55 protein-coding genes and 1 CRISPR repeat array (1 of these 56 running past the window's edge) are annotated in these 57,671 nt (G+C 44.1%); of the genes, 39 read left to right on the plus strand and 16 right to left on the minus strand.

Annotated elements, in window-relative coordinates; all coding sequences use genetic code 11:
- The 10 genes from BLT29_RS13890 to BLT29_RS08185 form a co-directional block, all read right to left on the minus strand.
- On the minus strand, nt 1-881 hold an 881-nt coding region (locus BLT29_RS13890; protein WP_281241406.1), incomplete at its 3' end, for a pyocin knob domain-containing protein.
- Nucleotides 882-934: 53 nt separating this feature from the next.
- Nucleotides 935-2,698 (minus strand): pyocin knob domain-containing protein, encoded by a 1,764-nt coding sequence (locus BLT29_RS13695; RefSeq protein ID WP_090775833.1) that lies wholly within the window; start codon nt 2,696-2,698, stop codon nt 935-937.
- Between the two features lie 20 nt (nt 2,699-2,718).
- Nucleotides 2,719-4,506 (minus strand): pyocin knob domain-containing protein, encoded by a 1,788-nt coding sequence (locus BLT29_RS13895; RefSeq protein ID WP_141769875.1) that lies wholly within the window; start codon nt 4,504-4,506, stop codon nt 2,719-2,721.
- A gap of 539 nt (nt 4,507-5,045) precedes the next feature.
- A complete protein-coding gene (mnhG, locus tag BLT29_RS08155) occupies nt 5,046-5,411 on the minus strand; it encodes a monovalent cation/H(+) antiporter subunit G (RefSeq protein ID WP_367576292.1) in 366 nt (121 codons plus the stop codon).
- Nucleotides 5,404-5,679 (minus strand): Na(+)/H(+) antiporter subunit F1, encoded by a 276-nt coding sequence (locus BLT29_RS08160; RefSeq protein WP_090775835.1) that lies wholly within the window; start codon nt 5,677-5,679, stop codon nt 5,404-5,406. The genes mnhG and BLT29_RS08160 overlap by 8 nt, the downstream gene beginning before the upstream one ends.
- Nucleotides 5,672-6,157, minus strand: coding sequence for a Na+/H+ antiporter subunit E (locus tag BLT29_RS08165; RefSeq protein WP_090775836.1), 486 nt, complete (start codon nt 6,155-6,157; stop codon nt 5,672-5,674). The genes BLT29_RS08160 and BLT29_RS08165 overlap by 8 nt, the downstream gene beginning before the upstream one ends.
- Before the next feature lies 1 nt (nt 6,158).
- Nucleotides 6,159-7,646 (minus strand): Na+/H+ antiporter subunit D, encoded by a 1,488-nt coding sequence (locus BLT29_RS08170; RefSeq protein ID WP_090775837.1) that lies wholly within the window; start codon nt 7,644-7,646, stop codon nt 6,159-6,161.
- A complete protein-coding gene (locus tag BLT29_RS08175) occupies nt 7,639-7,977 on the minus strand; it encodes a Na(+)/H(+) antiporter subunit C (RefSeq protein ID WP_090775838.1) in 339 nt (112 codons plus the stop codon). Before BLT29_RS08175 ends, BLT29_RS08170 begins: the two co-directional genes overlap by 8 nt.
- Complete coding sequence (locus BLT29_RS08180) at nt 7,977-8,411, minus strand: MnhB domain-containing protein (protein WP_090775839.1); 435 nt, start codon at nt 8,409-8,411, stop codon at nt 7,977-7,979. Before BLT29_RS08180 ends, BLT29_RS08175 begins: the two co-directional genes overlap by 1 nt.
- A complete protein-coding gene (locus BLT29_RS08185) occupies nt 8,408-10,804 on the minus strand; it encodes a Na+/H+ antiporter subunit A (protein ID WP_090775840.1) in 2,397 nt (798 codons plus the stop codon). The genes BLT29_RS08180 and BLT29_RS08185 overlap by 4 nt, the downstream gene beginning before the upstream one ends.
- Before the next feature lie 402 nt (nt 10,805-11,206).
- Here BLT29_RS08185 and BLT29_RS13385 point away from each other — a divergent pair, with 402 nt between their 5' ends.
- Nucleotides 11,207-11,353: a hypothetical protein gene (locus tag BLT29_RS13385; RefSeq protein WP_176763868.1), complete on the plus strand. Its 147-nt coding sequence runs from the start codon at nt 11,207-11,209 to the stop codon at nt 11,351-11,353.
- A gap of 31 nt (nt 11,354-11,384) precedes the next feature.
- On the opposite strand, the gene BLT29_RS08190 is transcribed toward BLT29_RS13385, so the two are convergent.
- Nucleotides 11,385-11,525 (minus strand): sporulation histidine kinase inhibitor Sda, encoded by a 141-nt coding sequence (locus BLT29_RS08190; protein WP_090775841.1) that lies wholly within the window; start codon nt 11,523-11,525, stop codon nt 11,385-11,387.
- 455 nt (nt 11,526-11,980) lie between these two features.
- On the opposite strand from BLT29_RS08190, the gene BLT29_RS08195 reads away from it, so the two are divergent.
- From BLT29_RS08195 to BLT29_RS08235, 9 genes are all read left to right on the plus strand, one after another.
- Nucleotides 11,981-12,502: a YqeG family HAD IIIA-type phosphatase gene (locus BLT29_RS08195; RefSeq protein ID WP_090775996.1), complete on the plus strand. Its 522-nt coding sequence runs from the start codon at nt 11,981-11,983 to the stop codon at nt 12,500-12,502.
- A complete protein-coding gene (gene yqeH, locus BLT29_RS08200) occupies nt 12,499-13,614 on the plus strand; it encodes a ribosome biogenesis GTPase YqeH (protein ID WP_090775842.1) in 1,116 nt (371 codons plus the stop codon). Before BLT29_RS08195 ends, yqeH begins: the two co-directional genes overlap by 4 nt.
- A 90-nt stretch (nt 13,615-13,704) precedes the next feature.
- Nucleotides 13,705-14,535, plus strand: coding sequence for a shikimate dehydrogenase (gene aroE / locus BLT29_RS08205; RefSeq protein ID WP_176763869.1), 831 nt, complete (start codon nt 13,705-13,707; stop codon nt 14,533-14,535).
- 83 nt (nt 14,536-14,618) lie between these two features.
- Nucleotides 14,619-14,915, plus strand: coding sequence for a ribosome assembly RNA-binding protein YhbY (gene yhbY, locus BLT29_RS08210; RefSeq protein ID WP_090775997.1), 297 nt, complete (start codon nt 14,619-14,621; stop codon nt 14,913-14,915).
- 18 nt (nt 14,916-14,933) lie between these two features.
- Entirely contained in the window at nt 14,934-15,515 is a 582-nt protein-coding gene (locus tag BLT29_RS08215) for a nicotinate-nucleotide adenylyltransferase (protein WP_090775844.1), read from the plus strand.
- Nucleotides 15,499-16,083 carry a bis(5'-nucleosyl)-tetraphosphatase (symmetrical) YqeK gene (gene yqeK / locus BLT29_RS08220; RefSeq protein ID WP_367576290.1) on the plus strand — a complete coding sequence of 195 codons (585 nt, stop codon included), beginning with the start codon at nt 15,499-15,501 and terminating at the stop codon, nt 16,081-16,083. The genes BLT29_RS08215 and yqeK overlap by 17 nt, the downstream gene beginning before the upstream one ends.
- Nucleotides 16,076-16,429: a ribosome silencing factor gene (gene rsfS / locus BLT29_RS08225; protein ID WP_090775846.1), complete on the plus strand. Its 354-nt coding sequence runs from the start codon at nt 16,076-16,078 to the stop codon at nt 16,427-16,429. The genes yqeK and rsfS overlap by 8 nt, the downstream gene beginning before the upstream one ends.
- Nucleotides 16,423-17,289 (plus strand): CvfB family protein, encoded by an 867-nt coding sequence (locus tag BLT29_RS08230; RefSeq protein WP_090775847.1) that lies wholly within the window; start codon nt 16,423-16,425, stop codon nt 17,287-17,289. Before rsfS ends, BLT29_RS08230 begins: the two co-directional genes overlap by 7 nt.
- Nucleotides 17,290-17,309: 20 nt before the next feature.
- On the plus strand, nt 17,310-18,053 hold the full coding sequence (locus BLT29_RS08235) for a class I SAM-dependent DNA methyltransferase (RefSeq protein ID WP_245701174.1): 744 nt from the start codon (nt 17,310-17,312) through the stop codon (nt 18,051-18,053).
- A gap of 58 nt (nt 18,054-18,111) precedes the next feature.
- Here BLT29_RS08235 and comER read toward each other — a convergent pair whose 3' ends face one another.
- A complete protein-coding gene (comER, locus tag BLT29_RS08240; RefSeq protein WP_090775848.1) occupies nt 18,112-18,936 on the minus strand; it encodes a late competence protein ComER in 825 nt (274 codons plus the stop codon).
- A gap of 125 nt (nt 18,937-19,061) precedes the next feature.
- On the opposite strand from comER, the gene BLT29_RS08245 reads away from it, so the two are divergent.
- From BLT29_RS08245 to BLT29_RS08255, 3 genes are read left to right on the plus strand one after another with little or no spacing between them, the layout of a single operon-like run.
- A complete protein-coding gene (locus BLT29_RS08245; protein WP_245701176.1) occupies nt 19,062-19,670 on the plus strand; it encodes a helix-hairpin-helix domain-containing protein in 609 nt (202 codons plus the stop codon).
- Between the two features lie 57 nt (nt 19,671-19,727).
- Nucleotides 19,728-20,300: a ComE operon protein 2 gene (locus BLT29_RS08250; RefSeq protein WP_090775849.1), complete on the plus strand. Its 573-nt coding sequence runs from the start codon at nt 19,728-19,730 to the stop codon at nt 20,298-20,300.
- A gap of 16 nt (nt 20,301-20,316) precedes the next feature.
- The gene (locus BLT29_RS08255) at nt 20,317-22,662 is read left to right on the plus strand and encodes a DNA internalization-related competence protein ComEC/Rec2 (protein WP_090775850.1); all 2,346 of its coding nucleotides are present in this window, start codon (nt 20,317-20,319) and stop codon (nt 22,660-22,662) included.
- Between the two features lie 22 nt (nt 22,663-22,684).
- Here the strand turns inward: BLT29_RS08255 and BLT29_RS08260 are convergent, their stop codons facing one another.
- Complete coding sequence (locus BLT29_RS08260; protein ID WP_090775851.1) at nt 22,685-22,825, minus strand: YqzM family protein; 141 nt, start codon at nt 22,823-22,825, stop codon at nt 22,685-22,687.
- Nucleotides 22,826-23,303: 478 nt separating this feature from the next.
- A CRISPR array of direct repeats spans nt 23,304-24,335; the repeat unit is 32 nt; unit sequence GTCGCACCCTACTTGGGTGCGTGGATTGAAAT.
- Nucleotides 24,336-24,420: 85 nt separating this feature from the next.
- On the opposite strand from BLT29_RS08260, the gene holA reads away from it, so the two are divergent.
- The 7 genes from holA (at nt 24,421) to BLT29_RS08295 (ending at nt 34,006) form a co-directional block, all read left to right on the plus strand.
- Entirely contained in the window at nt 24,421-25,449 is a 1,029-nt protein-coding gene (gene holA, locus BLT29_RS08265) for a DNA polymerase III subunit delta (protein WP_090775852.1), read from the plus strand.
- Between the two features lie 477 nt (nt 25,450-25,926).
- Nucleotides 25,927-27,054, plus strand: coding sequence for an acyl-CoA dehydrogenase family protein (locus BLT29_RS08270; RefSeq protein ID WP_090775853.1), 1,128 nt, complete (start codon nt 25,927-25,929; stop codon nt 27,052-27,054).
- Between the two features lie 12 nt (nt 27,055-27,066).
- Nucleotides 27,067-28,131, plus strand: a complete 1,065-nt coding sequence (locus tag BLT29_RS08275) for an acyl-CoA dehydrogenase family protein (protein WP_090775854.1) — start codon at nt 27,067-27,069, stop codon at nt 28,129-28,131.
- 15 nt (nt 28,132-28,146) lie between these two features.
- On the plus strand, nt 28,147-31,494 hold the full coding sequence (locus BLT29_RS08280; protein ID WP_090775855.1) for an amino acid adenylation domain-containing protein: 3,348 nt from the start codon (nt 28,147-28,149) through the stop codon (nt 31,492-31,494).
- 1 nt (nt 31,495) lies between these two features.
- Nucleotides 31,496-32,488 (plus strand): proline dehydrogenase family protein, encoded by a 993-nt coding sequence (locus tag BLT29_RS08285; protein WP_090775856.1) that lies wholly within the window; start codon nt 31,496-31,498, stop codon nt 32,486-32,488.
- 88 nt (nt 32,489-32,576) lie between these two features.
- Nucleotides 32,577-33,497 (plus strand): DMT family transporter, encoded by a 921-nt coding sequence (locus BLT29_RS08290; RefSeq protein WP_090775857.1) that lies wholly within the window; start codon nt 32,577-32,579, stop codon nt 33,495-33,497.
- Between the two features lie 161 nt (nt 33,498-33,658).
- Nucleotides 33,659-34,006: a hypothetical protein gene (locus BLT29_RS08295; protein WP_090775858.1), complete on the plus strand. Its 348-nt coding sequence runs from the start codon at nt 33,659-33,661 to the stop codon at nt 34,004-34,006.
- Nucleotides 34,007-34,115: 109 nt separating this feature from the next.
- Here BLT29_RS08295 and rpsT read toward each other — a convergent pair whose 3' ends face one another.
- On the minus strand, nt 34,116-34,385 hold the full coding sequence (gene rpsT, locus BLT29_RS08300; protein ID WP_090775859.1) for a 30S ribosomal protein S20: 270 nt from the start codon (nt 34,383-34,385) through the stop codon (nt 34,116-34,118).
- 199 nt (nt 34,386-34,584) lie between these two features.
- Here rpsT and gpr point away from each other — a divergent pair, with 199 nt between their 5' ends.
- The 12 genes from gpr (at nt 34,585) to mtaB (ending at nt 48,681) form a co-directional block, all read left to right on the plus strand.
- Nucleotides 34,585-35,694 (plus strand): GPR endopeptidase, encoded by a 1,110-nt coding sequence (gpr, locus tag BLT29_RS08305; RefSeq protein ID WP_090775860.1) that lies wholly within the window; start codon nt 34,585-34,587, stop codon nt 35,692-35,694.
- A gap of 198 nt (nt 35,695-35,892) precedes the next feature.
- Nucleotides 35,893-37,029, plus strand: coding sequence for a stage II sporulation protein P (locus tag BLT29_RS08310; RefSeq protein ID WP_245701178.1), 1,137 nt, complete (start codon nt 35,893-35,895; stop codon nt 37,027-37,029).
- Nucleotides 37,029-37,349, plus strand: coding sequence for a hypothetical protein (locus tag BLT29_RS08315; RefSeq protein ID WP_090775861.1), 321 nt, complete (start codon nt 37,029-37,031; stop codon nt 37,347-37,349). Before BLT29_RS08310 ends, BLT29_RS08315 begins: the two co-directional genes overlap by 1 nt.
- 144 nt (nt 37,350-37,493) lie before the next feature.
- Entirely contained in the window at nt 37,494-39,317 is a 1,824-nt protein-coding gene (gene lepA, locus BLT29_RS08320) for a translation elongation factor 4 (protein WP_090775862.1), read from the plus strand.
- A gap of 71 nt (nt 39,318-39,388) precedes the next feature.
- The gene (gene hemW, locus BLT29_RS08325; RefSeq protein ID WP_090775863.1) at nt 39,389-40,543 is read left to right on the plus strand and encodes a radical SAM family heme chaperone HemW; all 1,155 of its coding nucleotides are present in this window, start codon (nt 39,389-39,391) and stop codon (nt 40,541-40,543) included.
- Nucleotides 40,544-40,649: 106 nt separating this feature from the next.
- Nucleotides 40,650-41,675: a heat-inducible transcriptional repressor HrcA gene (gene hrcA / locus BLT29_RS08330; RefSeq protein WP_090775864.1), complete on the plus strand. Its 1,026-nt coding sequence runs from the start codon at nt 40,650-40,652 to the stop codon at nt 41,673-41,675.
- Nucleotides 41,676-41,765: 90 nt separating this feature from the next.
- On the plus strand, nt 41,766-42,356 hold the full coding sequence (gene grpE, locus BLT29_RS08335; RefSeq protein ID WP_090775865.1) for a nucleotide exchange factor GrpE: 591 nt from the start codon (nt 41,766-41,768) through the stop codon (nt 42,354-42,356).
- A gap of 27 nt (nt 42,357-42,383) precedes the next feature.
- Nucleotides 42,384-44,234, plus strand: coding sequence for a molecular chaperone DnaK (gene dnaK / locus BLT29_RS08340; protein ID WP_090775866.1), 1,851 nt, complete (start codon nt 42,384-42,386; stop codon nt 44,232-44,234).
- 166 nt (nt 44,235-44,400) lie between these two features.
- Entirely contained in the window at nt 44,401-45,522 is a 1,122-nt protein-coding gene (gene dnaJ / locus BLT29_RS08345) for a molecular chaperone DnaJ (protein ID WP_090775867.1), read from the plus strand.
- Between the two features lie 117 nt (nt 45,523-45,639).
- Nucleotides 45,640-46,581, plus strand: coding sequence for a 50S ribosomal protein L11 methyltransferase (gene prmA / locus BLT29_RS08350; RefSeq protein WP_090775868.1), 942 nt, complete (start codon nt 45,640-45,642; stop codon nt 46,579-46,581).
- A 5-nt stretch (nt 46,582-46,586) separates the two neighbouring features.
- Nucleotides 46,587-47,333, plus strand: coding sequence for a 16S rRNA (uracil(1498)-N(3))-methyltransferase (locus BLT29_RS08355; RefSeq protein WP_090775869.1), 747 nt, complete (start codon nt 46,587-46,589; stop codon nt 47,331-47,333).
- 10 nt (nt 47,334-47,343) lie between these two features.
- Nucleotides 47,344-48,681 carry a tRNA (N(6)-L-threonylcarbamoyladenosine(37)-C(2))-methylthiotransferase MtaB gene (gene mtaB, locus BLT29_RS08360; RefSeq protein ID WP_090775870.1) on the plus strand — a complete coding sequence of 446 codons (1,338 nt, stop codon included), beginning with the start codon at nt 47,344-47,346 and terminating at the stop codon, nt 48,679-48,681.
- Between the two features lie 470 nt (nt 48,682-49,151).
- Here mtaB and BLT29_RS13900 read toward each other — a convergent pair whose 3' ends face one another.
- Nucleotides 49,152-51,290: an alpha-helical endospore appendage domain-containing protein gene (locus tag BLT29_RS13900; protein ID WP_090775871.1), complete on the minus strand. Its 2,139-nt coding sequence runs from the start codon at nt 51,288-51,290 to the stop codon at nt 49,152-49,154.
- Between the two features lie 265 nt (nt 51,291-51,555).
- Here BLT29_RS13900 and deoC point away from each other — a divergent pair, with 265 nt between their 5' ends.
- Nucleotides 51,556-52,230 (plus strand): deoxyribose-phosphate aldolase, encoded by a 675-nt coding sequence (deoC, locus tag BLT29_RS08370; RefSeq protein WP_090775872.1) that lies wholly within the window; start codon nt 51,556-51,558, stop codon nt 52,228-52,230.
- On the opposite strand, the gene BLT29_RS08375 is transcribed toward deoC, so the two are convergent.
- On the minus strand, nt 52,219-53,160 hold the full coding sequence (locus BLT29_RS08375; protein WP_090775873.1) for a Na/Pi symporter: 942 nt from the start codon (nt 53,158-53,160) through the stop codon (nt 52,219-52,221). The two genes, deoC and BLT29_RS08375, sit on opposite strands and share 12 nt — an antisense overlap.
- A 213-nt stretch (nt 53,161-53,373) precedes the next feature.
- Between BLT29_RS08375 and rpsU the strand changes: the two genes are divergently transcribed.
- The 6 genes from rpsU to yqfD form a co-directional block, all read left to right on the plus strand.
- Entirely contained in the window at nt 53,374-53,547 is a 174-nt protein-coding gene (rpsU, locus tag BLT29_RS08380) for a 30S ribosomal protein S21 (RefSeq protein ID WP_090775874.1), read from the plus strand.
- Nucleotides 53,548-53,937: 390 nt separating this feature from the next.
- Nucleotides 53,938-55,275: an NfeD family protein gene (locus BLT29_RS08385; protein ID WP_090775875.1), complete on the plus strand. Its 1,338-nt coding sequence runs from the start codon at nt 53,938-53,940 to the stop codon at nt 55,273-55,275.
- Nucleotides 55,276-55,324: 49 nt separating this feature from the next.
- Nucleotides 55,325-56,326, plus strand: a complete 1,002-nt coding sequence (floA, locus tag BLT29_RS08390; protein ID WP_090775876.1) for a flotillin-like protein FloA — start codon at nt 55,325-55,327, stop codon at nt 56,324-56,326.
- An 89-nt stretch (nt 56,327-56,415) separates the two neighbouring features.
- Nucleotides 56,416-56,931: a YqfB family membrane protein gene (locus BLT29_RS08395; RefSeq protein ID WP_090775877.1), complete on the plus strand. Its 516-nt coding sequence runs from the start codon at nt 56,416-56,418 to the stop codon at nt 56,929-56,931.
- Between the two features lie 139 nt (nt 56,932-57,070).
- Nucleotides 57,071-57,367 (plus strand): sporulation protein YqfC, encoded by a 297-nt coding sequence (yqfC, locus tag BLT29_RS08400; RefSeq protein WP_090775878.1) that lies wholly within the window; start codon nt 57,071-57,073, stop codon nt 57,365-57,367.
- Nucleotides 57,368-57,387: 20 nt separating this feature from the next.
- Nucleotides 57,388-57,671, plus strand: partial view of a sporulation protein YqfD gene (gene yqfD / locus BLT29_RS08405; RefSeq protein WP_090775879.1) — the 5' end (the start) only. It continues 904 nt past the right edge of the window; the window shows 284 of its 1,188 coding nt (coding positions 1-284); the start codon lies at nt 57,388-57,390; its stop codon lies beyond the right edge, outside the window.

Genomic DNA, 57,671 nt, shown 5'->3' on the forward strand with positions numbered 1-57,671 from the left:
GGTCCAGTAGGTCCAGTAGGTCCAGTAGGTCCAGTAGGTCCAGTAGGTCCAGTAGGTCCAGTAGGTCCAGTAGGTCCAGTAGGTCCAGTAGGTCCGGTAGGTCCAGTAGGTCCAGTGGACCCAGTAGGTCCAGTAGGTCCAGTAGGTCCAGTAGGTCCAACAAGTCCAGTAGGCCCGATAGGTCCAGTCACACCTTGTGCCAATAGTTGTTGCCAGTTGCTCCATGTTCCCCCGTTATCAGTGGAGCTACGATATAAAAATGTTGGATTGCTAATATATAGTTGCTGAATATAAGGTGCCGCCTCGTCAAATGCTACAACCGTCACATATAAGGTCCATATTGGACTTAATGGGACAGGGGAAAGACTACCTGGGCTTGTTGGAGGTGGACCGGCGGCATCATCTGAACTATACTCACCTGGGGTTAATAAGGTATCTAGGTTCGTACCAGAAAATACATCTGTCGTTAAAGGGAAAGCGTTAATATCAAGTGCTTCTAGTAACACATCCCCTGTCATGCCATTGACACTGAGCACACCACCCGGTGGTCCGGTCGGTCCTGTTAAACCGGGCGGTCCTGTGATAGGTGTCATTGTTGTTGCGACTTTCATTTTTGAGTCTAATATCATTTCCTTTTTAAATATTGTGTCCAATGTTGATTGAATGCTGTCATTAACGGATAGAATTTCTTGTACACTTAAATCGGGCCCCGTCACGCCAGGTAACGTTCCTAATGCATATTGGATTTTTTCTCCTTCTGCATTAATGATATGCGCCAATCCCATCTCCTCCATCGCAATGGAAGCCAATAGTAAATTGACGACATCATCACGATCGATGGCAATATTTGGCGTGAAATTGGGCATATTTGGTTGAGACATTTTCATCACTCCTTATCGTGTATTTCAAATCACATTGTATGAGGTTGCTCATTTTAAGTCGGAATATTTTGACGTGATATTTGAATATATGCATTTGTGGCATTCACGCCTCCTACAAGTGTTGTATTTATTGTGATGGCATCTCCATCCGCTATTAAACCTACAACATCTCCTTCTTCTAGCTCCACGAACGTAGAGGCAATCGCTTTCCTATTCGGTATACTTCGGTCTGAAGTTTGTACGACCCCATTAACTGTAATGCTAATATTTGAGTTATTCGACCCTGCTCCGGCAACAAATAGCGCTTCAATACTATATAAGCCGGGTTCATTGACAGTGACAGATCCGTTTGCTTCCAATGTCATAGCGCCCGCAGGAACTTCAGCAGGATCTGGTGTTAGAAGAAGGACGAAGTCTTGGTCAGCCACTGCCAGAGTACCATCTGATGTGTTTCGAGCGAACCTTCCGATTACTGCTGGGACGTCTGGTCCAGTAGGTCCGGTAGGTCCAATAGGTCCAGTAGGTCCAGTAGGTCCAGTAGGTCCAGTAGGTCCAGTAGGTCCAGTAGGTCCAGTGGATCCAGTAGGTCCAGTAGGTCCAGTGGATCCAGTAGGTCCAGTAGGTCCAGTAGGTCCAGTAGGTCCAGTGGATCCAGTAGGTCCAGTAGGTCCAGTGGATCCAGTGGATCCAGTAGGCCCAGTAGGTCCAGTAGGTCCAGTAGGTCCAGTAGGTCCAGTAGGTCCGGTAGGTCCGGTAGGTCCAGTAGGTCCAGTGGATCCAGTAGGTCCAGTAGGTCCAGTAGGCCCAGTAGGTCCAGTGGATCCAGTAGGCCCAGTAGGCCCAGTAGGTCCAGTAGGTCCAGTAGGTCCAGTAGGTCCAATAGATCCAGTAGGTCCAGTAGGTCCAGTAGGTCCAGTAGGTCCAGTAGGCCCAGTAGATCCAGTAGTTCCGGTCGGCCCCGTGGATCCAGTAGGTCCAGTAGGTCCAGTAGGTCCAGTAGGTCCAGTAGGTCCAGTGGATCCAGTAGTTCCGATCGGCCCGGTCGACCCGGTTATTCCGATAGGTCCAATCGGTCCAGTGGATCCAGTAGTTCCGGTCGGTCCAGTGGATCCAGTAGTTCCGGTCGGTCCAGTAGGTCCAATCGCTCCAGTTGCACCTTGTGTGCCGACAGGTATCCATGGTCCCCATGTGATACCATCTGTTGTACTGCGATAGAACATCGCTGGATTTGATAAATATAGTTGCTGAATATGATTATTAACAGCGGATACATAAATGGTCCATACGGAAGGATTTGTCACACCTGGTGGTCCATTGGTAGGCAATGGTCCTGTTGCGTTATTAGAACTATATGCGCCCGGTGTGACGAGTGTATTAAAATTAGTGCCAGATGGGAGAATCAGATAAGGGAAGGCACCCACGTCTTCTGCGTCTAATACGACAACACCCTCTTGCCCATTGACGCTTAATACGTCTCCAGTAGGTCCAGTAGGTCCAGTAGGTCCTCTAGGTCCAAAGAAAGAAGGGATACTGGCAGCATTTTTCAATTTAGATTCCAAAATGATTTCTTTTTTGAAAATTGCTTGGAGTAAAGCTTCTGCGCTCTCATTTATTTCTGCAATCTCGGATAAACTAGCAGGTGGACCTGTTATGCCACTTAGCGTCCCTAAAGCATATTGAATTTTTTCTCCTTCTGCATTAATGATATGTGCTAAACCCATTTCTTCCATTGCAATCGATGCAAATAATAGATTGACGACATCATCTCTCGTTAACGTAATATCAGGCGTAAAATTTGGCATATTTGGTTGAGACATTTTTCTCATCCCCTTTCAGTTTATAAAATGTTTTGCCTATAAATCTCTAGTGAAGCAGTGGTACTATCAACACCTGCTAATGGTGTTGTATTTAAGACGAGACCATTTCCTACAACAAACAGACCAACGGTTGTATTCGCCGTCACTTGCGCAAATGTATATAATTGTACCGTGATTTCTGGTGTGATTTTCATTGTCGAGCCGGTTTGAGTCGTACCATCTACTTCAAGTTCAACATTACAGTTTGCGGTTGTCGTGTCTGCGTATAATACAGCAGAGATGGTGTATACACCTGGTTCATGAATGACAACAGTCCCGTCTCCGTTCAGTGTAAATGTTCCAGGTGGTACGGCTGTTGGCTCTTCACGTTGGAAAGGAATGGGATCGCCATCATTTAATGTAGGAATGGTATCAGTTGTGTCAATTGTAAACATTCCTGCTATTCCTTGGACATTGACCCCAATCGGTCCAGTCGATCCAGTAGCTCCGATAACAGTGCCAGTAGGTCCAGTAGGTCCAGTGGATCCAGTAGGTCCAGTGGTCCCAGTAGTTCCGGTAGATCCAGTAGGTCCAGTAGGTCCAGTCGATCCAGTAGGTCCAGTAGGTCCAGTAGGTCCAGTAGTTCCGGTAGATCCAGTAGGTCCAGTAGGTTCAAATCCAGTAGGTCCAGTAGGTCCAGTGGATCCAGTAGGTCCAGTAGGTCCAGTAGTCCCGGTAGGTCCAGTAGGTCCAGTAGTCCCAGTAGGTCCAGTCGATCCAATAGGTCCGGTAGGTCCAGTCGATCCGGTAGGTCCAGTAGGTCCAGTAGGTCCAGTAGTCCCAATCGGTCCAGTAGATCCAGTAGGTCCAGTAGGTCCAGTAGGTCCAGTAGATCCAGTAGATCCAGTAGATCCAGTAGTCCCAATCGGTCCAGTCGATCCAGTAGGTCCAGTAGGTCCAGTAGGTCCAGTCGATCCAGTCGATCCGGTAGGTCCAGTAAGTCCAGTAGGTCCAGTCGATCCAGTAGTTCCAGCAGGTCCAGTAGATCCAGTAGGTCCAGTAGTCCCAGTCGATCCACCAGGTCCAATCGATCCAATCGATCCAGTAGGTCCGGTAGGTCCAGTCGATCCAGTAGGTCCAGTTGTTCCTTGCTCCATATTAATCCAGTCACTCCAAGTCACACCATTATCTGGTGAACTACGGAACAATAAAGTTGGGTTACTGATATAGAGCTGTTGAATATAGGGGGTCGCGCCACTAAATTCAATGACAGAAACATACACAGTCCAAGTAGGGCTAAGTGGTACAGGAGAAATACTTCCTGGACTTGTTGGCGGCCCCCCTGTTGGATCATCTGAACGGTATACAGCAGGTGCGAGCAACGTGTCTAAGTTCGTCGTTGATGGCAAGGTAGTAAACGGTAATGCATTGACATCCTCTGCATCAAGTATCACATCCCCAGTTTGACCATTCACACTATCAACGGCTCCAGCAAGTCCAGTAGGTCCAGCAGGTCCTGTTGGACCAAGAACAGTTGGGATACGCGCAGTTTCTTGTAATTTAGAGACCAACAAAATTTCTTTTTTGAAAATGGTGTCAAGCATCGAGTCTACGTCTTGGTTAATTTCTAAGATATCTTGCAATGTTGCAGCCGGTCCTGTAACTCCCGGAAGTGTCCCTAATGCATATTGGATTTTTTCACCTTCAGCATTAATAATATGAGATAGCCCCATCTCTTCCATTGCAATCGAAGCGAGTAGTAAGTTTACAACATTTTCTCGGGTGATCTCAATGTTAGGTGTGATATTAGGCATATTTGGTTGTGACATGATTCATAACCTCCTTAAAAGTATTAAAGAAGAACGTTGTGAAACAGGAAAAAGTTGTTTAAAAGAGTACATCTATTGATTGTCAGTATAGTGGTTTATCACCATAATTAATGTCCATCCCCCTTGTCGTTATTTTTGATATGCTATATTACATAATTAAAAAATGGTGTTTAGAATAATGCATATCGAATTAAACCCTTATAAAAAGGTCTTTCCTCCATAACATAAAGTATGTTTTTTTAGTAATTTCTGTGCATTGCGTGTATTGAAAAGGGCAGTTGTTTGCTTTAGTGGACGAAAAGTGGGTAGGTGTATGAATAATTCGTCTCAGGGGTCAGGACGAGGCAAATGAACATACATATGTTCACAATCGCTAGGACGAATTCTACTGAATTAAATATTTATTGTTTAGTAAACAAAAAGCACCTCACCCTTGCAGTGATGCGGATGGAACAACCGCAATACCGTAAGGAGAGGTGCTTTTCATATGGTTCGTCTGTTCCCAGGCATGGAGCCTCACCGATTTTGAGGTTCACTGTTCACTCAGATGACTGCTGTTGTTTCTTTCGCTTTGTCGCATAGTAAGGTGCCATTTCATCACGTGTAGAAGACGGATGAAGGGGGATACCGGTGCGATAAGCAGAGCGCGAGATTTCAAGTGCCGAAATAGGCACCGTCATAAAAACAAACAAAATGGTGAGCAATACTTTCCCAATAAATTGTCCGTGATGGATAAGAAAATGTAAGAACGTCGCTGTCATAATCATCATGACACCGAAAGTAGCGTTTTTTCCGGTTGCATGTAGGCGAGAATACACATCAGGAAAGCGAATGATGCCAACGGCCGTCAATAGACCGAATAAGGAACCTACAATGACCAAAACAATAATAACCCATTCAATCACTGTCAAATAAATCTCCCCTCTCAAGAAACTTTGCCATTGCAACAGAACCAACAAAAGCAAGAATGCCGACAACAAGTAAGACTTCGGTATAAGCGACTGTATCGTGTAGCATCATGAGAATGCCAATGAAGCTAATTAATAACAATCCTAATGTATCTAAGGCGACGATCCGATCATATACGGTCGGTCCAATGACCGCGCGAACGAGACAGAGGAGCGCGGCAATCCCTAAAATGATTAGGGCGACCGATAAACATGTATTAAACATGGCGGCGGGTCACCTCCAATATGCTCGCCTCGAATGTTCGCTTCACTTGAGCGACCACGTCTTCAGGATTTTCAGCTTGTAATGCATGAATAAAAATCTGGGTGCCATCTTTAGAAAACTCAATGGACAACGTGCCAGGTGTGAGTGTCATTAAAAGTGCGAATAAGGCTTTTTCGCTATTCGTTTTTAATTCTGTCGGCACAGCAATGATGCCGGGGGAGATATTCATGTTTTTCCGTAACAGGATTTTCATTACGTCAATGTTTGCTAACGTCAATTCTCTTAAGAAAACACCCATCAGTTTGATCAATGACCATACACGATGCATGTAAAAGTACCCATCTTGAAAATGGACGAGGACGAGGACAACGACCATACCAATTGCATAGCCGACAATGAAGTCTGCCATTGTTAGGCTATTTTGAAACAATATCCATAAGAAGGCAATCGTGAAGTTTACTGCTAATTGAAACATCATGCTATTTCGCCTCCCCTAATACCGCATCAATGTAAGTGGTTGGATCTAGGAGCTGGTCGGCAATTTCTAGTGAATACAAGAAGACCGGTTCGGCTCCCAATCCAAGAATGATGGTTAATATGACTAACGGCACAATCGCAAGCAACGGTTTTTTGAGTGAGATGGCTGCTTGTTCTTCTGTATGTTTTTGTTCCCCCCAAAAGACATGTGAGAAAATCCTCATCATTGAAATCAACGTTAAAATGCCAACGACTAAAGCGACAGCGGCAATCCAGTAGTTTCCAATCGTTAAGCTTTCGCGTATTAACGGAAGTTTGCTGAAAAAGCCACTAAATGGTGGAATACCAGCTAAAGATAAAGCGGAAATGAGGAACAGCCATGCCAGCCATGGATGCGTTTTTAGTAAGCCACCCATTTGCCTTAAATCGCTTGTTCCGGTCACTTTCTTTGTCGCGCCTTCGAATAGGAACAGTGATGATTTGACAATGATATGGTGGGCGATGTAAAACACGGCACCAGCAAGGGCAATACGCGTGTACAAACCGAGTCCCATAATAATATACCCGACATGACTAATGATGTTGTAAGGGAGAATTCGCTTGAAGTCGAATTGAGCAACCGCACCTAAAATCCCAAAGAACATCGTCAGTCCAGCAATCCATAGCAATAGTGTGTGTGTGAAACCCGTGTCGTTTGTAAAGATTAACGTAAAAGAGCGGATGATCGCATAAATTCCAACTTTTGTTAGTAACCCCCCACATAATGCTGCAATTGCTGCTGGTGGTCCGTAATAAGAGTTTGGCAACCAGAAGTAAAGGGGGAAGAGGGCGCCTTTCATTGCAAAGACAATAAAGAAAATCATCGCGACAACTTGCAGTGTGCCGGTTTGACCGATTTCTCCAATACGAACAGCAAGATCTGCCATATTTAATGTGCCCGTGATGCCGTATAAATAAGCGACACCAACGAGGAAGAGTGCAGAGGCAAATACGTTAATGACAGTGTATTTAAATCCCTCACGTAGTTGATAACCGGTGCCACCAAAAGCGATTAGAGCATAAGACGATAGAAGCATGACTTCAAAGAATACGAAGAGGTTAAATAAGTCTCCTGTTAAAAAAGCACCGTTTACGCCAGTAAGCAAGAAAAAGTAGAACGGATAGAAGTAAAATCGTTCTCTTCTTCGGTCAAGTGTGCAGAAAGCAAAGAATAAGCAAACGACACCGACGATGGAAGAAAGGACAACCATAAAGGTTGAAAATAAGTCACCGACAAAGACAATGCCAAATGGTGCTTGCCAATTGCCTAATTCCAATGTTTGTGTCCCATCTATATAGGAACGAGAGGCTAAGTAGACGGAAACACATAGCAGAGAAATGACGGCGATACTACTAATGATGCGCTGAAGGCGCCCATATTTTGCAAAGAGAATTAACAAAGCCCCTACCGCAAAGGGGAGTATGACTGGTAGTATGAGTAAGTTATTCATCAGCAGATCCCCTCAATTTTTCAAGATCATCCGTTTTGTGTACTTTATACGTTCTGTAGCCAAGGACAACGAGGAAAGCTGTAATCCCGAAGCCGATAACAATCGCTGTTAAAATTAATGCTTGTGGTAGTGGATCCATAAAGTCTCCGTCACCAAGGTGGTATAAAGGTGGGTTTTTCCCCCCGAGTCCAGCCATGGTAAGAATGAGTAAATGCGCGCCATGAGAGAAGATCATGAGTGCAACGATGATACGTAAAATGCTACGACTGAGTAAAAGGTAGGTGCCAACTGCGAAGAGGACACCGATCATCACAAATACTAATAATTCCATTACTGATCATCCTCCGCAATTGTTAATGTGATGACCATGGTGACGGCAATGACGACGAGAAAGATGCCAAGGTCAAAGGGTAACGCCGTCGTCAGTTCTGTTTTCCCAAATAAAGGGAAATGGAAGTAATCAAAAAAATGTTCTAAATACGCTTTTCCAAAGATGACACCGATGAAACCGACGACAATCGTCAGCAATAACCCGATGGCAATGACTGGGACGAAGGAGATGCGCAACACCGCCGTCGCTTGTTTTTTGTCTAAAACAACGTAGACGAGAATAAAGGCACATGCTGCCATTAATCCGCCGATAAAGCCGCCGCCAGGGTTGTTATGACCTGCAAAGAACAAATACAGTGCAAATGCGAGCAGGAAGTAGATCACAATTGTAATAAATGTTCGTTGTAATATGTCGTGTGATCGTGAAAACTTCATACGTCTTCTCCTCCCTTAAAGCGATGTTTGACAAGCATAATCACTGCAAGTGCGACAATGCCGAGAACGAGTACTTCAAGCATTGTATCCAGACCACGGAAGTCAACTAAAATGACATTGACCATATTTGTACCGCCGCCAAGCTCGTATACATTTTCAATATAGTAATCGGAAATTGAGCGTAGTCCAATTTCTGTCCCAAACGAGTACGCACTAATGGCAATGACAGTGACAAAGAGACCGACAGCTGCGGAAATGGCGATGTGAAAAACTTTTGTTTTCTTTGAGCGAATTTCCTTTGTGATCTCTGGTAGATGCCTAAAGGCGAGTACGAGTAACACAACTGTGACGGTTTCAACAAGGAGCTGGGTCAATACTAAATCTGGTGCCCGGAAAAGCGCGAAAAATAGGGCCATCATATAGCCAATAATCCCGGCAAAGATGATGAGTGTGAGGCGCTGTTTAATAAACGGTAAGGCGATGGTCGCAGCAATGAAAATCAATGCAGCGATATACATAAACCATGGAATGTCAGTCATATGATCGATGCGGAAAGACCACGCATTTGTATAGGAGAACGTCCACGCGAGCAATGCTAAGATGAAAATGATCATGTAAGCGAAATAGTCACGAAGACGCCCAGTCATTTGTGTTCGTGTAATGGCTTGTGATGTCGCCGTTAACCCTATTAACCCTTGATCATAAAACCAATGGAGTGGATCACGGTCTCGTTTGTAGAGCGCTAGGTTTTGCCATTTCTTCATGAAAATAAACAGCACACTCCCAAGACAAACAACACCAATCGTCATCATTAGTTCAGTATTCACGCCATGCCAAAGACTTAACATCACACTAATTTGCCCAGGTGGAAGCGTAGGGAGCACACTCTCAACGGTTGGTTTTACAATGGTGTTCGCGAGTACGTTCGGGAATAACCCAAAAATAATCACAAGCGATCCAAGAATGAGTGGACTAATGAGTAGCCCAAGCGGTGCTTCGTGAACCGGCTTTTTAAACGATGATGGTTCAAATTGTCCGGTAAACGTTTTAAAGAACATAACTGCACAGTATAAAAAGGTGAAAATACTTGCGATCCAAGCAATGATTGGCAACAAGAGGCCAACGTCTCCTAATCCAAAAAAGCTGCGCTCGGTTGCTTTTATCATACTTGTAAAGAACATCTCTTTAGAAATAAAGCCATTAAACGGTGGTAAACCAGCCATGGCAGCGAGTCCAACAGCGGAAATCGTAAATGTGATCGGCATGATCGCCATTAACCCACCGAGTTTACGAATATCACGTGTGCCTGTTTCATGGTCGATGATCCCTGCTGTCATAAATAAGCTTCCTTTAAACGTTGCATGTGAAATTAAGTGGAAGACAGCGGTTGTGATCACGGCAATAGAAAATTCAGGATCGAGAAGTGGGGCAGAACCAACGCCTAATAAACACATGACGAGTCCAAGCTGACTGACGGTAGAGTAGGCAAGAATCCCTTTTAAATCTTTTTGTCTCACAGCGGAAATCGATCCCCAAGTTAAGGTGAGCAACCCGAAAATGGTTAAAATCCAAAACCATTCAGGGGACCCACCATAAATAGGCGTCAGGCGGGCAACGAGATAAATGCCGGCTTTCACCATTGTGGCAGAGTGTAAGTAGGCGCTAACAGGTGTCGGCGCAGCCATCGCATCTGGCAACCAAATATGGAATGGGAACTGCGCTGATTTTGTGAAAGCACCGAGCAAAATTAAAAGCATTGTCGCAATGAAAAGTGGACTGGAGACGACCACATCTAACTGGTCGATGATTTCACGTAGACTGAAAGTGCCTGTAATGGCATAAAGCAAACAGAAGCCAGCAAGCATGGCAAACCCGCCAAACACAGTAATTAGCATCGATTTTTGAGCACCATAGATGGATTCTTTTCGGTGGAACCAATAACTAATTAAGAGCGCCGAGGCAAGGCTTGTGAGTTCCCAAAAAATATAAAGCGTGATCAAATTGTCGGATAATACGACACCAAGCATCGCACCCATAAATAGCAGGAGGTAAATGTAAAAATGATGGAGCCGCTCTGATTTTTTATTTAAATAGTAAATCGAGTAAAAAACGACAAGCGTACCGATACCGGTAATCAATAAGGCAAATAGTAAGCTGAGCCCATCAACATATAAGTTAAAGTGAATGCCTAGTGACGGTACCCAAGGGAGGGTCAATAACATGGTTTCCCCGCTTGTCGTCATCGGTAGAAATGAGATAAAGAAAATAAACAATGAAGCTGGAACGAATAAAACAAACCAGCCTGTATGTAATTTTTTCGTGTATGGGTAAATCATAGGGATGATAGCCGCCACGATAAATGGAGCGAGAATAGCTAAATGAACACTAGACATGTCCTGCCTCCTTTTTTATAGATGTCCCGTTGATCGTCAAATGAGGGGATCTTCGTCATTATAACGTAAATGAAGCAGACGTGCACCCCCTGAGATACGTGTAACGCTGCTCAAAAACAGACTTATTAATATGTACAAACGAGGTGATTTTAGCAAAAAAAAAATTAAAAAGGTGTCAGTATAAGTTGTGCCCTAAAATGTCAAACCTATGATAACAGAAGTCGAAGATCGGAAGTCCAAATAAAGAATATAAGCGGTTGAGAGAGGAAATACTGAACATAAAATTTGTGTCTCCGGTGGCCGACTGCTGTTCGCTAGAAAGGGTGATGGCTTATTCGATTAAAACCTAAAGTACTCATTTGTATAGCTGTGTTCATGATTTTGTGTGTAAGTGGATGGTGGTTGGATAGCTTAGGTGAAACGTATACACGTGGACCAGATCGTTCCGGAATTTCTATACAAAAAAATGATCCAAACCGCTTTTTGCCGCGTGAATATATTAAATGGTTTCCACAAGATACGGGCGAACAACAGAAAAAGGACCTGTAACGGTCCTTTTTTATATCAATTGAGGGTAGGGTTATGAAGACAGCTTAATACGATCAATGAGAGAGCGACGATGGAGCTCATCGTGGATTAAATCAATAAAATCTTGTTGAAGTTCTAATTCAATTGCTTTATGGTATGTCTCGATCAAGAGTTCGTCTGATAGCGTGTGCATTAGGTCCCGTCGTTAAGAGCGACAGGTTCACCTCCTCGCGAAAATATAGTGATGGGTATTAGATCAATTGCTGTTTCATGTGCACAATTGAGATAAGATAACGTTTGAATGCTTGTGAAAGGGACAAATCATTTACTAAGCACAGTGTAGCACGTTTGTAGAACTGGAACAATCGTTCTATCTATCCACATAACTATGTGGATAGCTTGTGGGCATTGTGTGAATGTGTACTCATTTTTATTGACATAAAAGGATTTATTTCGTGGACAACGTTATCCACAGTTGGAAGTGGTGTCTGGTTTTGTCGGAAAGTTTTTTTAGTTCGACACATATCGGATGAATTCTCTTGATTGATAAAATGTGTTTTTAACGGTATAGTGAATGTTTGATAAGTTCTTTTGCAGAAGTTTAGAGACATCGGTTCGTCATGTACATAAGAAAAGAGGTTTTATATGATGTTGAAACATTTACTACCGGATCAATATGTGAAGAACATCTATGAGATTGATGTGGCAGAACTAAGTGAGCGCGGTGTAAAAGCAGTAATTACAGATTTAGATAACACATTGGTCGCGTGGGACTACCCGACAGCAACGGTTGAAGTTTGTGAGTGGTTTGGGGCTCTGAAAAAAGCTGGTTTCCAAATTATGGTTGTGTCAAATAATCATGAAAAACGTGTAAAGGATTTTTGCGATCCAGAGAAAGTAAGATTTATTTATAATGCAAGAAAACCGCTCAAGCGTGCATTTCAGCAAGCGTGTAAGCAAATGGCGGTTCGTCCCGAGGAAGCCGTTGTTGTAGGTGACCAAATGTTTACGGATGTATTAGGTGGAAACCGAGCTGGCCTACATACAATTCTTGTTGTGCCGGTCGTCAAAACGGATGGATGGATGACAAGGATGAACCGGCGGATGGAGCGAATTGTGTTAAAATGGATGAGGAGAAAAGGGTATATTACTTGGGAGGACAAGTCATGACAGAGAAGACAACAAGCTTGCATTGTTCTGGTTGTGGGATCGCAATCCAAACAGATGACCCACAACAGCTAGGCTATGCGCCAAAAGCAGCATGCGCGCGCGATGTTGTTGTATGTAGACGTTGTTATCGGTTGACACATTACAATGAAATGCAGCCTGTACAAATGTCGGATGATGATTTTTCCGAACTGTTTCAAACGTTATACGACAAGCATGCGCTTATTGTAAAAGTGATTGATGTATTTGATGTACACGGAAGCTGGATTACGGGGTTACAGCGATTTGTTGGTCGCAATCAAGTTTTGCTTGTTGCAAATAAGGTGGATTTGTTACCGAAATCAACGAATCGTGGAAAAGTCCGTCACTGGCTTAAGAAAATGGCTGCTGACTTTGGATTAAAACCAGTTGATGTCTTACTCATGAGCGCGGAGACAGGTGAAAATGTAGAAGACGTCTGTGCGCACATTGATACGTATCGTCGTGGGAGAGATGTGTATGTCGTTGGTTGTACAAATGTAGGCAAGTCCTCTTTTATTAATGACATTTTGTCACGTAGTGCCAAAGATGCCCGTCCGCCACTTGTAACGACGTCTCATTTTCCCGGAACGACGTTACAATTTATTGAAATTCCATTAGAAGATGAGCGTATGCTCGTTGATACACCTGGATTAATTAATCGCCATCAAATGGCACATCTTTTGTCTCCAGAAAGTTTAAAGGCTGTTACGCCAAAAAAAGAATTGAAACCACGTGTATACCAGTTACAAGAAGAGCAAACGTTGTTTCTTGGCGGTCTTGCACGACTGGATTTTAAAAAAGGTGCGCCTGCTTCGTTTATTGTGTACGCAGCAAATAGTGTTCCAATTCATCGTACAAAGTTGTCGAATGCAGATGCGCTTTTTGAACAACATGTTGGGACGTTACTTAGTCCTCCTACTCCGCAGGAGACGTTGCCCGCGCTGGAACGACATGTTTTTCGACTGCAAGCAGGACGCGTGGATGTCGTATATGCTGGATTAGGCTGGGTGACGGTACAAAGTGATGGTGTTGCAATTGAAGCGTACGCACCCGCCGGTATTGGCGTTTCTGTAAGAATGTCGATGCACGCATAATCACAGATGTCGGGAGTCTGAACGCAAATTGATTCACGGAAGAAAAGTCAACAGTGTGATGATTGAATGCTGGAATGCGAGGTGACTTTCATGGAGCGAAAATATGGTCTCATTGGTCACCCAGTTAGCCATAGTTTAAGTCCGCAAATGCATGCTGCCGCATATCAGTCGTTACATTTAGATGCGACGTATGAAGCAATGGATGTGCCCCCTGTGCAACTAAAAGCAATGTTGCATAAGGTACGAGCGGGAAATATAGATGGACTAAATGTGACCTTACCTCACAAAGTGGCTGTTCTGCCATACCTTGACGAGCTTGATGAAGATGCGCACGCGATTGGGGCAGTCAATACGATTGTACGCTGTGGTCATCGTTTGATTGGAAAGAATACTGATGGGACAGGTTATATGACCGCTTTACTGGCACGTGTCGATGCAAGAAAACTCGCTTGTGCAAATGTGCTTGTCATTGGCGCAGGCGGTGCAGCGAGGGCGATCGTGTATGCGTTATGTAAGCATGGTGTCGGTTACGTGACGGTCGCCAATCGTACGCTTACACGTGCACAACAGCTTGTTGCTCATTTTCCGCAGTGGCCAGTTAAAGCAGCACCACTCTTACAAGTCGAAGAGGATTTATCTCCTTATGATGTGTTGATTCAGACGACTTCAGTTGGGATGACCCCCCATGTGAGAGAAATCCCATTATCTCTTGAGACGTTGGCGCAGCATACGTTTGTGAGTGAAATCATTTATCATCCGATTGAGACAGCATTAATAAAAACAGCTAAAGCACGTGGGAACAAAACAAGTCCAGGTATTGGCATGTTTGTCGAGCAAGCCGCGCTGTCTATTTATTATTGGACACAGCGATGGCCTGATCGTGTGCCAATGACTGAGACAGTATTAAAATTAACGAAGTGAATAAAGGGTGTTTTCAGAGGTGAACGTTTGAAAATTTGCCTGTTGGCGACAGAATTCAGTATTTCGGGATCGGAGGCATGTCCATGTTAACGAAAAAGCAAAAACGATTTTTACGTGCACAATCTCATCACATTCAGCCAATTTTTCAAGTGGGGAAAGCTGGTGTGGGCGAGCAAATGATTCGGCAAATAAACGAAGCATTAGAAGCACGAGAATTAATTAAAATAACGGTATTGCAAAACTGTATGATGGATCAAGAAGATGTTGTCGAAGCATTATTAGAAGGGACAGCATCATACATCGTGCAAGTGATTGGGCACACCATTGTTTTATATAAGCGTGCGCAAAAGCAACCGAAGATCATGTTGCCAGAATCATAAGGAAGGGTTGCGTGTATCATGTTAAAGCGAGTCGGTTTACTTGGTGGGACATTTGATCCACCCCATATCGGACACTTTTTAATTGCCCAAGAAGCACTCCATGCATGTGAATTAGATGAGGTTTGGTTTATTCCTGTGCAGACGCCGCCACATAAAGAAAGAGACACGTTGACAAGTGGGGAAGATCGCGTGGCAATGCTCGCAGCAGGGATTGAAGATGAGCCGCGGTTTGCGATTAAAGATATTGAATTAAGACGTGAAGGAAAGTCCTACACAATAGACACAGTGCGTGAATTAAAGGTATTACATCCTGAGACAGCTTTCTTTTTTATTATTGGTGGCGATATGGTGGAGACCCTTTCATCGTGGCGACACATTGATGAATTACGCACGCTTGTGACGTTTGTAGCGTTTGTACGTCCGGGTGCACAAATCGATCGTACAGAAGCAAATGTGGACGTGGTCGATTTTGAAGCGTGGCCGATTTCCTCAACGATGATTCGAACACGTCTCAAGCACGGTCGACCCATTCAATATTTCGTGCCTTTTGGTGTGGCCCGCACGATAGAGGAGCGGCATTTATATGTTGATGACGAGTGAAGAAGCGTTCGCACATGTACGCCCACACCTTTCCCCCGCTCGCTATACCCATACACTTGGTGTACACGAAGTGAGCATCACACTGGCGAAACGGTATGGTGCGGACGTACAAAAATGTGAGCTCGCAGCCATTTTACATGATATTTGTAAAGAGCACGACGTTCGTGATATGAGACAAACAGTGACCGAGGTGTTAAAAGAACCGCATTGGGCACAGTATGGAGACGAATTACTTCATGCCCCGTGTGGCGCACATTATGTGCAACATCATTTGGGGATTTGTGATAACGACATTTTAGCAGCAATTAAATCGCATACAACAGGACGAGCCCATATGAGTATAGTGGAAAAAGTTGTTTTTGTTGCTGATTATATTGAGCCCAATCGTGCATTTCCAGGTGTAGAAAAGGCGCGCCTGCTTGCAGAAGAAAGCCTAGACAGCGCGTGTTTATATGCTTTACAACAAACAATGACTTTCTTACTACAGAAAGAAGTGCCGATTCATCCAGAGACGGTTTGTGCATACCACGCGTTTTTAAAAAGAAAGGGGCGTTCAACCATTGAATGAACAGTTGAAATTAGCGGTAAAAGCGATTGATGATAAGCGAGCCGAGCAAATGGTGGCTTTAAATGTGCAAGGGATTTCACCAGTGGCAGATTATTTTGTCATTTGTCACGGCAATTCTGAAAAACAAGTGCAAGCGATTGCCCATGAATTAAAAAAATGTGCGCAAGAAGCAAATATTGAATTGAAGCGTCTGGAAGGTTATGACCAAGCGCGCTGGGTACTTGTTGATATAGGTGATATTGTCGTACATGTATTTCATAAAGATGAGCGGACATATTACAACTTGGAAAAGTTGTGGGGCGACGCACCGCGCGTTGATGTAGGGGAGATTTTGTCCTCATGTTAAAACCAGGAATGATGGTGACATTGCCGGTTGTTCGTGTCGCAGCATTTGGCTATTTTTTGAGTAACGGGACAGAAGACATCCTACTGCATAATCGTGAGGCGACTACGACGCTAATGCCTGAGGATGAGGTTACTGTCTTTTTATATCATGACCATGACAACCGTTTATCAGCAACGATGGTAGAGCCGATTATTAAAAATGACGAGATCGGTTGGTTAACCGTTGTTGGTGTGAAGCCACACCACGGTGTGTTTGTTCATAACGGGGTTTCCCGAGATTTGTTTGTGTCTATAGATGAGCTACCTACTGAACGTGAAGCGTGGCCTGCTGTTGGAGATCGTCTTTTTTGTTCATTGACATGGGATAAAAAAGGTCGGTTAATGGGGCGCCTTGTGAAAGGAGCACCGGTCATGTCGCAAGCTATCTCGGCAGACGAGACGTGGCTTGGACGTGAAGTAACGGGAACGATTTATCATTTTCTTGAAGAAGGAGCGGCACTGTTCATTGAAGACGGTCCGATTGCTTTTTTACATCGCGATGAAGCGCTCGGTATGCCACGTTTAGGACAAGCCATCACCGGTCGCGTGCAATTCGTTCGTGAAGATGGTCGCGTCAATGTGACAGCACGTCCATTGCGAACAGAACAGCAAAAAACGGATGCCAACCGAATTTTGCACGTATTGCAAGAACGGAGCGGTCGTATGCCTTATGGTGACAAATCGACGCCAGATGTAATTGTGAGTCGGTTTCAAATGAGCAAATCAGCATTTAAGCGTGCGCTTGGGAAGTTGATGAAGGAAGGCAAAATTGAGCAACGAGATGGCTGGACATATTTACGAGATTCTTCGACGAAAAAGTGAATGCTGGGAGGTGCTTTCCGTTGAGTTATACGTATTTTCCAGCTTGGTATGATCGGCTTATGAGCCATGTACCGTATGATGATTGGCTTCGTCTTGTTGAAAAGGTAGTGGAGGAGCAGAGTGGACGACGAATGAAAACGATCCTTGACGTCGGTTGTGGAACCGGGGCGTTGTTGTTACTCATGCATGAAAAAGGTTGGCAACCTGTTGGTGTCGACCTCTCTCCTGAAATGTTGTCCATTGCACATGATAAACTAATTCGTGCTGGATACAAACCGCAATTGTACGAAGCTAACATGAGCTTGCTGCCAGCCTTAGGTCATTTTGATGTGATCACGGTCTTTTGTGACTCACTTAATTATTTACCAGACGAAGATGCTGTCAAACAAGCATTTGCCCGATTTTTTGCGTCATTACAGCCGGGTGGGGTGTTGTTATTCGATGTGCATTCGCCTGAGAAGATGAGAAAGTTTCCTGGGCTCACTTTTGCAGATGCGAGTGAGGATGTCTCTTACATTTGGCAGTCGTTTGCAGATGAAGGGCCATTAAGCGTCGTGCATGAGCTGACGTTTTTTGTTCAAGACGAGACGGGGATGTATGTTCGATTTGAGGAAGTACATGAAGAGCGGACATTTCTCGTATCTCAGTATGAGCAGTGGCTTTATGAAACGGGTTTTTCTGAGGTAGTCGTGACAGCCGATTTCACAGAAGCAGCACCGACAGAACATAGTGAGCGACTTTTTTTCAAATGTATAAAAAAATAGCAGGATTTCTGTCAGAGGATGTAGAAAGAAGACAAGGGAGGAGGAACCTTGTCTTCTTTCACTGATACGTCAGTCTTTCTGTTAGATGCTTTTTCTCTTCCTCATATTTTTCATGTGTCCGTTGAAATAGTATGTCAAACCCATCTCCTAGCGCTTGACTGAGCGCGGCAATCCCTTCCCCTGTAATGCCACCAGGCACGCATACCCGCTCTTGTAGTGCGGGCAATGTGTAATGTCCTTCTTCAAGTAATTTCCCAAGCCCAATTAACATCGATGTGGTTAATGCAGTCGCTTTCTCTTCTGAGATATGCGTTTGGCTGCATGCGCCTTCAATTAATCGTTGTGCAAGAAAACTAAAAAAGGCGGGACCACAACTAATAATGTCTGAAGAGACACGCGTAATATTTTCTTCAATGACGAGCGGTGTGGATATTTTTGACATGAATGTGTATACGTCATGTTTGTCACTCGTTGTGCAGCGTTCACCAAAACTCATCAACGTCGCTCCCGCTTGGGCACGGTTCAAAATTGTTGGGATGACGCGGCATGTTTTGCACGGTAAAGCACTATCAAGTGCGGCAGTGGAAATGGGACTCGTGATCGAGATTGCAAGTTGTTCAGCTCGGACGAGCGGTGCCATCTTTTGGAACAATCCTGGCATATCTTTTGGTTTGACACAAAGAAATAACCAGTCACTTTGGGCAATACAAGTGGCAATATGTTTCGTCACAGTTATATTGGGATAACGATCTTGTATAGCGTAGGCCTTTTCTGTCGTTCTGTTTGTAATAACAATGTTTTCCTCTTTCAATGTTCCTGAGGCAAGGAATGTTTCAATTAGCATGCTACCCATGCTACCTGTACCAATAAAACCGATCTTCATAGGATCCCCCCCTTTTCTTTTTTCCTTTATTAAACGTATGCAAGGTGTGTCTTTCATCATTCACTATAGAGAAAATTTTTTCGGGATGAAGTGAATTTTTAAAGGTGACAGGAGGATGAGTCGATATGAAAAAATACATGCAACATCGGCAGTTGTTGCTCATTGGTGGTGGCGGGTTTCTCATCGTCATTGTGTTGGTGACCGCTTATATGTTTACACGTGACGGTGCTGCAGATGCAGATGTACATTGGGAGGCGCTTGAACTTGATGAGGAACAAGAAGTGAAAGAACAAGTGACTACGGATGATGTCATGATCGTTGATGTAAAAGGTGCGGTTGTCTCACCTGGTGTGTATGAAGTGAATGAAGGGAGTCGGGTGCATGAAGTGCTTGACAAAGCAGGTGGTTTGACAGAGGACGCAAAGGAGACGGCGATCAATTTAGCGTTACGCGTTCATGATGAAATGGTTGTGTATGTGCCAACAGAAGGAGAAGAGATGGATGCCAATATTGGAACGGGCATGGAGGTGAGTGGTGAGGAATCGTTGAATTTGAACACAGCGACAGTTGATGAGTTAACGACATTGCAAGGGATAGGCCCCGCACGAGCTGAAGCCATTGTTGCTTACCGAGAGGAGCACGGACCCTTTGAATCGGTAGAAGCGCTTACAAATGTAAGTGGCATTGGCGCAAAATCATTAGAAGTGATCATCGACAAGATTCGTGTGCATTGACGAAGTTGCAATATTTTTTTACAATTTCATGGAGAGGTCGAAAGGAGATATAAAGTGATGGAGCGTATTTCTTGGGATCATTATTTTATGGCACAAAGTCATTTGTTAGCTTGGCGGAGCACGTGCCCACGTTTAAAAGTAGGCGCGACGATCGTGCGCGATAAACGCGTGATTGCCGGTGGATATAATGGTTCTGTTTCCGGGAGCGATCATTGTATAGACAAAGGTTGCTACGTTGTAGATGGTCATTGTATTCGCACGGTGCATGCAGAAATGAATGCGTTGTTACAATGTGCAAAGTTGGGGGTAGCAACAGAGGGAGCAGAAATCTATATTACTCATTTCCCGTGTGTCCATTGTACGAAAGCACTCATTCAAGCGGGCATTGCAAAAGTATACTATGCAACTGATTATAAAAATCATCCCTATGCAGAATCGCTATTCACCGAGGCGGGGATCGTTTGTAACGCTGTTGAGTGGGATCCGTGTGTCCTTGATCAACACTTTCGAGAAAAGCTAACGCTTGCAACATCATTGTTACAAGAGTTAGAGACGCTTGGTGCAAGTGAAGAGACGCTTTCCTCATATACTGAGAAAACGAAGGCGCTATATTTTCAGTCGTTAAAATAGTGGTAGTGTGACCATCATGAACATATGGATGCTAACCGCTTTCGTCTCGATGGCTGCCGTTCTTATTGTTTTACAGCAACGTGTCGATGTCGCGATTGTTTTTATTCTCATCGTGGTGATAGGCATATGTTGGCGTTCACGAGGGAAACGTTTGTACCTTGCAATGTGTTTACTCCTCGTGTATGTTGTTTTTACGAGCAGTACGTGGTTGCACGATCGCAATAATGTGAGCAAGCTAACGGGGACAGAAGAGCACTTTACATTCACGGTGAGCGATCGATTTCATATCGATGGTGATCGCTTGCAAGGGGTCGTGCAAACAACTGGAGGCGAGCGACTTATGTTGCGGATGCGTCTTATGGAGAAGGAACAGCAACGCCTCTCTTCGTTGTATTTACCTGGTTCTCATTGTGAGGCAACAGGTGTGCTGATCCGTCCGAATGAAGCACGTAATTTTTATGCTTTTGATTATCGCACATATTTATATATGCAAAAAATCCATTGGCAATTGCAAGTTGAACCGCAAGCGATGACGTGTGCGTCGGGTGACCTGCTCGATAAGGGGCGGTATCTTTTAGCATCTTGGCGGACAATGATGATTGAGACGATTGTAGCAGATTTCCCCAGTGAGCTGAAAGGGGTGGTACTGGCACTTACGTTTGGAGAGCGGCGTTATATTGAAGGCGCGCTACTCGATGCTTATGCTGAGCTAGGCATCATCCATTTACTTGCCATTTCTGGATTGCACGTAGGACTTATTAGTGCAGTCATGTATGCTTTTTTGTTGCGTGTCGGGGTGACACGTGAGCGGGCGCAAACATTCATGTTATGTTTACTGCCAGTGTTTGCAATGTTAACAGGTGCTTCTCCACCAGTTGTTCGTGCGTCTGCGATGGCATTCGTTATCTTCTTGTGCATCCGTCTACGCTTGCGTACGCACCCGTTATACGGTATTATGGCCATTTTCTTTGCGTATTTACTCATAGACCCGTATCAATTGTTACAATTAGGGTTTCAACTTTCTTTCATCGTTTCTTTCACCCTTTTATTTGCAGCCAAAACGATTCAAACACGGTACAAAAGTAGTCTTGCACGTCTTTTTGTTGTTTCAACAATCGCCCAATTGGTTGGTTTACCACTCATCTTCTACAACTTCTTTGAATGGTCAGCTTTAAGTTTACTTTTAAACCTCGTTTATATTCCTTTTATCTCCTTGTTTGTTTTGCCAGTCTCCATCCTCTCAGTCGTGCTTTTCTTTCTGTTTCCTTCACTTCCAAATATAGCCGTTTTTTTGCTCGAATCAGTTGTGCCATACGTGCATCATGTTGTTTTTGCATTGCAAAAGTCATCGCTCTTTACATTCGTTCTTGGCAAACCTCATCCATTGCTGCTTGTTTGTATGTATGGTGCCAGCTACTTTTTACTCGTGTCATGGGAAAGGCGCCATCGTTTGTGGTCGCTTTCTGTCATACCACTATGCTTAGTCATCAGTATAAAATGGTTGATGCCTTATATGAACCCAAATGCAGAAATGACGATGATCGACGTTGGACAAGGTGATAGTTTTGTCATTGAAGCGCCCTTTCGCCGTCATGTGACCGTCATTGATACGGGTGGGACGATGTCATTTTCCGAAGAGGATTGGCAACGCCGGCAACGTTCTTTTGATACGGGCAAGGATCAAGTAAGTGCATATCTGAAAGCGAAAGGTGTGAAAACGGTTGATCGATTGGTGTTAACCCATGGACATGATGATCATATGGGTGGAGCGAAAGGTCTGATTGCAGAGATGAATGTTCGTGAAGTGGTTTATCCGGCGGTTGCACATGAGCAGGAGAAGGAGCAAGTATTATTTGCTGATATACAGCAACGAGGTATTCCTGTCCGCTTTGTTCAAGAAGGAGATAAGCTCGTTTCCAGCGGACAAGTCATGCATGTTTTAGGTCCGCCTTCTGATGTTGAGTTAGGATTGAATGATGGTTCTGTCGTACTTTTTATGAAGATTGAAGGGGTATCTTTTCTGTTCACGGGTGATATTGAAGAAGAAGGAGAAAGGGTGATATTGGAACAATTCCCGAATCTGACAGCAACAATTTTAAAAGTTGCGCATCATGGTAGCCGCACATCGACGTCAGAAGCGTGGTTAAACGAAGTGAACCCAAAAGTTGCGCTCGTCTCAGCAGGTGTGAACAACCGTTTTGGTCATCCACATCCTGAAGTGGTTTCTCGCCTTCATGAAGCAGCCGTTCCACTATACCGGACAGATGAGCACGGGATGGTCGTGCTTAAACTGCGGGATCGCGCGATTGTAGCGATTGAGAGCAAATTCTCATCTGTAGACAAAAAAAGCCGCACCAGATAAGGTGCGGTGTACAATCCATTCTTTATTTAAAGTAGCTTGCCACGTCGACAACGTTGGCGATAATGAAAATAAGCGCAAAGAATGAAAAGGAGACGACAAAGCCAAGGACAGATGGAACAAAGTCATTTGATTTATCCTGGACGTCTTTTTCAAATTCGTTCATGTCACATTCCTCCTTCTTTCGTTGAAAACATTATGTTATGTAATACGCCAATTACTTATAGTATAGCCCAATTATGCGCAAATGAAAAGAGATGATCTGCAAATGCACAATATCGTGCACGTTGCATACGATGTTAGCAAGGCATCCCGCTTTTAGAAAGAGCACCTAGGATCTTGCTAAAAGCGTTTATTTATAGATGTCTGTATAACGAGGGCGCACGCTTGATGGTGCGCCCTTGTTTTAATTCGAGGAGTTAAGTTACAATGAATGTATACAGGCGTCATGTTTGGGAGGGGCAGTCAATTTCTGGTGCGAACCCGAGGTGCACATGAAATCCCTGGGGGGTTCGCACCACGAAATAGGTGTATTTGTGGATAATTTAGTGATGTTACCAAGATTTTTCCTGTTATGTCGTGACATTTAAAGTGTCTTAGTCCAAAAAAAGGTATTTATTGCGCTTTTTTAGGGCTAAATCGCTGTCGCACCCTACTTGGGTGCGTGGATTGAAATTTTTAATATTTTTAAAACGTACCGAAACGGGCGCGGTCGCACCCTACTTGGGTGCGTGGATTGAAATGCAATCCGAAAGCTATACATTCTTTATTGGCGCCAGTCGCACCCTACTTGGGTGCGTGGATTGAAATCCTTCGTGTCATCCTCTTTTAATACATCCTCAACGGTCGCACCCTACTTGGGTGCGTGGATTGAAATAAATAACGGAGGTAACAACGAATGGCAAAACGATCGTCGCACCCTACTTGGGTGCGTGGATTGAAATGTCCAACGGCTTAAAATGCTACGGGAAGAAAAAGGTCGCACCCTACTTGGGTGCGTGGATTGAAATATCAAGTTAATCATTTTTTCCAGTTGTCCATTTTGTCGCACCCTACTTGGGTGCGTGGATTGAAATATGTAATCTCCTCAATTTCGACCACCAAACATATCGTCGCACCCTACTTGGGTGCGTGGATTGAAATCATCTATCCAAGGCATTATAAGCCCCTCCTTTGGTCGCACCCTACTTGGGTGCGTGGATTGAAATGCTTTCAATAGCAGTAGTACATGCAACTGAAAAGTACGTCGCACCCTACTTGGGTGCGTGGATTGAAATTTGTTTGAATGGTGGGACAAGCTAAAATTGTTGTGTCGCACCCTACTTGGGTGCGTGGATTGAAATGGTAAGCGATTTTAGTTTGGTCGAGAGAAGCCATGTCGCACCCTACTTGGGTGCGTGGATTGAAATCTTGCCACTCGTATTTCTTTTCAAAGGACATCGGAGTCGCACCCTACTTGGGTGCGTGGATTGAAATAGCAGTCTTTCGATTTCTGACCAAACATAATTTTCGTCGCACCCTACTTGGGTGCGTGGATTGAAATTACTCTTTCAATCGCTTTTTCGTGTAATTGTCGGTCGCACCCTACTTGGGTGCGTGGATTGAAATCCCTGTTGTTGTCCATCTTAATTGTACCTTGGAGATGTCGCACCCTACTTGGGTGCGTGGATTGAAATTTTGTGCTCCCTTGATGAATCTTTGGACTATTTTACATAATGTATACGACAGATAGAGAAAAATAAACGAATAGGGGAAGAGATCATGAAGCTATTAAAAGAAATGAGACAAACGGGACCAGAACCCATCTACTTGCTGCATGGAACCGAAACATTTTTAGTGGAGCAATTTTTACAAGCAGTACGCGAAGTATTGTTTCAAGGTGAAGATAGCAGCATGAATGTGGTGTCATTGCGGCTTGCAGATATGCCGCTGCATGAAGTGGTCGAGGAGGCACGAACGTTACCCTTCTTTGCAGAGAAAAAGCTTGTCATTGTTCATGACTTTTACATCGTCACAAGTCAAAAAGTGACGACACCGTTTGAGCATGATGTATCAGTGTTTGAGGCGTATATGTCTTCCCCAACGCCAGGAGTGACGCTTGTACTTATTGCGCCGTATGAAAAATTAGACGATCGAAAGAAGATAACGAAGTGCTTAAAAAAAGGTGCTGCGCTTGAAAATGTAAACCCACTGTCAGAACAAGGTGTACATGCATGGATACAACAGCAATTACAGACACAAGACATGGAAATTGAAGCGGAAGCCATTTCACAATTGTTTCGACGTGTCGGTACAAACTTGACGTTGCTTGACCAAGAACTGAAAAAATGTGCACTTTATGTTTGTGAATCGGGCACAATCACATCGGGAACAGTCGCAGAACTTGTCGCTGAAACGGTTGAGCAAAGCGTTTTTACATTAGTCGAACATGTCGTAAATGGTCGCACGGGTGAGGCGGTTGCGCTATATGCACAACTGCTTAAACAAAAAGAAGAACCACTCGTCATTTTAACGTTGCTTGCGCGGCAGTTTCGGATCTTTTTTCAAGTGAAGATACGACTCGCGCAAGGGTATACACAAAAAGATATTGCTTCACAATTGAAGTTGCATCCATACGTGGTGAAGTTAGCCATACCGCACGCAAAATCAATGTCGCGCGAGGTTTGTGCAAAGGCATTAACACTCATTGCTGATACCGATTATGCGATTAAAACAGGGAAACAAGAAAAAAGGATTGCAGTTGAGTGGGTATTATTACAAATTGGGGACCTACAAGCAATGACGGTTTGAGTTGTATATTAATGTCGCGTGTGTTCTGAAATATGATCCTATGTAAGTGCAATATTTTTGCATTGATAGGGTCATTTTTTGTATAAATGGATCTTTCATTCAACTACTTGTTATTGTTGGAAACGGAATGATAACCTATTCATCAGTCATTCTTATTACATATATCGACCTATTTTCTTTTATTATGACAGCTCAAAAAGTTGTTCATTAGTGCGATAGCGTGATAGGAATACGTTTTGAAAATACATTAACAAAAACTTAAAAAATGATTGTCGAAATGTGACTATTTTTTATTGTTGACGGAATGAATGTTGCTGTTTATGATAATGAACAAGAACAGAACGTAAAGATTTGACTGTTCGAATGGGTCGTTTGTAATAGACATATTTTGTGTAATTGGACAACGTTGTCCCCAAATCGAGCGTGGATAAAAGGTTTATGTGTGATATTCTGTAATTTGAACAGGGGAGATCATCAATGAGCGTACTATTCAGCGAGGAACAGATGTGTTTTCGACAAGAGTTGAAAGACTTTTTTAGCAGTCAATCTATTCAAGAGAAATTGATCGAAGTGAGAAAAAACAAAGACTATGATCCCCGAGAAATTTACGAGGAAATGGGGAAGAGAGGCTATTTAGCAGCGAATTGGTCTGCTCAATATGGCGGTTTAGGGAAATCATGGATGGAGACAGCAATTGTAGCTGAAGAAATGTCTTTACACGGGATACCTGAAGCACTTCAAGTCATCTCCATTCAAATTGTCGGGAATTTGCTTTGGTTGGAAGCGACCGAGCAACAAAAAAAGCGGTATTTACCTCTTTTAGCGAAAGGTGAGGCATATGCAAGTGTGCTATATACTGAACCGCAGGCAGGATCGGATTTAGGTTCTCTTGAGACGTATGCGGAGCCACTCGGTGATCATCGTTATGCCATTTATGGGACGAAAGTTTATAGTATGAAGACGCATTTAAGTGATTATGGATTATGTGCTGCACGTACGACTACAGGTAAATCTAAATATGATGGCATGACGCTTTTTATGGTTCCTTTATTTGGTGAAGGAGTGGATGTTCGTCCGATTCCAAGTATGGGAGACGAATCTTTTTATGAAGTCACTTTAAATGGTGCCACTGTCACTGAGGCAGAGATCATTGGAGAGAAAGACCACGGTTGGTCGTTAATTAATAAAGCGTTAGCAGTTGAACGAACAGGTTTAGATTATTATATACGTGCATTACGTTGGTTGAATTTGTTGCCTGAATTCTCTCAGACTCATTGTAAGATCGCCCGTGTAGAACAAACAAAATTAGCAAGTAAAGTTGAAAATGCGCGCTTGTTGACGTATCGTGTGTTGCGTCAATTAGATGAAAGTGGCGAAGTTGATGAGAAGTTGACGTTGATTTCAAAGTGGTATGCGAGTGAGTTAGCAAATGAGGTCGTCGATTTTGGGATGAAGACAGGCGGATTTGCCAGTACATTACGTGATGCTGAAAAAGAAAGTTTAGAAGCGGCTTACCGAGAAGCCCCGGGATTAACCATTTCTGCGGGTAGTTCGGAAATGATGATGGAAGCGCTCACACAACTGGTGCTAATTTCAAAAGAATAAGGAAGTGAAAAGATGCAGTTTGTCGCTGATCCGCTAATGGAAGAATTGCAAAAGGCAATGCGTTTCACTTTAAGTCAAACGCAGCAAGATGGTAAGTGGGAGGATTTGATTCAAAAAGGGTTGCTTGGGTTTGAAGTCCCAGTCGAGCAGGGGGGATACGGCTTTGGGATGAAGGCAACAGTTGCTGGCTGTGAAGAATTAGGTACATTTGGTTGCACATCATTATGTATCGATTGGATGACAGCAATAGATGCTGTGAAGACGTTGAAGCCAACGCTGGATGGTAATTTATTATCTTCTGCAATGGATGGTCGAACGAAAGTAGGCTTTCAACTTGTTTCCGACTCACGTATGCAAGTGAAACATACAGAAAAAACCCCCGTGCTTCATGGAAGTGGACACTTCATGCACACCCCTAACATGGATGGATGGGTAATAGCAGCAAAACAAAATGAGATGTGGCTCATTGCTTATATGCCTGCTGGCAGCTTTAAAAATTTGCGCGAGCGACATAACATTGCCGATGTTGATGCAAAAGAAATGGACTTGCTTGAAGCAATCATTGATCAAAAATATTTGTTAGCGGAAGTTGCAGCGCATGATGAGCAATGGCAGCAGCTATTTAGTCGTCTTTATTTGAGACAGTCTGCCTACTTGTTAGGACTAGCAAAAGGTGCACATAAAGAAGCAGTGAGATATGCAAATATGAGAAAGCAATTTGATAAAAGGTTGATTGAGAATCAAGTGGTCAGTAATCAACTGGCACACATGTATGGCGAGATAGAAGCAATTTCTACAAAGCTCTCGTACACAGCATGGCTCCATGATTCAGACGCGTCATTGACCGAGCGTGTCCTATACGCAACCGAACTGCTTGCGAGTGTCGGAGAACTCGTGTTGCAAGTAACAAAAAAATGCCTTCATCTTCACGGGGCATACGGACTAACAGCGCGTGCGCCAATTCAAAAATATTATCGACTAGCGGCTTTTGAAGCAGTACGATTAGGGACACCCGTTTCTTTATGGATGGATGCAAACGAGATGCGGACACGTCATTCAATCGTCAATCATTTGTAAAGAGGGGGAGTTGCCATGTTCTTATCGGATCAAATTGTCAAGTTACCAGAAGAAAAGCGGGGACGCTTATTAAATTGGATGAAAGAAGCAATGGCTCAAACCTCTCCACAGGAACGATGGGTCAAGCGTTTACAACAGTGGCCAGCAATAGACATTCCAGAAGTATATAAAGTGAAGGACGAGCGCACCGAGATGCAGCTGCGTGACTTCCGGAAAGAGATTTCTGCCACGTCTTTTGTGCAGATGCAAGCGTGGGCTCGCCAACAAAATGTGGAGATCGCACAAGTTCTTCTAGCATGTTTACAGACAATGTTGGTATATGTGACAGGAGAGGAAAACGTTGCGCTCAGTGTGCAAAAAGAAGAGAAAGTCGTTTTGTTTCCAACCAATTGCTCAAATGACCGATCGTTCTCAGAGAAGCTTGTGCAATTAAATGAAGGATGGAACGATGCGTGCACTGATACGATTGAAATGGCGCAATTGAAGAGCCTTTGCGACCAAATAAAAAAGGACTCCTTAGGCGTCGTCTGTCAAACAAATTTGGTAAAAAAAATAACGTGGATGCCTGACACATTTTTCTGGGATATCGGCTTTTCCTTCAGTATAGGTGTTGTGCCTGAAGTGGTTGTCCAGTATCGGTCTACTCGCTACTCAGAACATACGATTCGTCAATTAGTAAGTTGTTTAGAGGTTGTCATTGAAAAGGTAGTGGCAAGCCCTAGCCAACGATTATCTGCGTGCTGTTTATTAGATGAAGTGTCGTATGAACAGTTGACCGAGGTGTGGCCAGTAGGTCCCAACAGAGAAGTGCCAGCGAATCACCTTGTACAGCAATGGTTAAAAACAGCACAGCAATATGCGGATCGCCCCGCCCTGACGATGGAAGATGAACAATTGACGTATCGTGAGGTAGAGATGAAAGCATTGCAATTGGCGCACTACTTTCAAACGAGGGGTGTTTCAAAAGGAGACCGCATCGGAATTTATTTGCCACGCTCTGTAGATATGGTTGTGGCTGTATTAAGCACGCTCATCGTTGGCGGGACGTACGTTCCTTTAGATCCGACTTATCCTAAAGATCGGTTACATTATATGATCAATGATGCCCATGTAACGTATTTAGTGACAGAAAGCACTTTACCTACTTTAGAAAGCAACGGGGTCACAATTGTGTCGTTAGATTTGGAAGCGGATGACATTGCATCTTCATTAACTGAACCGATGACAACAGAGATTCTCCCGACTGATTGGGCATATATCATTTACACATCGGGGAGTACAGGAGAGCCAAAGGGCGTGCCAATTTGTCATCGTTCGGTTGTGAACTTTATTTATTCAATTACGGAAAATTATGAGATGACGAAAGAGGATCGCATTCTCCAATTTGCATCTTTAAGTTTTGACGTATCGGTGTTTGATATCTTTTCTGCGTTGCTCAATGGGGCAGAGCTTGTGATTGCGAGTGACATGGACCGGCGCATCCCGCAACAATTAGCTGACCTTATGATGCAGCGCCAAGTGACAGTAGCAGAATTGCCACCAGCCATATTGCCGTTATTAGATGCTAAAAAGCTCCCTCATTTGCGGTTAATTTCTGTCGGAGGAGAAATGTTTCCCGGGAAATTAGTAGAAAATTGGGCAACGCCAACGAGAAGGTTCATGAATGGATATGGTCCGACAGAAACGACTGTCGCTGTCACCGTGTTTGAATGTAGCGGATCGTGGGCAAAAACACCGCCGATTGGTAGACCGATTGCAAATCATCAAGCATACGTGTTGAATGAACATGCGCAACCAGTACCGATTGGCTCCCCTGGGGAACTATGCATCTCAGGTGTGGGGTTGTCAGACGGTTATCTGAATGCACCTGACAAAACAGCGGAGCGGTTTATTGATCACCCGTTTCAAGTTGGTGCGCGTTTGTACCGAACTGGCGACTTGGTCAGGTGGCTCCCGGACGGGAATTTAGAGATATTAGGGAGAACGGACCGACAAGTAAAAATCCGCGGATTCCGAATTGAGTTAGGAGAAATTGAGTCGGTTTTACTAGATCACCCAGCTATATTGGAGGTAGCAGTTGATGTAATTCAAACGAAGGAAGACGATAAGTATATTGCTGCATATGTGATCCTTGATCCACACGTTGAACCGGATCCTACTGCTTATCGAGCGTTTTTAGAGGCACACTTGCCAAAACATATGGTTCCTACAAAATGGGTTCAGGTAAAAGAAATCCCACTGACACCAAACGGCAAGTTAGATAGACAAGCGCTCTCAGTGAAACAAGAAGGAACCGTGTTGGAATCTCATGAAGCATTTACTGAACCAGTCTCGGAAACAGAAGCAAAGATCGCAAAAGAGGTATTTGCGTTTTTACTTGACTTACCACGTGCAGGGACGGAAGACAACTTCTTTGACTTGGGAGGAAATTCCTTGCAAGCAACCAAAGTGGTGTCGCTCGTAAAAGACTTATTTGGTGTCGAGATTGGTCTCATCGAATTTTTTCAGAAGCCGACAGTAAAAGGCTTGTCGCAATTAGTGACGGCGCACCAAACGGTTAAGGATCAAAAACGGTCTGATCTTTTACAAATGATTGATCAGATGCAAGCGGGCGAACCACGCTTTTTGAAAATTGATAAGCAGACGAATCCACGTTTTCGACTCGTTTGTTTCCATTATGCAGGTGGAAGTTCGTATGTTTTTAAGCAATGGCAGCAACATGTTGCACCAGAAGGAGAAGTCATTTTGGTGGAACTGCCAGGACATGGTGTACGGATTCAGGAACCATGTTTAGAAAGCGCCGAGGAAATCGCAGCACAGCTTGTACCTGAGTTAACACCTCTATTTGATGTACCTGTAGCTTTGTTAGGTCATAGCATGGGCGCATTGGTTGCGTTTGAAACGAGTTGCCAGTTAGTAAAAAAAGACTTGATCCCAGCGCATTTATTTGTTGCAGCAAGTAGAGCGCCGCAACGACCACCGAAAACGGGCATTAGTCAGTTTCGAGATGATATTGCATTTTTAAATGCATTGAAACAGTTTGGTGGGTTACCCGAAGAGGTCATGACGAACCATGATTTATTACAAGTGATGATTCCAGCGATAAGAGCAGACGTAAAAGTGTCTGAAACGTACTCATTTCATGGAGAGCAGCAGTTAAATGTGCCATTTTCTATCTTCGGGGCAACTACGGACCACTTAACAGAAGAAGAGTTACGCGCTTGGGGTGAATTGACAACAGCTTCTGTGGATGTACAAATGTTTGACGGAGATCATTTTTTTCTTCAACAACAGGAACAAAAGATGGCTACGTTTGTTGCGAATAAGGTTATCAACCAATTGAAAGTGAAAGGGGAATCATGATATGCCGCTTAATGTGTTAGCAACTGGGGAGCAAGAAAACACGAAAGAAGCGCAAGCGTTATTGAAGAAAATTGCCCGTGATCCAGAGGCGAAAAAAAAGATTCAAACGACGCCAGCGTTGTATGACTCTCTGCTTGTTGCTGCAAAAAGATATATTTCCGGGGAAAAGCGGGAAGAGGGAATAGAGAAAGCGAAGCAGCTCGTTTCCGACGGTTATCGTGTGTCATTGGAGCTGTTGGGCGAAGACATGACTGAGGCGTCACAATGCATTGACGCGAAAGAGGAATTTTGTGCACTGATCCGGGAGATCGGTAAGCACCCTGAATTAAGTGGGGCGGTTGTTTCTTTTGATTTGTCTCAAATCGGTTTGTTGGTCGATCAAATGTTAACGGAGCAGCATCTACTTGAGATGGCACGCTTGGCAAAAGAAAATCAAAGTGTTTTAATGATTAGTATGGAGAATTCTCGTGCAACAGATACAATTTTAGCGCTTTACGGTAAGGCAGCGTCATTGTTTCCTGAAAACGTTGGCATCACCATTCAAGCATATTTAAAGCGGACACCAGAAGACTTGCAGCAATTGTTACAATATCCCGGGAAAATCCGCATTGTCAAAGGGGTATACAATGAGCCGGCAGAAATTAGTATCCCGCGCTCAGATCGCTTGAATGAACGATTTGTGGAATTGGTGACCCGTGCTGTGGATGCCGAGCACAAAATATCGATTGCGACACATGATGAGCATATTCTCAGTAAGTTGGAGGAGCAAGGTTACTTGACATGTGATCATGTAGAGGTAGAGATGTTGTATGGTGTGAGACCAAATCTTTTAAAATCTCTTAAAGAACAAGGTTGCAATGCCCGTGTGTATGTGACTTATGGAATGGATTGGCACCTGCACTTCTTTCATCGGTTAGCGGAATATCCACCGAATGTGTATGCCGCACTCGAAGATATGTTTAATCCAGCACGTGTGGAGGAAAATTTTTATTAAACGAAACCCCTGTTAATCAAAAAATAGATTAGCAGGGGATTATCGTTGGCGAATGTTGCATGAGATGAATTAAAAAGGGGATGTTTGTTTGTCTATTTGGTTACGTATGGTTTTGGTGGCACTTTTTTGGGCTGGTTTATATCCGATTGGACATATCACCGTTGACGCGATTCATCCAATTGTCGTTGCTTTTTACCGTTTTTTATTGACATCACTTTGTCTTGTTCCATTATTAATGATGTCCAAAAAAGATTCTTGGAAGATTCAAAAGCAAGAGTGGGTGCCTCTCCTCCTTTTAGGACTGACAGGAATCTTTTTATACAATGGGCTGTTCTTTATGGGACTGCAAGCGGCAGGAGCGGTAAAATCGGCGGTCATTATTGCGTTTATCCCGATCGTGACGTCGATTTTGGCAAGAATCTTTTATAAAGATGTATTTACACCCAAGAAAATAATCGGGATTTTGCTGTCTCTTGCAGGTGTGATTCTTGTTGTAACAGAAGGAAACTTGATGAGCATTTTTCAATTGACTCCGGGAGATATATGGCTATTAAGCGCTGTCGTTGTTTTCTCTGTTTACGCATTGTTAGGGAAAAGATTTATGATCACGATGAGTCCATTGAAAACGACAACGTATGCGACTGTGTTTGGCACGATTTTGTTTGTTCCACTTGTGCTATGGATTGGACTCCCAGCAGTGACGGGGATTACGATGATGCAATGGTCTGCGCTATTATACATGGCTTTCTTTGCGACAGTAATCGCTTTTGTTTGGTGGAATAAAGGTGTGGCAGAGTTAGGTCCAGGGACGACAGCGATTTTTCTAAATTTAGTGCCCGTCTTTACGTTGTTTCTCTCACTTTTTTTTGGAGACACAATTTACTGGGTGCACGTGGTCGGGACAATATTGGTTTTTGCCGGGGTTCGGTTGACAACACAACAACAAGCGGCCAAGAAGGCATCACCTTCACCACCTACATCTGTTGTAGGGAAAAGAAATATTCAATAACTGCACCTCACTTACTCTTTTCTGTCAGGAGATGATAAAAAAAGCTCTTTTATTAACATTAACTAAAAAATAGTTTACTTATTTATATCTTAATGTTAATATGAAGGTGAGAATGTGGTTTGACACTACATTTATCATCACTGAAAAAGGAGCGGCTGTGTATGAAGAACATAAAGGTCTTAGCAATGTTGACGATGATGTTTTCTGCAATTTGCACTTTAGGTAGTACTTCAGAAGTGGGGGCAATGTCGATGCAGACGATCAAGGAGCAATCAGAAACACAGAATATTACTGCCCCGCGATCGATTATGCATCGGGAGACACGGTATTATTCCACTTTTATGTACCCGAATGAGTGGAGCATTCCTTTTTCGATTTATGTTACGGAGTATAAGCACCAGTACATGAAATCGTATTCTGGTTCAATATCCCGTGGGCATACGTACCAATTAGGTAGTCAGTGGGTAGTAGAATATTGGGGCACTTTGTATTGTAATAACTGTTGGTAAAACAATATTGACATAGATTTTCTTATCCCTCCTTAGTCTAAGGAGGGATATTTTGTGACCACAATAAAAAAAGACCATGAGACTGTGTGTCCATGATCTTCAACGAGTCTTATTCAGCAGTCAAACCGTTTAACTTTTTCGCTAGGCGAGATTTTTGACGGGATGCGGCATTTTTATGGATAAGACCTTTTGTTGCGCTTTTATCAAGTTTTTTCGTTGCAACAGTAAATGTTGTTTTTGCTTCTTCAACATTCCCAGCTTCAACGGCAACTTCAAAGTTTTTTACTGCAGTACGAAGCGCTGATTTTTGTGACATATTTTGCATCCGACGCTTTTCGTTTGTTTTCACACGTTTAATTGCAGATTTAATGTTTGGCATTTGTTTCACCTCCTGGGTAAATGGCGCGGTCAATTTCGCACCGTTCACGAACACTAGTACATCAACGTACGACAATCTGCATTTTACCAAATCTACGCGGTAAATGCAATACACTGAGGGAAATAACCTTCGATGCAATGATACATGTTTTTCTCTGTTGGTGGGACGATAAATGTAGCGAACGGATAAGGAGCGATCAATCATGGCAAATATCGATTTAAAAGCTTATCAAATTCGAACTGATTTAGCGTTAGAGGCGCAAGAGATGGTGCAGGAAACGGATCGTGCAACAGGCGCAAAGGAAACAAATGATGTAAATGTTGAAGAAGAGACGATAGAAGGTGTGAAATTAACGCGGGTGACAATTGGGAAATCGGGTGCAGAACGGTTACAAAAACCAGCGGGTCATTACTTGACGTTAGAAGCGCAAGGGATAAGAAAACAGGATACACCATTACAAGAAAACATCGAACGCGTTTTTGCGCGTCAATTTGCGAAATTTTTAAGTGAGGCAGGCATTGCAAAGGATGCCACTTGTCTAGTCGTTGGTCTTGGGAATTGGAATGTAACGCCAGACGCGCTCGGACCAATGGTGGTCGAAGATTTGCTTGTGACGCGTCATTTATTTAAATTGGCACCGGAGGAAGTCGAAGAAGGGTACCGCCCTGTCAGTGCGTTGACGCCTGGCGTGATGGGAATTACCGGGATTGAGACGAGTGATGTCGTGTTTGGGGTCGTAAAAGAAACAAAACCGGATTTTGTGATTGTCATTGATGCACTCGCAGCTCGCTCGCTTGATCGTGTCAATACAACCATTCAAATTGCTGATACGGGCATTCACCCAGGAAGTGGGGTTGGGAATAACCGAAAAGCAATGAACAAAGAAACATTGGGCGTGCCAGTCATTGCGATTGGTATTCCGACCGTCGTTGATGCGGTGACAATTACGTCTGATGCGATTGATTACGTATTGAAGCATTTAGGACGAGAAATGAAGGAAGGAGACCAGCCGGCGAAACGGCTTGCACCAGCAGGGATGACATTTGGTGAGAAGCGGACTTTAACAGAAGAAGATTTACCTGACGAGAAAGAACGATCAGCCATTTTAGGCATGGTAGGGACATTAGAAGAAACAGAAAAACGTCAGTTAATTCGGGAAGTGTTGGCGCCACTTGGGCATAACTTGATGGTTACGCCAAAGGAAATTGATGTATTTATTGAAGACATGGCGCATGTCGTTGCCGGTGGGTTAAATGCGGCGTTGCATGGAAAAATTGATCAAGAGAATGTTGGGGCGTATACACGATAATACAGAAAGCGGAATTCAGTCACCGGAGGTCAGAGTCCTTAGATCTTGTGGCTGCGTCCCTGATCATAAAACTAAATATTTTATACATCTTCACTTCTGTCCTCATGCTTTTGTAAGGGGGGCAGATTTTTTTGTTCTAAAAGTGTGACTGGTACATACGTATAGCAAGAAGAAGGACAAGTAGAGGGGGTGTGACCTTTGCGTCATGGCATGCGCTTTGTGACAGTATTGGTCATTGCAATGATGACGTTATTTTTATGTACAAGCATGATTGTAGCATTAGGACCACAACATTATTTGTCCTCAAGTGCGTTAAAGAATTGGACAAGCGGATTAAAAGGAGAACATTTCTTACAATGGATGAGCACAGAAAACCGCATGTTTGCTCATGGATTGCCTGAAGAAGCAGAGACGTTGTCGCTTGGACAAGTGTTATTCCAAATGACAACCAGCATTAATACAGATGATCCACGGAGCCTACTTGGACGAGAATTGCCTGGTTTTTCATTATTTGATACGAAGATTCATATAGCGGGTGAAGGAACAGATTATACAAATTTACCAATTGAATCACCGCCACCAGATGATTTATTGGCATCTGATCGTGAAGCGACGAAACAAGCGTTGGAAAAAAAGAAAGCATTAGAGGAGGAAGGGAAAAACAAAGCATCACTTGATCAAGAGACGCCAACCGTATATATTGGTGCATCACACACGTATGAGTCTTTTTTCCCAGAATTAGAGCTTGATGATGGAACAGTTGCTGATAATGCGACACACCGGGAAATTAATATTACGATGACTGCCGAACGATTAAAGCAAGCATTGGCAAAGCATGGCATCGCTGCACAAGTAGAACAACAAGATGTGCAAGCAACACTTGTAGAACGTGGATTAAATTACCGCGAATCTTATAATGTTGCAAGAGAGTTTATTCAAGCGGCGAAAGAAGAAAATAAGGAACTTCATTTCTTTTTTGATCTGCATCGTGATTCCGTTGGGCGTGAAATGACAACGACAGAAATAAATGGCGACACGTACGCGCGCACCTTTTTCGTTGTCGGGACAAATTATGCTGATTATGCACCAAATTTAGCGGTGGCAGAATCGCTACACAATATGTTAGAAGAACAGTATCCAACGTTAAGCAGAGGTGTGTTTACAAAGGGCGGTGCGAATACAAATGGAAAGTTCAACCAAGACCTTGCGGAAAATTCAATTTTGATGGAAGTTGGCGGGGTTGATAATTCGTTAGAAGAGACGTATCGAGCAGTCGAGGCAGTAGCGGAAGTGTTTGCAGAGTATTACGCGCAGCAATTTGAGGGGGGCTCATAGTGGGGAAGTGGTTGAAACGGCTGGGGGGAATGATACTCATTTCCATGATCGGAGTGATGTTAGGGGTGCAGTGGATGAGTGAACAATATGGTTTATCGCAACCTGAACCGCTGCAATTGGCAGACAAAGGAGAAAAACATTCGTCTAAAACGACAGAAAGAAAAAAAGAATCGGAACGCCCACATGTACCGCAAACAGAAGGTGTCACAAACGTGGTGTCTGAGTTAGGGCAAGTGACTGCCAAAGGATCGCAGTCAGTAGTGAGAAGTGGGTTAGAGCGTATTGTTGGAGCGATCCAAAAAGGATTGTCGAAGGAATAGAAAAGAGATCATGAGCCATTACTGCGCCCTCCACATACACGACAATTTGCTAGAAAAACTGATCGCTTATTGAAGCTTGCGTTTCACCTTGCTATAATAGAAAATAGTGTCTATGTACGTTATTTTAGGGGTGAGCGAAGTAAGATGAATAATGAGCAGCGGGTCGCGCGGCAATCGAGAATCCGAAACTTTTCGATTATCGCTCACATTGACCATGGAAAATCCACACTTGCCGACCGTATTTTGGAGCGGACAGGTGCATTAACAGACAGAGAAATGAAAGACCAAACGCTTGATGCAATGGATTTAGAACGCGAGCGTGGGATTACAATTAAATTAAATGCTGTTCAGCTGCAGTATCAAGCAAAAGACGGAGAGACGTATATTTTCCATTTAATTGATACGCCTGGGCATGTCGATTTTACGTATGAGGTTTCACGTAGTTTGGCAGCATGCGAAGGGGCGCTATTAATTGTGGATAGTGCGCAAGGAATTGAAGCGCAAACGTTAGCAAATGTGTATTTGGCGCTTGATAATGAACTAGAAATTTTGCCAGTCATTAATAAAATTGATTTGCCAAGTGCGGAGCCTGAACGAGTAAAACGGGAAGTTGAAGAGGTCATCGGTTTAGATGCGTCTGATGCAGTGCTTGCGTCCGCGAAGAATGGCATTGGCATCGAAGAAATATTGGAGCAAGTTGTCCAAAAAGTGCCTGCGCCACAAGGGGACCCAGAAGCGCCACTAAAAGCATTAATTTTTGACTCTTTATATGATCCCTATCGTGGTGTAGTTGCCTACATTCGGATTGTGGATGGTACGGTGCGCCCAGGACAAAAGATTAAAATGATGCAAACAGGCAAAGTCTTTGAAGTGAGTGAAGTCGGTGTGTTCACACCAAAAGTGGTCAAATGTGATGAATTGACCGTCGGTGATGTAGGTTTTTTAACAGCAGCGATTAAAAATGTCGGCGATTCACGTGTCGGTGATACCATTACAAGTGCTGTTGGTGGTGCAACAGCGCCGTTGCCGGGGTATCGTCGGATGAATCCAATGGTTTATTGTGGACTTTATCCAATTGATACAAATGAATACAATGACTTACGTGAAGCACTGGAGCGATTAGAATTAAATGATGCATCCTTGCAATATGAACCGGAAACATCGCAAGCATTAGGATTTGGCTTCCGTTGTGGGTTTTTAGGATTGTTGCACATGGAGATTATTCAAGAGCGAATTGAGCGCGAGTTTAATATCTCTTTAATTACGACAGCGCCATCGGTGATTTATCATGTCACATTAACCGATGGAGAGGATGTCAAAATTGATAACCCGTCTAATATGCCTGACGCACAAAAGATTGATCATATTGAAGAGCCGTATGTCAAGTCAACGGTCATGGTGCCAAACGATTACGTCGGCGCGGTGATGGAACTTTGTCAAAAGAAACGCGGTGTCTTTGTTGATATGCAATATTTAGACGAGTTACGGGTACAAATTATATATGATATCCCGCTATCTGAAATTGTGTACGACTTTTTTGATCAGTTGAAGTCGAATACAAAAGGGTATGCATCTTTTGACTATGAATTAATTGGATACCGGACATCGAAACTCGTCAAAATGGATATTTTATTAAACGGGGAAAAGGTAGACGCCCTTTCAATTATTGTGCACCGTGATTCAGCTTATGACCGTGGGAAAGCGATTGTTGAGAAATTAAAAGAACTGATCCCACGTCAACAGTTTGAAGTACCAGTTCAAGCAAGTATTGGCACAAAAATTATTGCGCGTTCCACAATTAAAGCGATGCGAAAAAATGTCCTCGCAAAGTGCTATGGTGGCGACATTTCTCGAAAGCGAAAGCTACTTGAAAAACAAAAAGAAGGAAAAAAGCGAATGAAAGCGGTCGGGAATGTTGAAGTACCACAAGAGGCTTTTATGGCTGTGTTACGAATGGACGAAGATTAAAAGAAATAGGGCGCGCTATGACAAAAATGTGTTGTAGAGGCGCTCCTTTCATGCTGAGAGGAGAATGTTTATTGGGTCAATCTATCTATGTCCATATCCCATTTTGTGCGCATATTTGTCACTACTGTGACTTTAATAAAGTGTTTTTAGAAAATCAGCCGGTAGAGGCATATTTGGATGCGCTCATTGAAGAAATGCGTGTACTGCGTGAGCGACAAGGAGACGTTCCGGTAAGAACAGTTTATATTGGTGGTGGTACACCAACGGCTTTAACGAGTTTCCAGCTTGCACGTTTGCTTGAGAAGATGCATATGTTGTTTTCTGTACAGGGTGTTGAGGAATGGACAGTAGAGGTAAACCCTGATAGCGCTGATCGTGAGAAGCTGGCTGTGTTGCATGAATATGGGGTGAATCGCTTGAGCATTGGCGCCCAAACGTTTACACCGGCATTATTGCAAGAAATAGGGCGCTCACATTCTCCAGAAAGTGTGAAACGAGCAGTGGAAACGGCAAGAAGTGTCGGGTTTACGAATGTGTCACTCGATCTTATGTTGGGTTTGCCGAACCAAACGGAAGCGGACTTTTCCGACTCACTTGAGCAAGCGCTCGCTCTTGGCGTTGAGCACATTTCTGCCTATGCGTTAAAAGTGGAGCCAAAGACAATATTTTTTAACCGCCAGAAAAAAGGTACACTCCCTTTGCCGCCAGAAGAGACAGATGTTGCGATGTATCATGAGCTGCAACGGAAAACACGTGCCGCAGGATTGGTGCAGTATGAAATTAGTAATTTTGGTAAAAGTGGATATGAAAGCAAGCATAACCTCGTTTATTGGCATAATGAGGAATATGACGGGGTTGGTGCGGGTGCTTCTGGTTATGAGCAAGGTGTTCGTTACCAAAATATTGCCCCGATCCAGCAATATATCGATGCCGTGTGGGAAAAGGGCGTGCCGCGTTTACAGACGCATCGTGTCACACGAGTAGAAAAGTTAGAAGAGGCTGCTTTTCTCGGTTTGCGCAAACGCGAAGGCATTTGTAAAGCAGATTTTGCGCAGGCGTACGGTGAGCCATTTACAACGCTTTTTAGGGAGCCAGTAGCGACTGGCATTCAAAAAGGATTACTTGAAGAAACGCATAGCCACATCCGATTAAGTGAGGATGGTTTACTGTTAGGGAATGAAGTTTTCTCTTTATTCATTGCTTCTTTAGAGGACGTAGATGAATAAATTAAAATTTAAGTGCGTTTTTCAATTGACAAATTATGAGCTATTTGATAGTGTAACAGTAGTATTAGCACTCAAGTGTTGCGAGTGCTAACAGGGAGGTGTGACGATGTTAACAGAGAGACAATTGTTGATTTTACATGCAATTGTGGATGATTATGTGCGCTCGGCTGAACCAGTTGGATCGCGGAGTGTTTCAAAACGTGAAGATATCCCTTTTAGTCCAGCAACGATTCGAAATGAAATGGCGGATTTAGAAGAACTTGGCTTTTTGGAAAAACCACATAGCTCTGCTGGGCGCGTCCCCTCTCAGCAAGGATACCGTTATTATGTGGATCATATGAAGTTACCACATCGCTTAACAACGGTGGAAAAAGCAGGGTTATCACGTTTAGCCTCGGCGCAATTACAAGCAACAGAAGAAGTGTTTGAAGCGTCTGCTCGAATTTTGTCTGAGATGACAAGTTATGTGTCCGTCGTGCTCAGTCCAGAAACGTTAAAGGAAAAGTTGTGCAATATTCAAATTGTGCCAATGAACGACCAGCAAGCTGTTGTCATTCTTGTCAGTCAAACGGGGCATGTGGAAAATCGTCTCGTTCATATTGATGAAATGGTTACACCAGCTGATTTAGAGCGCACAGTCAATTTATTAAATGAACGGCTTGTCGGGACACCACTGTTGATGTTGCAAGACAAAATTACAATAGAGCTAGCTGACTTGTTTAAACGTCATGTAGGCAACTATCAGCACGTCATGAGCATGCTAAAGCAACTTACTTCCCGTCATCAACCAGAGAAAATGTTTTTCTCTGGAAAAACAAACTTGATGACGCAACCGGAGTTTCAAGACTTAGGTAAAATTCGACTTGTGTATAACACGTTTGAAGAAGAGACGAGGCTATCTCAATGGCTACGATCGCAACAAACAGACGGATTGCGTGTGTCCATAGGGGAAGAAAATGAACTTGAAGCTTTCTCGTCATGTAGCATTGTCATGGCTTCTTATACTGTGGATGGTTATGATGTCGGTACGATTGGTGTGATTGGTCCAACCCGGATGGAATACCGGCGGATGATGACCGTTGTCGATGTGCTCGCGCAAGATTTATCAAAACGCTTGTCGCGTTTACAGTAGCAACAAAAGAATGATCGCGTATATGCAACAGTCTTCACTGTTGCTGTACATAAATGAATAAAGTGAAGTCGTTATGGGAGGTGAACGATCGTGGTTGAGAAGCATGATGATCACGTTGCGCATAGTGAACAAGAAGACCAAGAAGTTCCCGCGCAAGAAGAGGTAGAAAAAGAAATGCCTGAGTCTGAGACAACGGCGTCTTCTGAACAATTTGATGAAGAAAATGAAGAAACGCCTGAGGCGGATCCGCGAGACACGGCACTCACTGAAATGGAAGAACGTCTCGCCCGTGTTCGCGCTGACTTTGAAAATTTCAAACGTCGTTCTAGAGCGGAGAAAGAGGCAGCTGCGAAATATCAGTCACAAAATCTTGTTGAAAAATTATTGCCCGTACTAGATAACTTTGAGCGTGCGTTAATGGTTGAACCACAACATGAAGAAACAAAGCAGTTACTTCAAGGAATGGAGATGGTCTATCGCCAGTTAGAGACAGCATTGCAAAATGAAGGTGTGCAAGTCATACAGGCGACAGGTGAGCTGTTTGACCCCCATCTTCACCAAGCAGTGATGCAAGTGGAAGAAGAAGGGTATGAACAAAATCAAATCGTAGAAGAGCTTCAAAAAGGCTATCAGTTGAAAGACCGCGTCATTCGACATTCAATGGTGAAAGTGAACGCATAAGTCTACTTTATTAAGGAGGAAAAGAAAATGAGTAAAATTATTGGTATTGATTTAGGTACAACCAACTCATGTGTTGCAGTGATGGAAGGTGGGGAAGCAACAGTTATTCCAAATCCAGAAGGAAACCGCACGACCCCATCTGTCGTTGCATTTAAAGATGGCGAGCGTCTCGTAGGTGAGGTCGCAAAGCGTCAAGCAATTACAAACCCGAATACGATTATGTCAATTAAACGGTACATGGGTACAGATCATAAAGTAGAAGTGGATGGTAAGAGCTATTCTCCGCAAGAAATATCGGCGATTATTTTACAAAAACTAAAATCAGATGCAGAAGCATACCTTGGTGAAACAGTCACAAAGGCGGTTATTACTGTACCAGCATATTTCAATGACTCACAACGTCAAGCAACAAAAGATGCTGGTAAAATTGCTGGTCTTGAAGTCGATCGGATTGTCAATGAGCCGACAGCTGCTGCACTGGCGTATGGTCTTGAAAAAGAGGAAGACCAAACGATTCTCGTCTATGACCTCGGTGGCGGCACATTCGACGTTTCGATCCTTGAGCTTGGCGATGGCTTCTTTGAAGTAAAAGCAACATCCGGTGATAACAAACTTGGTGGAGATGATTTTGATGAAGTGATCATTAATCATCTCGTGGCAGAGTTTAAAAAGGACAATGGCATTGACTTGTCTCAAGACAAAATGGCGATGCAACGCTTGAAAGATTCTGCGGAAAAAGCGAAAAAAGACCTTTCTGGCGTGACACAAACACAAATTTCACTCCCGTTCATTACAGCAGATGCAACAGGTCCGAAGCACCTTGAGTTGACACTGACACGGGCAAAATTTGAAGAGTTGTCCGCAGACCTTGTTGAGCGTACACTTGAGCCAACGCGCCGTGCATTATCAGATGCAGACATGTCCGCATCTGACATTGATAAGGTTGTCCTTGTTGGTGGATCAACGCGTATTCCAGCTGTACAAGAAGCAATTAAGCGCCTGACTGGCAAAGATGCGCATAAAGGGGTTAACCCAGATGAAGTGGTTGCACTTGGTGCGGCTGTGCAAGCAGGGGTATTAACAGGAGATGTAAAAGACGTTGTATTACTTGATGTGACGCCACTTTCACTTGGAATTGAAACAATGGGCGCCGTGTTTACAAAGTTAATCGAGCGCAATACAACGATTCCAACGTCGAAGTCACAAGTATTCTCAACTGCAGCAGACAATCAGCCGTCTGTGGATATTCACGTCCTGCAAGGTGAACGTCAAATGGCTGCCGATAATAAAACGCTTGGCCGCTTCCAATTGACAGATATCCCACCAGCACCACGTGGTGTACCACAAATCGAAGTGACATTCGACATTGATGCGAACGGGATTGTCAATGTTAAAGCGAAAGACCTTGGTACAAACAAAGAACAATCCATCACGATTACATCGTCTTCAGGTCTTTCTGATGAAGAGATTGATAAAATGGTGAAAGACGCTGAAGCGAACGCGGAAGAAGATAAAGCCCGTCGCGAAAAAGTTGAATTACGTAATGAAGCAGACCAGCTTGTCTTTGCGACAGAGAAAACGTTAAAAGACCTCGGTGACAACGTCGATGCTGCTGAGAAAGAGAAAGCAGAAGCAGCAAAAGAAAAAGTGAAAGCAGCACTTGAAGCGGACAACACAGACGACATTAAAGCTGCAAAAGATGAACTACAAGAGATCGTTACGGCTTTAACAACAAAAATGTATGAGCAAGCCGCACAAGCAGCCCAAGCACAGCAAGGTGCTGAAGGTGCTGAAGGTGAAGCTGGTGCTGATGCGAACCAAGATGATACCGTTGTTGATGCAGAATACGAAGAAGTAAAAGAAGACGAGAAGAAGTAAGCACGCACGATGAACGTAAAAGTCAAAGTCAGGTTAATGGCTTTGGCTTTTTTCACGAAAGTAGCAACAGGCGGTTGCCAGCACGTAAGCGGTGGTGGTAAGATGAACGTTATGTGAGCAATTGTGATGTACGTTTAGCGTCGTGATTAGTCGGGAGGGAAAGCGTTTGAGTAAGCGAGATTATTATGATGTACTTGGCGTTGGCAAAAATGCGTCAGAAGCGGATGTGAAAAAAGCTTATCGTCAACTGGCACGGAAATATCATCCGGACGTGAACAAAGAAGCGGATGCTGAGACAAAATTTAAAGAGGTAAAAGAAGCGTATGATACGTTAAGTGACCCACAGAAAAAAGCGCATTATGATCAGTTCGGGCATACAGATCCTAACCAAGGATTTGGCGGTGCTGGTGGTGCTGGTGACTTTGGCGGATTCAATGATATTTTTGATATGTTCTTTGGCGGTTCAGGTGGTGGAAGACGGAACCCGAACGCCGCACGTAAAGGCAATGACTTACAATATACAATGACATTAACATTTAAGGAAGCGATTTTCGGTAAAGAAACCGAGATTGAGATTCCGCGTGAAGAAACGTGTGAAACATGTAGTGGTTCAGGGGCAAAGCCGGGGACAAAACCAGAGACGTGTACACAATGTAAGGGGGCTGGACAATTAAATGTCGAGCAAAACACCCCATTCGGTCGTGTTGTCAATCGCCGTGTATGTAATCATTGTGGAGGCACCGGCAAAACGATTAAAGAGAAGTGTACGACATGTCATGGCAAAGGAAAAGTACGTAAACGGAAAAAGATTAGCGTGAAAGTGCCGGCAGGGATTGATAACGGTCAACAGCTACGTGTCAGTGGTCAAGGAGAAAGTGGATCAAATGGGGGTCCAGCTGGTGACCTATACGTCGTTTTCCAAGTAAAACCGCACGAGTTTTTTGAACGTGACGGGGAAGATATTTATTGTGAAGTGCCACTCACGTTCCCGCAAGCGGCATTAGGCGATGAAATTGAAGTGCCAACATTAACAGGTAAAGTGAAGCTGAAAATTCCAGCAGGTACACAAACAGGTACTAGCTTCCGTTTACGCGGAAAAGGCGCACCAAATGTGCATGGGCGAGGACAAGGCGATCAGCATGTACAAGTGCGTGTCGTTGTTCCAAAAAGCTTGACTGAAGATGAGAAAGAATTGTTGCGTGAGTTTGCCGGGATGCGTGGAGGCAGACCGGATGAGCAGAACGATGGATTTTTTGATAAATTACGCCGCGCGTTTAGAGGAGAATGACACGATCCAGAAGTTGGAAGTCAGTCGCCGGATGTCGGAAGAAACATTGACTCCGGCGCAAGCTGTTTTCTGGCTTTTCCTCAGTCCCCGTAAGCTTTCGGAAAGGTGGAGACAATCATGAAGTGGGCAGAGTTCCGTATTCATACAACCCAAGAGGCGGTTGAATCCGTCTCAAATCTTTTGCATGAGTCAGGTGCGGCAGGTGTGGCAATTGAAGACCCACAAGATTTAGTGACCGAATGGGCTAATCAGTATGGCGAAGTGTATGAACTATCTCCGGCTGATTATCCAACAGAAGGTGTGATGGTGAAAGCCTATTTTCCAATGGGGGATGACTTTACCGAGATGATTGTCCGTGTTGAGGCGGACATTAGGCAACTAGCAACGTATGAGATTGACCTGGGCGCAGCTGAGATGAGTTATGTTGAAGTCGATGAAAAAGATTGGGCAACAGCATGGAAAGCATACTATCATCCGGTTCAAGTGACCGAGCGATTAACGATTGTGCCAACGTGGGAAACATATACACCAAACGCGAATGAAACAGTGATTGAGCTCGACCCTGGGATGGCGTTCGGAACAGGCACACATCCTACCACAATCCTTTCGCTGCAAGCATTAGAAAAAACGATTCAGCGAGGGCACAACGTAATTGATGTTGGGACAGGGTCGGGTGTGCTCGCGATTGCTGCAAGTAAGCTAGGGGCAGAGACGGTGCTTGCGCTTGATTTGGATGAAGTTGCTGTCGAGAGCGCAAAAGCGAATGTGGCGTTAAACGAGCTGCCTACACCTGTGACGGTACGGAAAAATCATTTACTCGAAGGGATCTCTGAAAATACTTGCGACGTGATTGTTGCCAACATTTTAGCGGAAGTGATTGTATCATTTACCGAAAATGCGTATCGTGTGCTAAAGCCAGGGGGAACCTTTTTAACGTCGGGGATTATTACGCGGAAGAAAGAAGAAGTGACAACAGCACTTGAAAAAGCTGGCTTTTTCATTGATGAAGTGACGGAAATGGATGACTGGATCGCGGTTAGGGCGATCCGGAAAGGGTGACCTGTATGCAACGTTATTTTGTTGCCAATGAGCAAATGAGCGAGACGCACGTGACGCTCACCGGTGATGATGCGGCTCACATTGTGCGGGTCATGCGGATGCAGGCCGGGGATGAGATTGTTTGTCTCAATCAAGCAGGTCGCGGGGTGCGGGCAATCCTTGCTGTACTTTCTATCGACACGGTGGAGGCAGAGATTGTGTCTGAACTCTCTCTTACCGTTGAATTACCGGTGCACGTGACGATCGCACAAGGCATGCCAAAAGGGGACAAGCTCGAGCTCATCGTTCAAAAAGGAACCGAGCTTGGCGCGCGCGAATTTCTCCCCTTTTTTGCGGCTCGTACGATTGTGAAGTGGGATGCAAAAAAGGCGGAGAAGAAAACGATTCGGCTTGCAAAAATTGCGAAAGAAGCGGCAGAGCAATCATATCGGCAATTTGTCCCTCAGGTTGCTTCTCCACTCAGCAGTCAAGCGTTGTTAAAAAAAATGGCGACATATGATTGTGTTATTGTTTGTGATGAGGAAGTCGCGAAATCCGGTGAGCCGAAAATGCTCAAGCAAGCATTCATGAGCTTAGAAAAAAATCAGACGGTACTCTTCATCGTGGGTCCAGAAGGTGGACTGACACGTGAGGAAGTGGCAGACTTTCAGGCAAAAGGTGCGTATTGTTGCGGACTAGGACCGCGCATTTTGCGCACAGAAACAGCGGCGTTGTACGTGCTTTCAGCGCTATCGTATCATTTAGAAACTTGAGGTGAGTGTAGTGGCAACTGTGGCGTTTCATACGTTAGGATGTAAAGTGAATCATTATGAAACTGAAGCGATTTGGCAACTGTTCAAACAAGCGGGTTATGAAAAAGTAGATGAAGAAAGACGTGCGGATGTGTATGTCATTAATACGTGTACCGTCACAAATACTGGTGACAAAAAAAGCCGACAAATTATTCGCCGCGCGATCCGGAAAAATCCTGACGCCGTCATTTGTGTGACGGGTTGTTATGCGCAAACATCACCGGCCGAAATCATGGCGATTCCTGGGGTCGATATTGTGATCGGGACGCAAGATCGGACGAAGCTGCTTGATTATATCGCACAATATCAAAAAGAGCGCGAGCCGATCAATGGTGTCGGTAACATTATGAAGTCGCGCGTGTACGAGGAACTGGATGTCCCTTCATTTACCGACCGCACCCGTGCGTCCTTAAAAATTCAAGAAGGCTGTAACAACTTTTGTACGTTCTGTATCATCCCTTGGGCTCGTGGGCTGATGCGTTCCCGTGATCCAAAAGAAGTGATCAAACAAGCGACCCAACTTGTGGAAGCAGGGTATAAAGAGATTGTGCTCACCGGGATTCATACAGGTGGTTATGGTGAAGATTTAAAAGAGTATAGCTTAGCTCGTTTGCTTGAGGATTTAGAAGAAGTGCGCGGTTTGAAACGGATTCGGATTTCATCGATTGAAGCGAGCCAGCTCACCGACGATGTCATCTCTGTCATTGCCAAGTCGAAAAAAGTTGTCCGTCACATGCATGTCCCACTACAATCAGGTTCAGACACGGTGCTCAAACGGATGCGCCGGAAATATACGATGGCGCAGTTTTCTGAACGGATCACGAAGCTAAAAGAAGCATTGCCACGACTCGCGATTACATCAGACGTCATTGTCGGCTTTCCAGGAGAGACAGAAGAAGAGTTCCAAGAGACATATGACTTTATCGCTGAACACAAATTTAGCGAGCTACATGTCTTCCCGTATTCAATGCGGACAGGTACGCCAGCCGCGCGGATGACTGATCAAATTGCCGAAGACGTTAAAAGTGAACGAGTCCACCGTTTAATCGCCTTATCGGATCAATTAGCAAAAGATTACGCCTCGCAATTTGAAGGTGAAGTGTTAGAAATGATTCCGGAAGAGCGCGATAAAGAAAATCCTGATAGTGGGTTATTCATCGGGTACACGGACAACTATTTGAAGGTGAAAGTGGCTGTCGATGAAACGATGGTGGGTGAAATTGTACGTGTGAAGTTGACAAAAGCAGGATACCCGTACAATGAAGGTGAGTTTGTCCGGGTTGTGAAGGATGAGGTTGAAGTCAGGTAGATCAATGAAACAAAACAAAACACCCAAGGCGAGGTGTCATGAGACATGTGCCTTGGGTGTTTTTTATCGACTGAACGTAATGCCTGAAAAGAAGTGTCTATTGACATAAAAAACGATTTAAGGTGAAGGAGCAGGGCCTAAGTCAAACACATTGACTGTGGTACCACCTCTGATACCTATAGAAGTTCCTGTAGAGAGATTGGAAACGAGTAATTGAAGTCGTGGATTAGCATCATCTGTTGTACTGACCATAAAATAACTTCCGAAGTTAACAATATTGTCTCCCACGCCTCCACCGACCATATTGGAACGCATTTGGCTTTGGCCAATGGTGATTTTTTTTTGACTGGGCATTGTAGTATAAAAAGTGAATATGATACAGGAACTGTGGTAGAGCAGTTGGTGTGCGTGGTACTGCTCGTCGTGTGATGATTCGTTATGAATGTATCATTAAGGGAGTATTCGCCGTACTACTGTATCCCACCTAAAGGCATGAAATCCCAGTAATTCACATCGATTCCTGAGATGATGTTTCCTCCGACTGTGATGGTAGAGATGATGTCATTTATTGCCCCACTAATTGCTGCGATTGGTATAGTAGGTGGTGGTGAAAAGGTGATGCGACTTCCAACATAAATAGTGTTTGTGTTTGGGTTTGCAACGATTGCTATTGGTGTGGTGCCCTGTACTTGAATGTTTGCTAGCGTAGTGTTCGTAGGAATATCTCGTACGGCAATGAAAGACCCCATTGCAGTATTGAAACTAACATAAAGGATATTTGTGACAGGATTAATATTTAGCCCTTGACAAAACGGAAAACCGGTCAGTGTTGCGGTGATCGTATGGGTTGTTCCATCAATTACAGACACATTACTACTTGCCGGGGCACTTCCTGCATTGGTGACATAGATTCGATTGGTGATCGGATTAACCGTGATATCCCTTGAAAATAATCCCACTGTAATCGTGTGTGCAACTTGATTTATTGCACCATCAATGACAGAGACGATGCCATTCGGACCAGGTCTGTTCACAACATAAATGAGGTTTGTTGCAGGATTCGCAGCAATGGCATTTTCGGTACTAGTCGAAGCTGAGATTGGAATTGTTTGAACAATGTCATGTGTGATGCCATTCACAACATAAATCGTTAACTCTGTTCCGGACGTGACATAAACAAGATTTGTATTAGGATTTACAGTGACATCAAATGGTGCGGGGACACTATCGATCGTCATGATTACTTGATTTGTGTAGCCATCAATGACAGAAACGTTGTCACTACCTGTATTGGCGATATAAACGAGACTGGTGTATCGGTTGACCGCAACGCCATTCGGTGTATCTCCTACTTGTATCGTGGTGATCAATTGATTTGTCATGCCATCTATAGCAGCAACAGCATTTGCAGTTTGTGACGAAGCGTAAATGGTATTTTTCGCATTCATTCCTATACCAGGTAGACCTTGAGGTCCAGTCGCCCCCGTGGCGCCGGTAGAACCAGTGGGTCCAGTAGGGCCTGTGGCCCCTGTAACACCGGTAGGTCCAGTAACACCCGTAATACCGGTAATGCCCGTGGCCCCTGTGACGCCAGTAGGTCCAGTCGCTCCCGTGATACCGGTAGCGCCCGTGGCACCAGTAACGCCCGTGACTCCGGTGGCTCCCGTAACGCCAGTCGCGCCAGTAGAGCCGGTAACACCAGTCGCCCCAGTAACCCCTGTTGCTCCTGTGACGCCAGTAGAGCCAGTAGAGCCGGTAACGCCAGTAGGTCCAGTAGCACCAGTGACCCCGGTAACGCCGGTAATGCCAGTCGCGCCAGTAACCCCAGCACCCGTTGGTCCAGTCGGTCCTTGTGTGCCGAGTTCTTCCCAAGGATTCCACGTTGCTCCAGTGTCATCGGTTGCGCTACGTATATAAATGGTTGGGTTGCCAATGAGTAATTGTAAGATCGATGTTGTCGGTCCTGGAGTGATGACAGAGACATACAATGTCCAAATAGGGCTTGTAAACCCAAGTGGAGCGTTCACAGGTCCACCAGCGTTTCCTTCAGAACTGTACACACCTTCTGTAACAAACGAATCTAGATCACTACTGGATGGCACTTCTTCATACGGAAAAGCACCGACATCTTCAGCATTTAGCGTCAAACTGCCATCTGATGAGGCAGTTATGCCGTTAATATTTTCAATGCCACCAGGGATCTCACCAATTGAGAGAATGACATTCCCACCTGTATCAGGAAGAAGGTTATTGACACTTACAACACTTCCGGCAGGACCTGTTGCCCCCGTCGCCCCCGTTGGTCCGACTAGCGTAGGAATATTTGTCGCTGCCTTCATTTTCGATTCAAGAATGATTTCCTTTTTGAAAATCGTGTCGAGCATACAAGCCGCACTTTGATTAATGGCTAAAATGTCTGCGATTGTTGCAGGAGGTCCGGTTAAGCCCTCAAGTGTGCCTAGAGCGTACTGAATTTTCTCTCCCTCCGCATTGATAATATGTGCCAACCCCATTTCTTCCATGGCAATGGAGGCAAGCAATAAATTGACAACATCATCACGATTAAGTGTAATATTAGGTGTAATGTTAGGCATATTTGGTTGAGACATACGTATTTCCCCCTCTTGTTTCTTTGTGGAGAATAAGTGTAATTTAAAAAATGAAGCAGTGAGTAATGGCTAAAATTCATACATCATTTCTCCCTGTAACATAAAATATGTCGACAAGAGCTGAAAGGTGTAGCATAAATATAAAAAAGGGCGATTATCAGCTTATATCTAAAGGGAAATGTCGTTCAATGCCACAAGATAACCTTTTGCCTAATTTATGGTATGATAGTAAATGAAAAATTCCCCTTTTGGAAGGATGAAGAAAATGACAGTTAAAACAGCCTCGTTCATTGATCACACACTTTTACAAGCAGATGTGACAAAAGACCAAATTGAAAAGTTATGTAAGGAAGCAAAAGAGCACCAGTTTGCGTCTGTCTGTGTCAATCCGTATTGGGTGAAAACAGCAGCAACACTTTTAAAAGAAGCGTCAAATGTAGCAGTATGTACGGTCATTGGTTTTCCACTTGGACAAGCCACATCGGCGACAAAGGCATTTGAGACGACCAATGCCATTCAAAATGGTGCAACAGAAGTGGACATGGTGATCAACATTGCGGCATTAAAAGATCGGGACGACGAAACAGTACGTGCGGATATCGCAGCGGTTGTCGAAGCAGCAAAAGGTAAGGCATTGACGAAGGTCATCATTGAGACAGCGCTACTTACAGACGAAGAAAAAGTACGTGCGTGTGAGTTGTCAGTTGCAGCCGGTGCGGACTATGTCAAAACATCGACCGGATTTTCTACAGGCGGGGCGACAGCTTCTGATGTGCAGTTAATGCGGAAAACAGTTGGTCCAAATATTGGTGTAAAAGCATCTGGGGGTGTGCGCGATCGCACTGGACTCGAAGCAATGGTAGCAGCTGGTGCAACGCGCATTGGTGCGAGTAGTGGCGTGGCCATTGTTTCTGGGGAGAAGGGGACATCAACTTATTGAGCCCATGCGCCCATGAATCCGCTCGATGAAGCGGGCAAAAATATGTGCAAATGGCAGAACGACTAGTGAACAGATAACATTATAAATGACACTTGCATGAGCGAGTTGCATACTTGTAGATTCCGCTAGCAAAGATGAAATATGGGCGAGAAAGCCGATGAGCGGAAAAAAGGCGATTGCACCTAAAAGATTCAGCCAAATATGGGCATAGGCGACGAGGCGTGCCGCTTTACTTGCACCAATGCTCGCAATGTAAGCAGTGAGGCACGTACCAATGTTTGCCCCAAGCATAATGGCAATGCCAGAAGCCATATTAAGCGCGCTGTCTTGAATGAAACTCATTGCCATCGCAATCGTTGCTGTGCTAGATTGGACAATCATTGTCATTACAGCACCAACAACGATTCCCGATAGTGCATGTGCGTTTGTCCAATGAAAAAACGTATGTGTCATCGGTTCTGCTGCTAGTGGTGTGGCAAGGGTTTCTAAACCATGCATTGCGAGAAAAATGGCACCAACCCCAAAAAAAATGCTACCCAAACAATATAGTATTTTTTTTGGAAACAAGAGAAAGAAAATACCGAGTCCGATGAGCGGCACGGCAAGGTCTGTGAGTCGAAAGGCAATCAATTCTAATGTGAAGCAAGAACCAATATTTGTGCCTAGAATAATACCAATTGTATGGCGAAACGTCAGAAGTTGCGTCGCAACGAAACCAACAACCATGATCATCACAATTGTGCTGCTTTGAAAGATGGCGGTAATGACTGTACCAATGATAAGCCCTTTCCAAGCCGAGTCGGTGGCCCTAAGTAAAATGGGTTGTAAACGCCGGGCGCCGATTTGCATTAACCCAGAGCGTAAGATGAACATCCCGAATAAAAATAAAGTAATAAAGACAACGATGAGAGAAAACCATTCTTGTCCCATAAAAAATGTCACCTCGCGCGATACTAAAATGGGGTCATATCGTTCTTGTCCTATTACTATATGAATCGATTTTCATGACAAGACCAGAAACATAGGAACGTACAAATTTTTCATTCATGGAGTTGACCTTGTTTAAAGGCTGTATTATAATGTATGAAGGCGTGTTTTCGCACGTGTTTTTAGTTTGGTTGTTTTCGGAGGGAGGGAAATAGAATGGCAGAAACTCGCGTTCGTAAAAACGAATCGATCGATGCTGCACTTCGTCGCTTTAAGAGATCAATCTCCAAAGAAGGAACATTGGCTGAGGTTAAAAAACGCAAACACTTCGAAAAGCCAAGTGTAAAGCGTAAGAAGAAATCAGAAGCGGCTAGAAAGCGGAAGTTTTAAGTGACTGGAGCGGCTGTGTCAACAGATAGAAAAGCTTGAAAATAGTAGAAGAAACTTCTTTCGCATTGCATGCTCAGTCATGAAGTGAAGCAGCGTAAAGAATCCCTCCATGGATTTCAACAAGCGAGGTGAGAACAAGTCCCTCGTGTAACCTAGCAAAACATGTTTTTCGGACTGGAATCATACATGCCAGGTTTATTGATAAAAGAAACTTATAACGATCCAAGAAATTGTCTGTATAACAAGCCTCTGCCTTACGCAGGGGCTTTTAACATACATAGATGAGATGGCTGATGAAACCATTCGCACGAAGTAAAAAAAATGAAACCTTTCTTGATCATTTTCGTAGAAAGAGTGATGGACCATCTACGAGGGAGGTGAGGACAGCAGATGAGTAAATGGTTAAAGCTAACATTTGTTACATGGATCACTGCTTTTTTACTAACCCCGTTTTACATGCTAGCCAATCAATCACATGATGGGAAGAAGCAAGTGTTTGTCATACCAGTTGAGCAAACAGTAGAGCGTGGGTTGGAAGCATTTTTGGCGCGTTCGTTTAAAGAGGCAGAAGCTTCGGGCGCTGATCGCATCATCTTGGACATTCACACGCCTGGTGGTGCAGTTGATGCCGCAGGAAATATCGCTAACATCATTAACAGGGCTCAAATTCCTGTAACAGCATTTATCAACAATGAGGCGATTTCTGCCGGTGCGTACATTGCGCTCAATGCGGACGATATTGTCATGGCTCCGGACGGACAAATTGGATCAGCCGGGGTCATTGATGGCGACGGAAATGCAGCAGAAGAGAAGATGCAGTCTCTTTGGATCAGTCGCATGATGACAGCTGCAGAAGAGTACGGACCAGATGGAGGACGTGACCCGGCGTACGCCCGTGCGATGGCAGACCGTGACTTTAATGTGGATGGATTTGAACCAGGTTTTTTAACATTAAATGCTGATCAAGCATATGAAGTTGGGTATGCTGAAGCAATTGCCGCTAACTTGGACGAAGTCATCACTTACCTTGGCTATGAACAAGATGACATCAATATTGTTCATGCTGAAGTGAGCATTGCAGAGCATCTTGCACGTTTTGTGACACATCCATTTGTCATTCCTATTCTGTTATCGATAGGAAGTCTTGGTCTAGTAATGGAAGTATATTCACCTGGTTTTGGTATTCCTGGCATCATGGGGATTAGTGCATTGCTCTTATTTTTCTACGGGCACATGGTTGCAGGTTTTGCGGGGTGGGAATCACTTATTTTGCTTGGCATTGGTGCTGTCTTGCTTGGAATCGAGATTATGGTCCCCGGGTTTGGGATTTTTGGTATACTGGGAACAGGGTTTATTTTAGGCGGCTTGTTCATGGCTTCTTTTTCTACAACAGTGATGGTGTTTTCTGTAGCCATTGCCCTTGTTCTAACCATCATTTTAGCTGTTGTGTTGTTTGTTTTCTTTGGAGATCGAGGTCCTTGGAAGCGGCTTGTCTTACAAACGCCAGCTGTTGCAACAAGTGGCGATGAGCTCGTTCAAAGTGGTGCAGTGAGGCATTTAGTTGGCGTTGAAGGAAAGGCATTGACGGATCTTCGTCCATCTGGAATTGCACTCATTCAGGATGAACGATTAGACGTTGTTTCTGAGGGAGGTTACATTGCGAAAGGGAGCCAGGTGAAGGTTGTACATGCATCAGGGGCACGTATCGTTGTTCGAGCACTTGAGTAACAGTGCCCGGAAGTGAAATTTTTGTAAGAGAAAGAGGAGGAGAAAGAGAATGGATCAAAACCTTATTTTTGTACTTGTTATTGCAGCGGTTGCGATTATTTTATTGTCAATCTTGTTTACATTCGTACCTGTTGCACTGTGGATTTCAGCCATTTCGGCAGGAGTTCGTGTAGGAATTTTTGAGTTAATCGGGATGCGCTTACGCCGTGTGATTCCGTCCCGTGTCGTGACACCACTCATTAAAGCGGTAAAAGCAGGAATCGATTTAAATACTGCGCGACTAGAAGGACATTATTTAGCAGGGGGAAATGTTGACCGTGTTGTTAATGCGTTAATTGCGGCACAACGGGCGAACATTGATTTATCATTTGAGCGCGCGGCGGCGATTGATCTTGCTGGTCGTGATGTGTTAGAGGCAGTACAAATGAGTGTCAACCCGAAAGTTATTGAAACACCGTTTATCGCGGGTGTAGCGATGAACGGGATTGAAATTAAAGCGAAATCCCGGATTACTGTACGTGCAAACATTGACCGCCTTGTCGGTGGTGCTGGTGAAGAAACGGTTATTGCCCGTGTTGGGGAAGGGATCGTTTCAACGATCGGTTCTTCAGAACATCATAAAAACGTGCTTGAGAACCCGGACACCATTTCACAAACGGTGCTTTCAAAAGGTTTAGATTCTGGAACCGCGTTTGAAATTTTATCGATTGATATTGCGGACATTGATGTCGGTAAAAACATCGGTGCAGAGTTGCAAACAGACCAAGCGGAAGCAGATAAGAAGATTGCCCAAGCGAAAGCAGAAGAGCGTCGCGCGATGGCGGTTGCCCAAGAACAAGAAATGAAAGCGCGCGTCGAAGAAATGCGGGCGAAAGTGGTTGAAGCAGAAGCGGAAGTACCACTTGCTTTATCAGAGGCGTTACGTCAAGGTCATATGGGTGTCATGGATTATATGAACTATCAAAATGTCATGGCTGATACCGATATGCGCGACGCGATTAGTAAATCGTCTAGCGATGTTCAGGACGCTAATGTTGATGAGAACAAATAACCAATAGCCAACTGAGAAACGTTGGGACAGTGTGCGAGGACTGAACGACCTCGCCCTTGTTCCGAAGTGCAAAGGGGGGTTACACCCATATGGAAGAACTTATTGATTTTATTTTTAGCAATCCGATCCCTGCCATCATTGCGATCGGTGCGATCCTTAGTTTCTTCTCGCGTTTGCTTAAGGGAGAGCCTGTTAAAAAGGAAGAATCAGCATCTGCTTCACGCGCGGACGAACAGTCGTCAGATGAAGGGTTCGACTGGCAAGATATATTTGATCCTGATACATGGAAAGATAAAGAGCCTGAGCCTGCATCTGCACCTGCGCCAAAATCTGAGCCTCAGATCGTAACAGCATTAGACGAGCGTGAGACGCGCGTGAAACAGGAAGAGCTAGAGCGGTTGCAGCAACAGTTAGAGCAAAAAATAAATCGTATGAAAAAACAAACAGTGGTTACACGAAAGCCACAGCAGCAATCGCCTGCAGCAAGTCCATTGCACTTTAGCCGTCCTTCTGGTCAAGAAGCGATGCGTGCGGTTGTGTGGGCTGAAATCATCGGGTCACCTAAAGGGCGAAAACAGGTACAATCTCGTTTGGTGAGAAGATAAAAGCAACATGTGACCATTTAGATGGCTGTATATGATAACTGCAAATGAAGCAAAAGCCGTGATGTCAATGACATGACGGCTTTTTGTGTGCTATTTAAAGGGTCTTTTTCATACACTCATACGAGAGGGGGAGAGCTGCATGAAGAAAATGGCAAACAATATGAAACGTTGGTTGGGCCAACGCATGCAGCTACCGGCAGATGTCATGATGGATCTGCCACGAATTACGATGATTGGACAACTGCATATTTATATTGAAAACCATTGCGGTGTACAGCGCTTTTCACGGGAAGAAATATGTTTATTTTTAAAACAGGGGCAGTTACTCATTCGTGGAAGTGGCTTTATATTAAAAACGATTATGCCTGAGGAACTTTTATTAGAAGGACGTATTGAGCATGTGTCATTTATACAAGACGAAACGAAAAAGAAATAGAAATAAAGGAGAGGGCATTTGTGCGAAACAACGCGGCAAAACAAATACGTGGTTATGTGACAGTTGAGATCACAATGGAAGAACCAACGCGGTTATTAAATGCTTGCTTAAGGAGAAAGATAGAAATATGGAATGTCCGATATAAAAAAGGTGATACGCTCCAGTTTGACATGTTTCTTGATCATGTTCACGATCTTAGAATGTTGTTGCGTGCATTTAAATGTAAGACAACCTTTAAGAGGCGTAGTGGATTCCCTTTCTTTTTAAAACAAATGCGCGTTCGAATTGGATTGTCGCTGGGCGT

The organism is Shouchella lonarensis (assembly GCF_900096965.1).
Lineage (GTDB): Bacteria > Bacillota > Bacilli > Bacillales > Bacillaceae_D > Shouchella > Shouchella lonarensis.

Coding starts and splice junctions, on each gene's coding strand:
- BLT29_RS08285 (WP_090775856.1), top strand. CDS start 31,496: ATGCCGCTTAATGTGTTAGCAACTGGGGAGCAAGAAAACACGAAAGAA.
- hrcA (WP_090775864.1), top strand. CDS start 40,650: ATGTTAACAGAGAGACAATTGTTGATTTTACATGCAATTGTGGATGAT.
- aroE (WP_176763869.1), top strand. CDS start 13,705: ATGGAGCGAAAATATGGTCTCATTGGTCACCCAGTTAGCCATAGTTTA.
- holA (WP_090775852.1), top strand. CDS start 24,421: ATGAAGCTATTAAAAGAAATGAGACAAACGGGACCAGAACCCATCTAC.
- BLT29_RS08395 (WP_090775877.1), top strand. CDS start 56,416: ATGGAAGAACTTATTGATTTTATTTTTAGCAATCCGATCCCTGCCATC.
- BLT29_RS08280 (WP_090775855.1), top strand. CDS start 28,147: ATGTTCTTATCGGATCAAATTGTCAAGTTACCAGAAGAAAAGCGGGGA.
- dnaK (WP_090775866.1), top strand. CDS start 42,384: ATGAGTAAAATTATTGGTATTGATTTAGGTACAACCAACTCATGTGTT.
- comER (WP_090775848.1), bottom strand. CDS start 18,936: ATGAAGATCGGTTTTATTGGTACAGGTAGCATGGGTAGCATGCTAATT.
- BLT29_RS08385 (WP_090775875.1), top strand. CDS start 53,938: ATGAGTAAATGGTTAAAGCTAACATTTGTTACATGGATCACTGCTTTT.
- BLT29_RS08245 (WP_245701176.1), top strand. CDS start 19,062: ATGAAAAAATACATGCAACATCGGCAGTTGTTGCTCATTGGTGGTGGC.
- lepA (WP_090775862.1), top strand. CDS start 37,494: ATGAATAATGAGCAGCGGGTCGCGCGGCAATCGAGAATCCGAAACTTT.
- rpsT (WP_090775859.1), bottom strand. CDS start 34,385: ATGCCAAACATTAAATCTGCAATTAAACGTGTGAAAACAAACGAAAAG.
- yqeK (WP_367576290.1), top strand. CDS start 15,499: ATGTTGATGACGAGTGAAGAAGCGTTCGCACATGTACGCCCACACCTT.
- BLT29_RS13895 (WP_141769875.1), bottom strand. CDS start 4,506: ATGTCACAACCAAATATGCCTAATATCACACCTAACATTGAGATCACC.
- BLT29_RS08185 (WP_090775840.1), bottom strand. CDS start 10,804: ATGTCTAGTGTTCATTTAGCTATTCTCGCTCCATTTATCGTGGCGGCT.
- BLT29_RS08250 (WP_090775849.1), top strand. CDS start 19,728: ATGGAGCGTATTTCTTGGGATCATTATTTTATGGCACAAAGTCATTTG.
- BLT29_RS13900 (WP_090775871.1), bottom strand. CDS start 51,290: ATGTCTCAACCAAATATGCCTAACATTACACCTAATATTACACTTAAT.
- floA (WP_090775876.1), top strand. CDS start 55,325: ATGGATCAAAACCTTATTTTTGTACTTGTTATTGCAGCGGTTGCGATT.
- BLT29_RS08160 (WP_090775835.1), bottom strand. CDS start 5,679: ATGTTTAATACATGTTTATCGGTCGCCCTAATCATTTTAGGGATTGCC.
- BLT29_RS08275 (WP_090775854.1), top strand. CDS start 27,067: ATGCAGTTTGTCGCTGATCCGCTAATGGAAGAATTGCAAAAGGCAATG.
- BLT29_RS08260 (WP_090775851.1), bottom strand. CDS start 22,825: ATGAACGAATTTGAAAAAGACGTCCAGGATAAATCAAATGACTTTGTT.
- BLT29_RS08190 (WP_090775841.1), bottom strand. CDS start 11,525: ATGCACACGCTATCAGACGAACTCTTGATCGAGACATACCATAAAGCA.
- BLT29_RS08375 (WP_090775873.1), bottom strand. CDS start 53,160: ATGGGACAAGAATGGTTTTCTCTCATCGTTGTCTTTATTACTTTATTT.
- BLT29_RS08175 (WP_090775838.1), bottom strand. CDS start 7,977: ATGGAATTATTAGTATTTGTGATGATCGGTGTCCTCTTCGCAGTTGGC.
- BLT29_RS13695 (WP_090775833.1), bottom strand. CDS start 2,698: ATGTCTCAACCAAATATGCCAAATTTTACGCCTGATATTACGTTAACG.
- BLT29_RS08165 (WP_090775836.1), bottom strand. CDS start 6,157: ATGATGTTTCAATTAGCAGTAAACTTCACGATTGCCTTCTTATGGATA.
- BLT29_RS08215 (WP_090775844.1), top strand. CDS start 14,934: ATGTTAAAGCGAGTCGGTTTACTTGGTGGGACATTTGATCCACCCCAT.
- rpsU (WP_090775874.1), top strand. CDS start 53,374: ATGGCAGAAACTCGCGTTCGTAAAAACGAATCGATCGATGCTGCACTT.
- BLT29_RS08270 (WP_090775853.1), top strand. CDS start 25,927: ATGAGCGTACTATTCAGCGAGGAACAGATGTGTTTTCGACAAGAGTTG.
- BLT29_RS08170 (WP_090775837.1), bottom strand. CDS start 7,646: ATGAATAACTTACTCATACTACCAGTCATACTCCCCTTTGCGGTAGGG.
- deoC (WP_090775872.1), top strand. CDS start 51,556: ATGACAGTTAAAACAGCCTCGTTCATTGATCACACACTTTTACAAGCA.
- BLT29_RS08180 (WP_090775839.1), bottom strand. CDS start 8,411: ATGAAGTTTTCACGATCACACGACATATTACAACGAACATTTATTACA.
- BLT29_RS08295 (WP_090775858.1), top strand. CDS start 33,659: ATGAAGAACATAAAGGTCTTAGCAATGTTGACGATGATGTTTTCTGCA.
- yhbY (WP_090775997.1), top strand. CDS start 14,619: ATGTTAACGAAAAAGCAAAAACGATTTTTACGTGCACAATCTCATCAC.
- BLT29_RS08255 (WP_090775850.1), top strand. CDS start 20,317: ATGAACATATGGATGCTAACCGCTTTCGTCTCGATGGCTGCCGTTCTT.
- BLT29_RS08355 (WP_090775869.1), top strand. CDS start 46,587: ATGCAACGTTATTTTGTTGCCAATGAGCAAATGAGCGAGACGCACGTG.
- BLT29_RS08195 (WP_090775996.1), top strand. CDS start 11,981: ATGTTGAAACATTTACTACCGGATCAATATGTGAAGAACATCTATGAG.
- yqeH (WP_090775842.1), top strand. CDS start 12,499: ATGACAGAGAAGACAACAAGCTTGCATTGTTCTGGTTGTGGGATCGCA.
- prmA (WP_090775868.1), top strand. CDS start 45,640: ATGAAGTGGGCAGAGTTCCGTATTCATACAACCCAAGAGGCGGTTGAA.
- BLT29_RS08230 (WP_090775847.1), top strand. CDS start 16,423: ATGTTAAAACCAGGAATGATGGTGACATTGCCGGTTGTTCGTGTCGCA.
- yqfC (WP_090775878.1), top strand. CDS start 57,071: ATGAAGAAAATGGCAAACAATATGAAACGTTGGTTGGGCCAACGCATG.